Source organism: Vibrio superstes (assembly GCF_003569005.1).
GTDB lineage: Bacteria > Pseudomonadota > Gammaproteobacteria > Enterobacterales > Vibrionaceae > Vibrio > Vibrio superstes.
Window position 1 is genome coordinate 2,837,765 of the sequence record NZ_BCUR01000004.1, and the last position, 48,820, is coordinate 2,886,584.

A 48,820-nucleotide genomic window follows, 5' to 3' on the forward strand; every position below is an offset into this window, starting at 1 on the left:
TGAAGAGGGATTCGAACCCCCGACCCTCTGGTCCCAAACCAGATGCGCTACCAAGCTGCGCTATTCACCGACTTATGTTTCGTTCTGATTAAATCAAAACAGGGAACCGAGGTTACCTTAATCAATGGGGTGGCTAACGAGATTCGAACTCGCGACCACCGGAATCACAATCCAGGGCTCTACCAACTGAGCTATAGCCACCACTGATCTTTTGCTGCCATCGCATATTTGCCATGACCAATTGTAGTGGTCGGTGAAGAGGGATTCGAACCCCCGACCCTCTGGTCCCAAACCAGATGCGCTACCAAGCTGCGCTATTCACCGACAAATTTTAGAGAACTTCGTTTTTACCAGAGGGTTACCTCTAGTCCCGCTATTCTCAAAGGCAGGATGCACTATCAAACCGTGCGATTCACCGACTTATGTTTCGTTCTGATTAAATCAAAACAGGAAACCGAAGTTACCGAAATAATGGGGTGGCTAACGAGATTCGAACTCGCGACCACCGGAATCACAATCCAGGGCTCTACCAACTGAGCTATAGCCACCACTATTTTTTGCCAATACGCTGTTTCTGAAAACAAGCTTCCGGATGGTACGCCCGAAAGGATTCGAACCTTCGACCTTTGGCTCCGGAGGCCAACGCTCTATCCAGCTGAGCTACGGGCGCATGCCCTATCGGCGGAGTGGAATAATACGGATATCACACTTTGCCGTCTAGTACTTTTTCAGATTTTTTTTGTGTTTGCGCTTTTTTTCAACGAAAACGATCACTTACTGTAAGTTTCGAGATGTGATTTAACCCTCGCCCCAGTAAAGATATGGTTTAATGCAACAATCATAAGATATATAATCACTCAACATTTACAACACCTTAACAGTTAGTTGTTCCATTTTGTGCGAACTGCGTACAAATGTTCATCTGGTTGGCGCTTACTCAGGAATTAAAAGAGAGTTAATGGATATGTCTCGTAAACTTATTACCCTATTTACAGCCGCGCTTGTATTCTCCGGAGCTAGCTTCGCCTCTTCGAGCCAAGAAGATTATGACGCGATTGCCGAGCGAATTAAGCCAGTGGGCGATGTTTATCTTGCTGGAGCAGAACCAGAGCAAGAAGTTGCCTCAGGCCCTCGAGACGGCGCAACAATCTATGGAACCTTCTGTGTAGCCTGTCATGGTACAGGTGTGAGCGGTGCTCCTAAAATCAACGATGCTGCTGATTGGAGCGCACGTATTGCCCAAGGTAAAGAAACGATGGCAGATCACGCAATCAATGGATTCAACGCAATGCCTGCACGTGGTGCGTGTATGGATTGTAGCGATGATGAAATCATTGCCGCTATCGACCATATGATTGCCGACCTTTAAGGGTTTAACGACACAAGAAAAAAGATGGCCTAGGCCATCTTTTTTTAGTTCTTGGACAAGTTCTTGGACAAGTTCTTGGACAAATTCTTGTATAAGTCCTTAAACATCTATTTTTTGAACATCGCCCTTAGATTGGCAATATGGGCTTGCCCCTTCTCCATACGCTCTTCCTTGGTTTGTTCTTTCTTCTTCACTTCCCACTCTAAATCATCGAATGGAAGCTCATCTAAAAAGCGGCTTTGCGTTGGCTTGATAAGTTCACCGTACTGACGACGCTCTTTACATACCGTAAAGCTCAATTCTTTCTGTGCACGAGTAATGCCAACGTACATTAAGCGACGCTCTTCTTCGACGTTATCTTCATCGATGCTGGTTTGGTGCGGCAAGATCCCTTCTTCAGCCCCCATCAAATAAACATAGGGGAACTCTAGACCTTTAGATGCATGCAGTGTCATTAATTGAACCTGATCAGCCTCCGCGTCATCTTCACCACGTTCCATCATGTCTCGCAAAGTTAAACGCTGTACGACTTCTTTAAGGGTCTTCTCTTCTTTGTCGTAGTTGTCCCCTTCGAGATCAGCCACTATCCAAGTATAAAGGTCAGACACGTTCTTCATTCGCATTTCTGCGGCTTTTGGGCTCGCGGACGTTTCGTAGAGCCAGTCTTCATACTTGATATCACGTACTAGACTGCGAACCGCATCAACGGTATTACCGCGTTCAGCGTTATCACCTACCCTCACAAGCCATTCGGTAAAGCGGCGCAAACTTTCTAAGCCCTTACCTGTAAGAGTTTGTTCTAATCCAAGCTCAAACGATGCTTCAAATAAGCTCTTGCCGCGCATATTGGCATAGCTGCCTAGCTTTTCTAGAGTGACAGGGCCTATCTCTCTTCGCGGTGTATTCACAATACGCAAAAATGCATTATCGTCATCAGGGTTAACAAGCACCCTTAGGTAAGCCATCACGTCTTTGATCTCAGCTCTAGAAAAGAACGAGGTTCCCCCAGAAATGCGGTAAGGCACTCGGTTTTGCATCAGTGACTTTTCAATCAAACGCGATTGATGGTTGCCACGATAAAGGATGGCGTAATCTTTATAATGGGTTCGGTTGACAAACTTATGCGCAATTATCTCACCAGTAATTCTCTCTGCCTCATGGTCTTCATTTTTGGCCATGAGTACCTTGAGCTTTTCACCATCAGGTATCTCTGAGAAGAGTTTCTTCTCATATACGTGTGGGTTGTTTGCGATTAAGATATTTGCCGAGCGCAAGATTCGGCTAGTAGAGCGGTAGTTCTGCTCCAGTTTAATGAGCTTCAAGCTAGGGTAGTCTTCACCAAGTAACACCAAGTTTTGTGGCTTAGCACCGCGCCAAGAGTAAATAGACTGATCATCATCGCCCACCACCGTCAGTCGACCACGCTCACCAACCAACAGCTTAACCAGCTCATACTGGCTGGTGTTGGTATCTTGGTACTCATCCACTAGCAGGTAACGAATACGAGCTCTCCAACGCTCTCGCACTTCCTCGTTTTGCTTTAAAAGCAATACGGGCATCAGAATCAAATCATCAAAGTCTAAGGCGTTATAAGCCACCATCTGGCGCTGGTACATCTCAAAACAGTCGGCAAATAACGTATGTTGTTCACCCTGCGCCGAGGCTCGTGCTTGAGCCGGCGTCAACATGTCGTTCTTCCAGTTTGAAATGGTACTGACTAGCTGGCGAAGTAAATCTTTATCACCGTCTAGCAAATCTTCCGTAAGCTCTTTGAGCATTGAAAGCTGGTCTTGGTCATCAAAAAGAGAAAAACCCGCCTTTAGACCTAGTGCTTTGTATTCTCGGCGAATGATGTTGAGGCCTAGGGTATGGAACGTAGACACCATCAAGCCTTTTGACTCATTCTTACCTAAAGTTTGCCCGACACGCTCTTTCATCTCTCGTGCCGCTTTGTTGGTAAAGGTTACCGCTGCGATATTGCGCGCCTTATAACCACACTGCTGAACTAGATAGGCAATCTTATTGGTAATTACGCGAGTTTTACCTGAGCCTGCACCGGCCAACACCAGGCAAGGCCCTGACACAAATTTTACCGCTTGGTCTTGCTGTGGATTCAGTCTCATAACGCCACCGAGATACAAAAAGGGCTCTAATCATACTGTTCACCTTACTCATTTCCAATCGAATTTTCCTTTTCTAAATGCTTACCTATGCTTACAAATGGTTGCATTTTAATAATTGAACAATAAAATGAATGAACGTTCATTCATTTGAGTGGAGAATGTTACATCCATGACATCTAAAACCAAGCGCGAAGACATCTTAAAGGCTGCTGCGACTATTTTAGGTCGTGATGGTTTTAAGGGCCTTTCGATACAAAAGCTTGCGAAAGAAGCGAAGATGGCTGCAGGCACTGTTTACCTCTACTTCAAAGACAAGGATAGCGTGATTACAGAGGTGAGACTCTGGCTAACAAAGCAGGTTGCAGACATTATTCAGAAAGATGTGCTCCCTAATCAATCTCTTTATGAAAGGTACGTAACAATGTGCCACAACATATGGAGTATTGGGGGATCTCAACTAGGGTTATTACAAACTCAAATTCAATATGAATCATTGCCCTCGCCTTTGAGTATTGAGATTCGAAATCTAGAGAAAAAACTGTTTGATCGACTGCTCGGTGTCTTTGAAGAAGGCCGGCAGTCTGGAGAACTTAAAAATTTACCCGATTCGGTTTTATACAGCCTAAGTCTGGAAAGCTGCGTTGCGTTAACCCGCAAGCACTTTCAAAAAATAGAACCCATCGACAGCAAAACTTATCAACTGGCCATCCAAGCAAGCTGGGAAGCCATTACAACTAAATAACTGGAGAACCGTTCCATGAAAAAGTGGACACTAATTATGCTTATTATTGCTATCGCCCTGTTCGGTAGCGTGATTGGCTTCAATATCTTCAAGCAGCAGAAGATAGCGGAATACATGGCGAACCGCCCTGAGCCAGAGTATCCAGTTACCGTAATGACGGCCTCTGCAGAAGAATGGACACCAAGTATCGACGCAATTGGATTCATCGAACCACTGCAGGGGGTAACACTGACTGCAGAAGCAAGTGGCATTGTGACTAAGATTAACTTTGTCTCTGGACAGCAGGTTTCTAAGGGTGCCTCTTTGGTGCAGTTGGATTCAGATGTTGAAAAAGCGAACCTACAAAGTGCAGAGGCTCGATACCCAGCCTCGGTTGCAAAATATAAGCGTTACCAAGGTTTGATTAAGAAAGGGGCGATCTCGCAAGCAGATTTTGACGATGCAGAAGCCTCTTATCTATCATTGAAAGCCGATATTGCCGGTCTAAAAGCCACCATCGATCGTCGCGACGTGAATGCCCCCTTCGCAGGTGTGATTGGTATTCGTGGCGTCAACCTTGGTGAATACATGCAAGCGGGTAGCCGAATCGCACGCCTAGAAGACATCAGTGTTATGCGCATGCGCTTTACCGTTTCGCAAAACGATATCTCACGTATCAATATCGGTCAGGCGATACGTATCAAAGTCGACTCTTATCCTGGTAGCACTTTTGACGGCACCATTTCAGCGATAGAGCCCGCAATTAACTATCAAAGTGGTTTACTGCAAGTACAGGCTGAAATTCCAAATACTCAAGGTGAACTAAGATCAGGCATGTTTGCTCGTGCACAAATTGTGTTGCCGAAACTTCAAGATCAAGTCGTGCTACCTCAAGTGGCGATTACTTACACCCTATACGGTGATAGCGTATTCGTTCTCGATGAAGAAACTCATCGTGTGGCACAACGAGTCATTAAAGCCGGCGAGCGCGACCAAAACAACGTGCGAATCCTAGATGGCGTTAAGCCTGGTGAAGTGATCGTGACCTCAGGTCAAGTACGCCTGAGCAACGATTCCAAGGTAAAGATTGTGGAAAGTGATGCCGCGACTCCACCGACTGAACTTCCGATGCTGTAAGGGATAGACAATGCGATTTACAGACATTTTTATAAAGCGCCCAATACTTGCGGTCTCTATCAGTTTTTTGATAGCTCTGCTGGGTATGCAAGCCATCTTCAAGATGCAGGTGCGTGAATACCCTGAAATGACCAATACTGTCGTTACGGTATCAACCAGTTACTACGGTGCTAGTGCAGATCTGATCCAGGGCTTTATTACTCAGCCACTAGAGCAAGCCATTGCTCAGGCTGACAATATCGATTTCATGACGTCTCAATCGGTACTTGGTAGTTCAACCATTACTGTCACAATGAAGTTAAATACAGACCCGAATGCGGCGTTATCGGACATACTCGCTAAAACCAACTCGGTTCGTTCTCAGCTTCCTAAGGAGTCAGAGGATCCTACTGTAACCATGTCGACAGGTTCGACAACCGCGGTTATGTATATAGGCTTCACTAGTGATGAATTAGCTTCCAGTCAGATCACTGACTATCTTGAACGCGTTATTAATCCCCAGCTATTTACCGTTAATGGCGTATCCAAAATCGACCTTTACGGTGGTATGAAATACGCACTACGTGTATGGCTAGACCCTGAAAAAATGGCAGGCTTGCAACTCACCGCAACTGACGTGATGGGTGTATTGGATGCCAATAACTTCCAGTCCGCAACCGGTCAGGCAACAGGCGCTTTGGTTCTTTACAATGGTAGTGCCAACACTCAGGTTGCTAATGTTGAAGAGCTAAAAAATCTTGTTGTTAAACAAGATGACGGTCAGGTTGTACGCCTTAGCGATATTGCTAAAGTAACCCGAGAGAAGAGTCACGATATCTATCGTGCAAGTGCTAATGGTCAAGAGGCGGTTGTAGCCGCAATCAACGGCGCGCCAAGTGCTAACCCTATTAACATCGCAGCTGATGTTCTCAAGCTTTTGCCACAGCTAGAAAAGAACCTGCCAACCAACATTAAAATGCAGGTGATGTATGACTCCACCGTCGCGATCAATGAGTCAATTCAAGAGGTAGCAAAAACCATTCTTGAGGCCGCTCTGATTGTATTAGTCGTTATCACCTTATTCTTGGGCTCCTACCGTGCGGTACTGATCCCTATCGTGACCATCCCGCTATCACTGATTGGTGTAGCTATGTTCATGCAAGCATTAGGGTTTTCTTGGAACTTGATGACCTTGCTCGCAATGGTATTAGCTATTGGCTTGGTGGTGGATGATGCCATCGTTGTACTGGAGAACGTCGACCGGCATATTAAGCTGGGAGAAACACCGTTTAGGGCCGCAATTATCGGTACGCGAGAGATTGCTATTCCAGTTATTGCAATGACACTGACACTGGGTGCGGTTTACGCCCCTATTGCCTTGATGGGCGGTATTACTGGCTCGTTATTCAAGGAATTTGCGCTCACCCTTGCGGGCGCGGTATTTGTATCCGGGATCATAGCGTTAACGCTCAGTCCTATGATGTGTGCAACCTTCCTTAAACAGAACGAGGAACCAAATCGCTTTGAGCAATTTGTTCATAACAAATTAGATGCTCTTAGTGAGTCTTATGCATCTGCACTCGGTTCAGTAATGCAACACCGAGGCGTTGTGATTGCCTTTGCATTGATTGTATTCGGTAGCTTGCCATTGCTGTTCAAGTTTATTCCAAGTGAATTGGCACCGTCGGAAGATAAGGGTGTTGTGATGATGATGGGTACTGGTCCATCAAATGCGAACCTAGATTATCTGCAAAACACCATGAACCATGTGAATGAACTCCTCAACGAACAACCAGAGGTGGCATACGCACAGATCTTTACAGGTGTACCTAACTCCAATCAAGCATTTGGTATTGCGTCTTTGAAACCATGGAGCCAGCGTGAAGCTAGCCAATCAGAGATCACTAACCGCGTTTCTGGTTTAATCGCAGACGTACCTGGTATGGCAATCACTGCATTCCAAATGCCAGAACTTCCGGGTGCAGGCTCAGGCCTTCCGATTCAGTTTGTTATCACTACACCAAACAGCTTTGAGAGTTTGTTCCAGATAGCAACCAACACACTTGCTGAAGTAAATGCAAACCCACAATTTGTCTATTCAGATCTCGACCTGAACTACGATTCAGCCACTATGAAGATCACCATAGATAAAGACAAAGCGGGTGCTTATGGCATTACCATGCAAGATATCGGTATAACCCTAAGTACTATGATGGCTGATGGCTACGTAAACCGTATCGATTTGTATGGCCGTTCGTATGAGGTTATCCCACAGGTGGAGCGTAAGTTCCGAATGAATCCTGAGTCGATGAACAACTATTATGTACGTTCATCTACGGGCGATTCAGTGCCACTAGGCAGTTTAATATCTATTGATGTTATACCTCAGCCTAGGTCTCTGCCTCACTTTAACCAGCTGAACTCAGCAACTGTGGGGGTGGTTCCAGCTCCTGGTGTGGCTATGGGTGATGCCATCGCATGGTTTGAAACGACTGCAGCTGAAAAACTACCGAGTGGATACAACCATGACTATATGGGTGAATCTCGTCAGTTTGTGACCGAAGGAAGTGCGTTATACACGACCTTCTTGTTGGCAATCGCTATCATCTTCTTGGTACTGGCAATACAGTTTGAGTCGTTACGTGACCCACTGGTAATCATGGTATCCGTACCCCTCGCCATCAGTGGCGCTTTAGTGGCGTTGGCTTGGGGTCTATCAACGATGAACATCTATTCCCAGGTAGGATTGATCACACTGGTTGGCCTGATTACCAAACACGGTATCTTGATCTGTGAGGTGGCAAAAGAAGAACAATTGCACCATCAACGCAATCGTGTTGATGCGGTAATGGCTGCGGCTAAGGTACGTCTGAGACCAATCCTAATGACCACTGCGGCGATGATTGCAGGTTTGATACCTCTAATGTATGCAACAGGTGCAGGTGCTGCACAGCGCTTTAGTATAGGTATCGTAATTGTTGCCGGTCTTGCTATTGGTACCGTGTTTACCTTGTTTGTACTACCGGTAATCTACAGCTTCCTTGCTTCCGAGCATAAACCGCTGCCTGAGTTTGATGAAAGCGAGGTCGTTGAATCAAGCTAATCTAGGGTAATTAACGTAAAAGGGCTCAGAAGTGAGCCCTTTTTTATATCAAAAACAAATATCTGTCTCGATATTGTTTGCGACAAAAGACGATGAATTGCTTAGAATATAACAAACGATTTTGGAGAAACGCCCCTATGTTCGACCCTAAAAAACTAGAGCAGATTGCAAAGCAAATTCATGAATCTATGCCTCAGCCAGTGAAAGACCTAGGCACTGACGTTGATCAAAAAGTCCGTCAAGTCATTCAATCTCAGCTGAACAAGCTAGATGTGATCAGTCGTGAAGAGTTCGAGGTGCAAACTCAAGTGTTACTGCGCACTCGTCAAAAGCTAAACGAGATGGAAAAGAAGATGGCCGTTCTAGAAGAGAAGCTTTCTACTAAAGGCGAATAGCCCTCTCTCGTAAAAACAAAAAGGCTTGGTATTTTCATACCAAGCCTTTTTAGTTTAAGAGTACCGCCGAACTCATCGGAGGACTTTTAACTAGCGATTAGCCACCAACAGCAATGCGCTTCATGTCAGTCATGTAGCCACGTAGTTCTTCACCTACGTACTCAACTGGGTGGTTACGAATTGCTTCATTCACTTCGATTAGACGTTGGTTATCAGCAAAGTTAGACGCTTCACCTAGGCCTTTACCGATAACATCAGTTGCTACTGATGGCATGAACTTCTCACGTAGAAGTGGTGTTGCTACGTTTGCGAATAGGTAGTTACCGTACTCAGCTGTATCAGAGATAACAACGTTCATCTCGTAAAGACGCTTACGTGCAACAGTGTTCGCGATTAGCGGAAGCTCGTGCAGTGATTCATAGTAAGCAGACTCATCGATAATGCCAGAAGCTGTCATTGCCTCAAACGCAAGCTCAACACCAGCACGAACCATAGCGATCATTAGGATGCCGTTATCGAAGTACTCTTGCTCAGAGATCTCTACATCTGACTCAGGATAGTTTTCGAAATCAGTTTCGCCTGTCTCTTCACGCCACTTGAATAGGTTAACGTCGTCGTTTGACCAGTCAGCCATCATAGTACGAGAGAATTCGCCTTGGATGATGTCATCCATGTGCTTGTTGTAAAGCGGGCGCATAAGATCTTTAAGCTCTTCAGAAAGGTCAAAAGCGCGGATCTTAGCAGGGTTTGATAGACGGTCCATCATATGAGTGATGCCACCGAATTTCAGTGCTTCAGTGATAGTTTCCCAACCGTACTGAAGAAGCTTTCCTGCGTAACCAGCATCAATGCCGTCAGCAATCATCTTCTCATAACATACGATAGAACCAGCTTGTAGCATGCCACAAAGGATAGTTTGCTCACCCATTAGGTCAGACTTAACCTCAGCAACAAAAGAAGACTCTAGACAGCCCGCGCGGTGACCACCAGTACCTGCAGCCCAAGCTTTAGCGATATCCCAGCCTTCGCCTTTAGGGTCGTTTTCTGGGTGAACAGCGATCAGTGTTGGAACGCCGAAACCACGCTTGTACTCTTCACGAACCTCAGTACCTGGGCACTTAGGTGCAACCATGACTACTGTAAGATCTTCACGAATCTGCATGCCTTCTTCAACAACGTTAAAGCCGTGAGAATAACCTAATGCAGCGCCTTGCTTCATTAGTGGCATAACTGTCTCAACAACATTGCTGTGTTGCTTGTCTGGAGTCAGGTTAACAACTAGGTCTGCTTGAGGAATAAGAGTCTCGTAACTACCTACTTCAAAGCCATTCTCTTTCGCGTTTTTGAAAGATTGGCGTTGCTCATCAATGGCAGCTTGGCGTAATGCATAAGATACATCTAGGCCAGAATCGCGCATGTTCAAGCCTTGGTTTAGGCCTTGAGCACCACAACCTACGATAACCACTTTCTTACCTTTTAGGTAATCAGCTTCTGTAGCAAATTCAGAACGGTCCATAAAACGGCAACGACCCAATTGGTCCAATTGCTCACGTAGGTTTAGCGTGTTGAAATAGTTAGCCATGACGGGCTCTCCTTAAAAATTCTTTCCATAGTTCGGCTTTATTTGCCGATTGAGTTCATACTAATTCAGGTTGAAAGTTGCTTAAAGTGATATATTCACAACTAATCATTGCAAATTATGCAACAAGAAGATTACTCAAATGAACATCAAAAGCCTACAGATTTTTCTACATCTTTCTGAAAGTAAGAACTTCAGCAAGACTGCGTCCGCAATGCACATGAGCCCATCGGCATTAAGCCGTCAAATAAAGCGCTTAGAACAAGAAGCGGAGCAGATTCTATTCATTAGAGACAATAGAAGTGTTGAGTTAACCACCGCAGGCAAAGAACTGCTCCCTGTTGCGCATAATATTGTGAATCAATGGCAAACCTTTACCCTGAATTTTTCAGATCATAAGGATGTATTAAAGGGTGAAATACGACTATTTTGCTCCGTAACAGCAAGCTACAGCCACTTGCCTCGCTTACTGTCAGAGTTTCGTTTATTGCATCCATTAATCGAATATAAGCTCAGTACAGGTGACCCTGCACAAGCAATCGAAAAGGTATTAAATGATGAAGCGGATATCGCCATTTCTGCAGAAAGTGACCAATTACCTTCAAGGGTTGCCTTTGAAAACATCAGCGAGATTTCCTTGTCTGTTATTGCTCCTAAGGGAGTAGCCAATATAGAAAGCATGCTCACAGAGCCTATTAACTGGAATGAAATTCCCTTTATTATCCCTTCAGAGGGCACCGCTCGGGATCGCTGCAATACCTGGTTTAAGCGAAGCAAGATTAAACCTAACATCTATGCGCAGGTTGCAGGACATGAGGCGATCGTTAGTATGGTCGCGTTAGGCTGTGGTATTGGAATCGCACCGGATGTGGTTATTAATAATAGCCCAGTAAAAGATCACATCCAAAAGCTCGACGTAGAGCCTGTCAAACCCTTTAAACTTGGTGTTTGTTGTAAGCGTTCCCAGCTCAACAACCCTCTAATAAAGGCTCTATGGAGCGTGGCAGAAGCAAATTATATTGCTAGCTGATGCTTCTATTTAAAAGGCCATTTTGTATTCTAAATAGCCTTCACCATCAAAATCAGTATTGCTGTTTAGTGCCTTACTTTTGATTTCAGAGCCGTTGTAACCAAGGCGAATTTGATGGTTTTTATATTGATAACTAATGAAAGTATCAACATAGATGCTTTCATAATCCGATTCACCTAAAGTATAAAATGGGTCAACACCCAGTGCAAAACCCGACCCGAGCTTAAATCGGTTATAAAATCCAACGGTTCCAGTAGCGATCCATTCGTCTTCAATGACCTCTATGGAACCTAAAGTGGCAATGGGGTAAATGGTCCAAACCTCTCCAACCTTTAGAGTTGATACAGCGCCAATGCTAGCAGAAGTGCCAAAGTCATTCTCCAATTGTAACGTTGATTCGGCATAAACACCGATACCTTGCCATAAGTCCATATGGGCATAACGCACGTTAACCGCATCCATACCTTGCTTAGACTCTACAGCTAACATGTTCTTACCCCATGCAAACCCTGCAGAGAGGTCAAAGTCTCCATTAGTATATAAATGCGCTCCAACACTAGAGTAAACGGCGGTTGGATCCGCCATGTCGACCGACTTGGATTGATTAGCGTTAGGCTGAGCAAAAGTAATCGCTGGAACAAGATACAAGCAAGCTAGCAAAAAACGATTCATAGAGCCTCTCTTAACCAGAAGAGAGGCAAATTTACCCTAACCCTCTCTCGACTCCCAATGAAAGAGGAACATAGCTGATATGCAATAGAAGAATTTCTACCGTTATAATCCGCGTTTAAAAGCACCTCCCAATGACGAGGCTTTTGAATGCAAACCTGGCGATGTCCTACTCCCACATGGGCGGTGCGACGTCTCGCAAACTCACTCTACTAATTTTCAATAGCTAAAACGAAAACACCCCAGCCAAGTGGCTGGGGTGTATAAATTAGAACCTGGCGATGTCCTACTCTCACATGGGCGGTGCGACGTCTCGCAAACTCACTCTACTAATTTTCAATAGCTAAAACGAAAACACCCCAACCGAGTGGCTGGGGTGTATAAATTAGAACCTGGCGATGTCCTACTCTCACATGGGCGGTGCGACGTTTCGCAAACACACTCTAGCTTTCTAAGTTTGCAGGCTTCAGATACGACAAAGCCCCGTCTTATGACGAGGCTTTTGAATGCAAACCTGGCGATGTCCTACTCTCACATGGGGAAACCCCACACTACCATCGGCGCTATTATGTTTCACTTCTGAGTTCGGCATGGAATCAGGTGGGTCCACAATGCTATGGTCGCCAAGCAAATTTTGTGTGCAATCAGATTAATAATCTAATAGCAAAATATGGTGCTAGTACCCAGAGTCGAACTGGGGACCTCACCCTTACCAAGGGTGCGCTCTACCAACTGAGCCATACCAGCAATTTGTCGTCTAGAGAGACGAAAAAACCCGCTTCAAAAGCGGGTTATTCAAAATTAAAGCCTGGCGATGTCCTACTCTCACATGGGGAAACCCCACACTACCATCGGCGCTATTATGTTTCACTTCTGAGTTCGGCATGGAATCAGGTGGGTCCACAATGCTATGGTCGCCAAGCAAATTTTAAAATTCGGAAAGCTAATATTTAAAAGTTCGTATACACATTCAATCTGTTCTTACTTTGAGTCCACAAAACCCCTTGGGTGTTGTATGGTTAAGCCTCACGGGCAATTAGTACAGGTTAGCTCAATGCCTCGCAGCACTTACACACCCTGCCTATCAACGTTCTAGTCTTGAACAACCCTTTAGGACACTTAAAGTGCCAGGGAAGACTCATCTCAGGGCTCGCTTCCCGCTTAGATGCTTTCAGCGGTTATCGATTCCGAACTTAGCTACCGGGCAATGCCATTGGCATGACAACCCGAACACCAGAGGTTCGTCCACTCCGGTCCTCTCGTACTAGGAGCAGCCCCCTTCAATCTTCCAACGCCCACGGCAGATAGGGACCGAACTGTCTCACGACGTTCTAAACCCAGCTCGCGTACCACTTTAAATGGCGAACAGCCATACCCTTGGGACCGACTTCAGCCCCAGGATGTGATGAGCCGACATCGAGGTGCCAAACACCGCCGTCGATATGAACTCTTGGGCGGTATCAGCCTGTTATCCCCGGAGTACCTTTTATCCGTTGAGCGATGGCCCTTCCATTCAGAACCACCGGATCACTATGACCTGCTTTCGCACCTGCTCGAATTGTCATTCTCGCAGTCAAGCGGGCTTATGCCATTGCACTAACCACACGATGTCCAACCGTGTTTAGCCCACCTTCGTGCTCCTCCGTTACTCTTTGGGAGGAGACCGCCCCAGTCAAACTACCCACCAGGCACTGTCCGCAATCCCGATAAGGGACCGACGTTAGAACATCAAGCATACAAGGGTGGTATTTCAAGGACGGCTCCAACGATACTAGCGTACCGTCTTCAAAGCCTCCCACCTATCCTACACATGTAGGGTCAATGTTCAGTGCCAAGCTGTAGTAAAGGTTCACGGGGTCTTTCCGTCTAGCCGCGGGTACACTGCATCTTCACAGCGATTTCAATTTCACTGAGTCTCGGGTGGAGACAGCGTGGCCATCATTACGCCATTCGTGCAGGTCGGAACTTACCCGACAAGGAATTTCGCTACCTTAGGACCGTTATAGTTACGGCCGCCGTTTACCGGGGCTTCGATCAAGAGCTTCGACCGAAGTCTAACCCCATCAATTAACCTTCCGGCACCGGGCAGGCGTCACACCGTATACGTCATCTTACGATTTTGCACAGTGCTGTGTTTTTAATAAACAGTTGCAGCCACCTGGTATCTGCGACTCCTAGTAGCTCCATCCGCAAGGGACTTCACCGCCAAGAGCGTACCTTCTCCCGAAGTTACGGTACCATTTTGCCTAGTTCCTTCACCCGAGTTCTCTCAAGCGCCTTGGTATTCTCTACCCGACCACCTGTGTCGGTTTGGGGTACGATTTCTTATAATCTGAAGCTTAGAGGCTTTTCCTGGAAGCATGGCATCAATGACTTCACTGCACGTAGCAGCTCGACATCGTATCTCAGCGTTAATGAAAGTCCGGATTTACCTAAACTTTCCGCCTACATACTTGAACCTGGACAACCATCGCCAGGCCCACCTAGCCTTCTCCGTCCCCCCATCGCAATTATAAGAAGTACGGGAATATTAACCCGTTTCCCATCGACTACGCCTTTCGGCCTCGCCTTAGGGGTCGACTTACCCTGCCCCGATTAACGTTGGACAGGAACCCTTGGTCTTCCGGCGAGGGGGTTTTTCACCCCCTTTATCGTTACTCATGTCAGCATTCGCACTTCTGATACGTCCAGCAGCCCTTACAGACCACCTTCAACCGCTTACAGAACGCTCCCCTACCCCGCATACAAAAGTATGCAGCCGCAGCTTCGGTGTATAGCTTAGCCCCGTTACATCTTCCGCGCAGGCCGACTCGACCAGTGAGCTATTACGCTTTCTTTAAATGATGGCTGCTTCTAAGCCAACATCCTGGCTGTCTGAGCCTTCCCACATCGTTTCCCACTTAGCTATACTTTGGGACCTTAGCTGGCGGTCTGGGTTGTTTCCCTCTCCACGACGGACGTTAGCACCCGCCGTGTGTCTCCCGGATAGTACTCAATGGTATTCGGAGTTTGCAAAGGGTTGGTAAGTCGGGATGACCCCCTAGCCTTAACAGTGCTCTACCCCCATTGGTATTCGTCCGAGGCGCTACCTAAATAGCTTTCGGGGAGAACCAGCTATCTCCAGGTTTGATTGGCCTTTCACCCCTAGCCACAAGTCATCCGCTAATTTTTCAACATTAGTCGGTTCGGTCCTCCAGTTGATGTTACTCAACCTTCAACCTGCCCATGGCTAGATCACCTGGTTTCGGGTCTAATTCTAGCAACTCGACGCCCAGTTAAGACTCGGTTTCCCTACGGCTCCCCTATACGGTTAACCTTGCTACTAAAATTAAGTCGCTGACCCATTATACAAAAGGTACGCAGTCACGCTTCGAGGCGCTCCTACTGCTTGTACGTACACGGTTTCAGGTTCTATTTCACTCCCCTCACAGGGGTTCTTTTCGCCTTTCCCTCACGGTACTGGTTCACTATCGGTCAGTCAGTAGTATTTAGCCTTGGAGGATGGTCCCCCCATGTTCAAACAGGATATCACGTGTCCCGCCTTACTCGTTTTCACTTAAAATGCGTTGTCGGTTACGGGGCTATCACCCTTTACTGCGAGACTTTCCAGACTCTTCACCTGACGCATTAAAAGCTTAAGGGCTAATCCAATTTCGCTCGCCGCTACTTTCGGAATCTCGGTTGATTTCTCTTCCTTCGGGTACTTAGATGTTTCAGTTCCCCGAGTTTGCCTCGTTATGCTATGTATTCACATAACGATACGTGCTTATGCACGTGGGTTTCCCCATTCAGAAATCCCAGACTCAAATGGTTATTACTACCTAATCTGGGCTTATCGCAAGTTATTACGTCTTTCATCGCCTCTGACTGCCAAGGCATCCACCGTGTACGCTTAGTCACTTAACCATACAACCCCAAAGGGTCTTGCTTACGCAATGCAGTTGCTACGCTGCAGTATGACGCTTCCAAGGTGCGTTATCTCTTTATTATGAGCGAGATAACATTCGATTTTGCCGGACTCAAATTTGAATGCACTCTGGCAAGAGTACATTCCCAAGAACACTTGAATGTGTGTTGGTACCTAACATCTATAAATAGACACTAGGATTTGAGAACTTTTAAATTTGAATAGTATTAATCAAATACTATTCGTCAGCTTTCCAAATTGTTAAAGAGCAAGTTTGTTTCCTATAAAGGAAAAAACCATTTTTAAATATTCTCTATTCTTTCTAGAGAAAAGAACAAAAACACTTAAAGATGGTGGAGCTATGCGGGATCGAACCGCAGACCTCCTCGCTGCCAGCGAGGCGCTCTCCCAGCTGAGCTATAGCCCCATCTGGAAGTCTTTCCTGCTCTAACTTTCTAAACCGTATCAATCTGTGTGGACACTCATCGTGAGTAATCATCGTATAAGGAGGTGATCCAGCCCCAGGTTCCCCTAGGGCTACCTTGTTACGACTTCACCCCAGTCATGAACCACAAAGTGGTGAGCGTCCTCCCGAAGGTTAAACTACCCACTTCTTTTGCAGCCCACTCCCATGGTGTGACGGGCGGTGTGTACAAGGCCCGGGAACGTATTCACCGTGACATTCTGATTCACGATTACTAGCGATTCCGACTTCATGGAGTCGAGTTGCAGACTCCAATCCGGACTACGACGCACTTTTTGGGATTCGCTCACCATCGCTGGTTGGCCGCCCTCTGTATGCGCCATTGTAGCACGTGTGTAGCCCTACTCGTAAGGGCCATGATGACTTGACGTCGTCCCCACCTTCCTCCGGTTTATCACCGGCAGTCTCCCTGGAGTTCCCACCATTACGTGCTGGCAAACAAGGATAAGGGTTGCGCTCGTTGCGGGACTTAACCCAACATTTCACAACACGAGCTGACGACAGCCATGCAGCACCTGTCTCAGAGTTCCCGAAGGCACTAAGCTATCTCTAGCGAATTCTCTGGATGTCAAGAGTAGGTAAGGTTCTTCGCGTTGCATCGAATTAAACCACATGCTCCACCGCTTGTGCGGGCCCCCGTCAATTCATTTGAGTTTTAATCTTGCGACCGTACTCCCCAGGCGGTCTACTTAACGCGTTAGCTCCGAAAGCCACGGCTCAAGGCCACAACCTCCAAGTAGACATCGTTTACGGCGTGGACTACCAGGGTATCTAATCCTGTTTGCTCCCCACGCTTTCGCATCTGAGTGTCAGTATCTGTCCAGGGGGCCGCCTTCGCCACTGGTATTCCTTCAGATCTCTACGCATTTCACCGCTACACCTGAAATTCTACCCCCCTCTACAGTACTCTAGCCTGCCAGTTTCAAATGCGGTTCCGAGGTTGAGCCCCGGGCTTTCACATCTGACTTAGCAAACCACCTGCATGCGCTTTACGCCCAGTAATTCCGATTAACGCTCGCACCCTCCGTATTACCGCGGCTGCTGGCACGGAGTTAGCCGGTGCTTCTTCTGTCGCTAACGTCAAACGCTGAAGCTATTAACTTCAACGCCTTCCTCACGACTGAAAGTACTTTACAACCCGAAGGCCTTCTTCATACACGCGGCATGGCTGCATCAGGCTTGCGCCCATTGTGCAATATTCCCCACTGCTGCCTCCCGTAGGAGTCTGGACCGTGTCTCAGTTCCAGTGTGGCTGATCATCCTCTCAGACCAGCTAGGGATCGTCGCCTTGGTGAGCCATTACCTCACCAACTAGCTAATCCCACCTGGGCATATCCTGAAGCGAGAGGCCCGAAGGTCCCCCTCTTTGGTCCGTAGACGTTATGCGGTATTAGCCATCGTTTCCAATGGTTATCCCCCACATCAGGGCAATTTCCCAGGCATTACTCACCCGTCCGCCGCTCGACGCCTAATTCGTTCCCCGAAGGTTCAGAATCATCGTTTCCGCTCGACTTGCATGTGTTAGGCCTGCCGCCAGCGTTCAATCTGAGCCATGATCAAACTCTTCAATTAAAGTTTTTTGGTCTTGCGACCGGCTCAATGAATACTGACTTCAAAACTAAATATTTATGTAAACATAAACATGTAATCTTAAAGCTATTGCCGTTCCAACAGAACGACAATGAATTGACTGTGCCAATGATTAAAAATCATTGTATTGGTCACTCAGTTCATTGATAAATCTTTTCGATTATCATCAACGAGTGCCCACACAGATTGATAGGTTTAAATTGTTAAAGAGCGTTGCTTATCGACGATTCCTTTTGTGAGGAGTCTCTCAAAGCGGACGGCCATTCTAGCGATTTGAACCTCAGTGTCAAACACTTTTTGAATTTAATTTTCTAAGAGAAGTTAAACTCAATTGGGTTCGGCTAGTTAGCCTACTGAAACACTGCGAAGCGTTTCCGCTGTTGCCGTGTCAGTGGGGCGCATTATAGAGATGCTCGTCACATTGGCAAGCCTTTTCTATAAGTTTTTTGCAGTTTCTTTTTTTGCGCTCAACAAACAAACAACCCGCTTAAAAAGCGGGCTGTTTTGTTAGATTTAAAGGCATTTCTGATAGCTTTAGATAAATGCGAACGCATCAGAATAGATTTGTTCGACCTTAGCTTTCTTATTAAAGATAAATTGCTCTCTTGCACTACCGGCCATTTCAAATCGACCTGCTATATAGACGTCATATTCAGAGAGGTCTGAAAAATCCTGCATCACCGCCTGAAGCACATTGCCGGTTTTTCCAGTCCAAACGCCTTCATCATCCTCTACTACAGGAACAAAGTGGATATTTGCATGCTGTTCTTCAATGGCAGTCAGTTCATCAAACGCATACAGCTGTGATTTACTTCTTGCACCCCAATACAAATAAATTGGGTTATTGATATTTTGGCTGATACAGTGATCCAGAATAGAACGCACGTAGCTAAAGCCCGTTCCACCAGCGATAAGCAACATAGAGCGTTCACTTTCTTTAAGAGCCGCATCACCATGAGGAGCATCGATAACAATGTCACTACCATTGCTTAGCGCTTCATGCATACGGTTAACGACCTCAAGAGCATAAGCATTTTCTTCAGCAGCACCAATATGAAGCTCTAGCTCTCCCTCATGTCGACAAGGGCTGCTTGCGATTGAAAAAGGACGCTTGTCTTTCTCACCCATTACGACCATCAAATACTGCCCCGCTTCAAACTCAACAGGAGTTTCAGGGTGCAACAATACTCGGAATGTATTGCTGGCTAAGGGCTTAATTGATTTTACTTTGCAACGAATGGTCATATCTTCCTCTATATCCTTACTCATCAAAAGTAAGTACTAAATCTGTGTTTGCAAACGCTTGGCAAGCAAAGACCCAGCCTTGGGCTTGCTCTTTCTCTGTTAGCATAGGTTCTAACTGATACGCTACTGTACCAGTCTTTAATCGGCATAGACACATTCCGCACGCTCCAACTTGGCATCGGTTAGGGAATGCGATGTTCTGAGATAGAGCAGCGTCTAATATGGTTTGCTGTTCCTCTATCTCAAATAATACACCACTGGGCAAAAGCTCTACCTTGTATGTCATAAGATGTTGAGCTGTTCCCATATCTTATCAATACGAGCAACGAGATCTTTATCCTTATGGATAGGTCTACCCCACTCCCTCGTCGCCTCACCTTGCAACTTGTTGGTAGCATCTATACCTAATTGAGAGTGTGGCCCATCAATAAATTGACTATCACGAGCTGGATCCATACGAGTAGTAATAGCCCAAATCACATCATTCCAATCTCTAACATTGACGTCTTGATCGCAGACGATGACAAACTTCATCTCTGTATGTTGAGAGAACTTGGCTAACACTGCATCAATGACTTCGATCCCTTGGTTAGCTTGTTGCTTATCTATAGAGAGAATGGCCATCCCGCCAAAGCCCGCTTCAGTCGGTAAATAACCATCCTTTATATATGGAAATTGCTGTTTTAGTGCGTCAAATAGCTGCTCGGCTTTTTCTTGCTGCAGAGCAGGTAAAGGTGCAGACGATTCCTCATTAGACATGGCTAATTCTGCAGGCCATTTTATGGTCGCGTCTAGACCCATCTTCGAGCCAAGGCCCGCAACTGGTGAAGCAAAATCAAGAGAATCTATTGGTGTGTTTTCAATCATCACTATGTCGCGTTTCGGTTGCATGTGCTCGGTCATTGCCGCAATAACTTGCTTCCAATCTCGAGCATCAACACTTTCATCGCATACCAGTACATATTTGGTGTACATGAACTGACGTAAAAAGGACCACACACCCATCATCACGCGCTTGGCATGACCAGGATATTGCTTCTTCATGGTCACTACCGCCATGCGATAAGAACAGCCCTCTGGAGGTAGGTAAAAATCCTCTATCTCTGGAAATTGCTTTTGTAGAATAGGGACAAAGACTTCATTAAGGGCGACACCTAATACCGCAGGTTCATCTGGCGGACGTCCCGTGTAGGTACTGTGATAAATAGGGTCTTTACGCATCGTAATGTGTGTAATGGTAAACACATTATGACTTTCAACTTCATTGTAGTAACCGGTGTGGTCACCATAAGGGCCTTCATCAGCAAATTCGCTAGGGTCGATATAACCTTCTAACACAATCTCAGCACTGGCTGGAACATCTAGATCGTTGCTGATTGACTTAACCACTTCGGTTTTGCTACCCCTTAACAAACCTGCGAAGGCATACTCGGAGAGCGAATCTGGTACTGGCGTTACCGCACCTAGAATAGTTGCAGGGTCGGCGCCAAAGGCTACTGAAACAGGGAATGGCTTTCCAGGGTTAGCTTCTGACCAGTCTCTAAGATCTAGAGCACCACCTCGATGAGCCAACCAACGCATGATGACTTTATTCTTGCTTAGCTTTTGCTGGCGATAGATACCAAGGTTTTGTCGTTTCTGATTAGGTCCACGAGTAACCGTTAATCCCCAGGTTAATAATGGAGCGACATCCTCGGGCCAACAACTCATTACTGGGATCTTATCTAAATCGACGTCGTCTCCTTGCCAGACGATATCTTGGCAAGGCGCTTTACGAAGGCGTTTTGCCGGCATATTTAGGACTTGTTTAAAAACGGGTAGTTTATCTAGAGCATCTTTAAAACCCTTTGGTGGCTCAGGCTCTTTAAGATAAGCCAGTAGCTTACCCACCTCTCGTAGATCACTCACTTGCTGACGCCCCATACCAAGAGCCACTCGCTTGGAGGTACCAAATAGATTGGTTAAGACAGGCACATCATAGCCAATAGGGTTCTCAAACAGTAATGCAGGACCACCAGCACGCAGGGTTCGGTCGCTGATTTCAGTCATTTCGTAGTCGGGATCGACCGGATGGGAGATGCGCTTTAATTGTCCTTCTTTCTCCAGAAGGGCAAGGAAGTCTCGCAAGTCTTTGCAGCTCATAACAATCCATTTAGCCTAAAAAGATGGGCGCAGTATAGCAAAAAGCCCATCACCTTCCGCTAACAAATTTAACGGTTAAATATTTCTGGATACTTACTTGCCCACTGATTGAACCAACTATTGTACCCATAGCCTTGGAAACTTTCAGTGATCACCTGTGCATCACTTTGATTGCTCATCCTAGAGACCAAAAAATCTTCTGCTGGTTGCGAGGTCGGCGCGTATTTGGCTAGTAACTGCAGACTACGCTCACTCAATGAGGGGTTTTGGCTCGCCACGATCATTTGCTGTATTGAAAAGTCACTACCATCTTGCCCTAGTCGTTCTAGCTCTCGACTTAATGCGCTGTCGGCTTTCATTTTCCACACAATATCGTAGAGATCTGGATTATTGGATGCAGTTGCCATTGCAACCATAAGGTCTGAACTCGGTAACCAAGATAAGACGTTGTTATCTGTTATCTGACCGACTAGATAGACTAATCCCTCATCCGAGAGCTTATCTACGTTATTAATAAGTAGCTTTTCTCTTTGCGAAGCCTGGTCTGGATTTTCCGTTAGCCAAGAGCGTAAATCAAGTTGCTCGTTTTCCACTCCCACGTACAACTCAATCTCTTGGTCGTTTAGCTTCCAGCCATCAATCAGACGCTGTGCCATTATTTGATAGGAAAATGCTGAAGAAACAAAGCGAAAACCATTTCCTTCTTCCACTATTGTCAGTGAAGGAACTACCTTGCGCTGGGCGTCGACAAAGACAGCCAGATCCGAAGTATATTGAGGTGCACTTTCAGAAATCGATTTAATGGCGAGAAATCTAACTACTTCTTGTTGGGGTTGCTTAATTCGAAGCAGATTGAAGTTTGCTTGATCGGATTGTTCGGATAAAGCGAGCGACACAATGCGTTGCGCACTCTCCTGAGATTGAGTATCAGATAGCATTTTCTGCTTCTCTTCAACGCTCAATTCGATGGCTTGCACTGCAAACGAGCAGCCTAGCATGGCAGGCAATAACGCAGCCAATAACCTTTTTTGCATACACTTACTCCCTGTAACTCTGTATACCAGTTTAGTGGTACCATGCCGTCCTGGCATAGTTTTGTCGTAATTAAAAAAACGCCACCTTAGTTAGGTGGCGTATCTTACGATAAGTTCAGTTAATGACAAATTTCGAAAGAAATCTGCTATTGACGTCGCATAGCGTCGAAGAACTCATTGTTGGTTTTGGTCATTGCCAACTTATCAATTAGGAACTCCATCGCATCAGTCTCACCCATTGGGTGTACGATCTTACGAAGAATCCACATTTTCTGCAGCTCATCTGGCTTAGTTAGCAATTCTTCACGACGAGTACCTGAACGGTTGAAATCAATCGCAGGGAAGACGCGTTTCTCAGCAATCTTACGGTTTAGGTGCAGTTCCATGTTACCTGTACCCTTAAATTCTTCGTAGATAACTTCATCCATCTTAGAACCCGTATCTACCAAAGCCGTTGCTATAATAGTTAAGCTACCGCCTTCTTCTACGTTACGAGCCGCACCAAAGAAACGCTTAGGTCTGTGAAGTGCATTCGCATCCACACCACCGGTTAGAACCTTGCCTGAAGATGGGATTACCGTGTTGTATGCACGCGCTAGACGAGTGATTGAATCAAGAAGGATAACAACGTCTTTCTTGTGCTCAACTAGACGCTTCGCTTTCTCGATTACCATTTCAGCAACCTGCACGTGACGAGACGCCGGCTCATCAAACGTAGAAGCGATTACCTCGCCCTGAACCAGGCGTTGCATCTCAGTTACTTCTTCTGGACGCTCATCGATAAGCAATACCATCAACTCACATTCTGGGTGGTTGCGGGCAATACTTTGGGCGATGTTTTGTAGCAACATTGTCTTACCCGCTTTTGGCGGAGCAACGATTAAGCCACGTTGACCTTTACCGATCGGTGAAGCCAAATCTAGGATACGAGCTGTAATATCTTCAGTCGCACCATTACCTACTTCCATTACCATACGCTCGTTAGCGTGCAGTGGAGTCAGGTTTTCGAACAGAATCTTATTACGTGCGTTATCAGGCTTATCGTGGTTAACGGTATTAACCTTAAGCAATGCAAAGTAACGCTCACCATCTTTAGGTGGACGAATCTTACCGGCAATGCTGTCACCTGTACGCAGGTTAAAGCGACGAATCTGACTTGGAGATACATAAATGTCATCTGGGCCAGCTAGATATGAACTGTCTGAGCTGCGCAGAAAACCAAATCCGTCTTGTAGAATCTCTAGGACGCCGTCACCAAAGATATCCTCTCCGCTTTTCGCGTGCGCTTTTAGCGTAGAAAATATGATGTCCTGCTTTCTCAATCTAGCAAGATTCTCAAGACCAAGGCTCTCACCAAGTTTCACTAAGTCTGAGACAGGTCTGTTCTTCAGCTCTGTTAAGTTCATAGTGGTCGATTTTGTGGTGGTCTTTGTATTAGATTTAGTAGTCAAAATAGGATCTGTATGTGTTAGTTAGAGAGATTTGGTCTCAGGATCGACCAAGAAAAGGAAAATTGTATGATTTACGTGCAATAAACTAGCACTAAAAACAAGCCTAGTCTAGCTTCTAGAAAAAACAAAACCGTGCATTAAAAAATACACGGTTAATTTGTTTTTCTCATTTTAGATATTTGCGTCTAGGAACTCTTTAAGCTGAGTCTTTGAAAGCGCACCTACCTTGGTTGCCGCTACATTGCCGTCTTTAAACAACAGTAATGTTGGGATACCACGAATGCCATATTTTGGTGGCGTTGCTGGGTTGTGATCGATATTTAGCTTACCAATAGTAAGTTTACCAGCGTACTCTTCTGAGATTTCATTCAAAATAGGGGCAATCATTTTACAAGGACCACACCATTCTGCCCAGAAATCTACCAGCACAGGGCCTGCAGCTTTTATTACATCACTTTCAAAACCGTCGTCAGAAAGCTGCAAAATCTTATCGCTCATCTTTAGCTCCAAATCAATTTTCTGCTGCCGATTCGATGATTATCAGCAATTAGATTGCCTATTGGAATGGATTTCCTTTCTTAATGCAAGCGTAAGCTGATATTCTATGCTCATGAAAAAGACACACATCACAGAGCAAAAATTCGCCGACTTCGATTTGCACCCAGATATTATCACTGGATTGCAAGCAAAAGGATTTGAGTATTGTACTCCGATTCAAGCGTTAGCGCTGCCAGTACTGCTCACTGGCCAAGACATTGCGGGGCAAGCTCAGACGGGTACTGGTAAAACATTAGCCTTTCTAACCGCTACTTTCGATTACCTACTTAAAAACCCTGCCGATGAGTCTCGAGCAGTGAACCAACCGCGCGCCATTATTATGGCACCAACGCGTGAGCTGGCTATTCAGATCCATCGTGATGCTGAAGCTTTGATTGCAAGCACAGGCCTTAAAGCTGCGCTTGCATATGGTGGTGAAAGCTACGACAAGCAGCTGAATGAGCTACAACAAGGTGTTGATATCTTGATCGGTACTACTGGCCGTATCATTGATTTCTTCAAGCAGAAAGCCTTTAACCTTAATCATATCCAAGCTGTTGTTCTTGACGAAGCTGACCGTATGTTTGACCTAGGTTTCATTAAAGACATTCGCTTTTTGTTCCGTCGTATGCCAGAGCCAAAAGATCGTCTTAACATGCTTTTCTCTGCAACCCTTTCTTACCGAGTGCAAGAACTTGCGTTTGAACACATGAACAATCCTGAGCATGTGGAAGTAGAACCAGAGCGTCGCACTAACGTCCGTATCGAAGAAGAGCTGTTCCACCCTTCAAATGAAGATAAGATCGCTCTGCTTATGACCTTGATTGAGCAAGACTGGCCTGAAAAAGCGATCATTTTTGCCAATACAAAATACAAATGTGAGCAAGTCTGGGGCTACCTAGCAGCTGATGAGCACCGTGTAGGTCTTTTAACAGGTGACATTCCGCAGAAGAAACGCGAACGAATTCTAGAGCAATTTACTACTGGCGAATTAGACTTCTTGGTTGCGACTGATGTTGCTGCACGTGGTCTACACATTCCATTGGTTACGCACGTATTTAACTACGACCTACCGGATGACGCGGAAGATTATGTTCACCGTATTGGCCGTACAGGACGTGCTGGTGAAAGCGGTCATTCAATCAGTTTTGCATGTGAAGAGTATGCAGTTAACCTACCTGCAATCGAAGAATACATCGATCACTCAATTCCAGCATCAGACTATGACCCTGAAGCTTTGATTCAAGAGTTGCCGAAGCCTATTCGTCTTCAACGCTCACCAAACAACCGTCGTCAAAGTGGTGGAAAACCTCAAGGTCGCAATAATAATCAGCGACGTAGCAGACCATCTAGACCACATAACAGATAATCAGGAAACAGCTAATTTAGGTTATGACAGACTCATCTCCTCTTTATGCCGCCATTGACCTTGGCTCGAATAGCTTCCATATGCTTGTTGTAAAGCACGTATACGGAAGCGTTCGCACTATGGCAAAGATTAAGCGCAAGGTTCGCCTCGCTGCTGGTTTAGACAGTAGCAACGCGTTAAGTCAGGAAGCAATGCAAAGAGGATGGGACTGTTTGTCTCTATTTGCTGAACGCTTACAAGACATCCCAGAACAAAACATTCGTATTGTCGGAACCGCCACGCTGCGTGTCGCAACCAATATTGATGAGTTCTTGAGTAAAGCCAATCAGATTCTGGGTAAAGATATTCAGATTATCTCTGGGAATGAAGAAGCGGCCACTATTTATAAAGGGGTTGCTCACACCTCTGGTGGTAAAGGTAAGCGTCTCGTTGTTGATATTGGTGGCGCCAGTACTGAACTGATTATTGGTGAAGGCTTTGATGCTAAGGTACTTAACAGCCTGCAAATGGGCTGCGTAACTTGGTTAGAGCAACACTTCAACGACCGACAGCTCACCGCTGACAATTTCCACCGCGCCATTGAGGCAGCCAAACAAACCCTAAGCCCTGTTCTGAATGAATACACAGAGCTAGGTTGGGACTTGTGTGTAGGGGCTAGTGGAACTGTTCAAGCGTTGCAAGAGATAATGCTAGCGCAAGGCATGGACGAAGTGATTACTCACTCCAAATTAAAGCGCCTGCAGAAACAAGCCATGCGAGCTCATGCCTTAGAAGAGCTTGAGATTGAAGGTCTCACCCTTGAGCGAGCCCTTGTCTTCCCAAGTGGCCTATCTATTTTATTGGCCATCTTTGAGCTTCTAGACATTGATCAAATGACTCTTGCCGGCGGCGCGCTTCGTGAAGGCATGGTCTATGAAATGATCACTGAACTGCATCAAGAAGACATCCGTCAGCGAACCTTAACCAGTGTTCAGCAGCGTTTTCAGCTCGATCAAGACTATGCACAGCAGGTTGCCCAGACCGCTAGCAAGCTAATCAATCAATGTGGTAGTGAGTTCCTGCCTGAGCCGGTCGCAATAGAATTGCTACAAGCCGCTGCTCAGGTACATGAAATTGGGCTGACTATCGATTTTAAAAAGGCGGGTCAACATAACGCCTACCTACTGCAACACCTTGATTTACCCGGTTATACGCGAGCACAGAAGAATCTACTTGCGGATGTTACGCTACGCTACAAGGATGCTTTGTCGTCTTTACCTGAACAGCAGGCCGTCAGTAAACAAAGTGCAGAAAATATTTTAAGAATTCTACGCTTGTCAGTGCTACTTACCCATAGGCGCAATGTGAACCTGCAGCCTTCTGTGGAACTGCAAGCGAAAGGTAAACAGCTTTGTTTATCCATTGATGCAAACTGGTGTAACGCCAACCCATTGACCGTTGCTGAACTAGAGATTGAAGCCAATCGGCAGTCCGACCAAAACTGGCCTTTGCAAATCAAGCAGATATAATTTAATTAGCCCAGTTTATTCAACTGGGCTTTTTTACAGACAAACATTTTGAAAAAAATCAAAGCAAGGAGAGCTTGAGAAATGAGCATTATATTGGAGTGCATCCGCTGTGTTGGCCGAGGAGAGCGTGGTCGTAAACCTCTCTCATTTGATCAAGCCTTTACAGTGATGGATCAATATCTTGACGGCCAGATCGACGATGATCAAATGGCGATGTTGATGATGCTCATTCGAGTCAACAATGAGACAGCAGCAGAGATTGCCGGCTTTACTAAGGCCTTCCACCAGCGATTGCCAAAAATCGAAGTCGATATTGATTGGCCTTGTTATGCAGGAAAGAAAAACAAACAAGATATCAATGGCAATCAACAATCCCTGCCCTGGAATCTGATCGCAGCCTCTATTCTCGCAGACGAGGGTTACAAGGTGCTAATCCATGGCCATCTTGATGCAGGATCAGACCGTGTGCATAGCCAACACTATTTGCAGCCATTGAATATCGAAACGGCTCGCGATATTGCGCATGCTACTTCACTACTGCAATCTTCAAACATCGCTTACTTACCTCTATCCCACTTTGCTCCTATCGCAGAGAAGATGCTTGATTGGAAGAAACGCTACGGCTTGAGAACTCCGATAAATACTGTAGTGAGAGGATTAAACCCTGGTAGCGCAAAGTATGGCGTCAGAGGCAGTTTCCACCCAGGCTTTCAGGAATTGCATGCGGAGATCGAAACAAATATCGGTCATTCGAACTGCTCTATTGCCTCCTTTAAAGGAGTGTCCGGTGAATCTGAGTACAACCCAAAGGTCAGCCAGACAATTTGGACAAGTGATAGTAAGGGCTTACATTCTCACTACTGGAAAGAGATGTACAACGAACAAATCGTCACGCCAAAGCAATGCCCTCTTAGCACGATAGAGGCCGACAAGGTTCAGATGGCTAACCACGTGGTTGCTTCTATTGCTGTATTGCTCTTTAGCAAACTAAAAGATAAGCAATTAGCCGACCAAGAAGCCTACCGCCTGTGGACGCAGTTCTGTACCCAGTGTTAATACTCAAAAAAAATAGCTCCCTAGGGAGCTATTTTTTTGCAGTTATCTACGCCTGTGCAGCGATTCTTTGGTCTGATTCGGTAGTCAATTTTCGAATCAAGTAATTGAGCAAGACACCGTACATAGGAACAAACAAGCCTAGGCTAATCACAAGTTTAAACACATAGTCCACTAACGCTATCTCTTGCCAGTGCTGCGCCATAAACGCATCAGGGCTGTTATAGAAAGCGATGCTAAAGAAAGCCAAGGTATCTAATGCATTACCAAATAAAGTGGAGCACGTTGGAGCAATCCACCATTGCTTCATTTGACGCAGGCGATTAAACACATGCACGTCCAAGATCTGGCCTAATAGGTAAGCCATGAATGAAGCAATGGCGATTCTGGCCACGAACAGGTTGAACTCTCCAAGCGGGGCAAAGCCTTGGAACTGCCCTTCAAAGAATACTACCGAGAGCAAATAAGACACCACTAGCGAAGGCAGCATTACCAAGAAGATAATTCTACGTGCAAGTGCAGCACCAAATATGCGAACGGTCAGGTCTGTTGCCAAAAAGATAAATGGAAACGTAAATGCGCCCCAAGTGGTGTGAAAACCAAAAACAGTAAATGGCAGTTGAACAAGATAGTTGCTCGAGGCAATGATGATCAGGTGGAATGACGCTAAAAAGAAAAGCGCTTTACGCAGTTGCGATGGATTAAAACGGTTCATATTGTACCTTTTTAGTAGATGGGGGCGAGGGAACCCATTCGAAGCAAGTCGCTTCATCTCAAAATTTAAAGCCCACCAAAATGGCGGGCTCGGAATTATACATAACGATGCAGATTGTGCAATACATGAACAGCACTATGGTTTCATGTGAAACCTTTCTAATTAAATACCCTTTGCAACCAATCCAGCGAGGTATTGCAATTCTTCTTCCGATTGGCCAGCAGATAGCGCTTCCAACCACATGGACTCACTATAATGTTCCGCGCGCAACATTAACTGACAACCTTCGAAGTCAATCAACCAAGAGTGAAGGTCAGCATCTTGCTGCTTTTCCAATACTGTGGCACTGATAAGGTCGATAAATTGCTGTCCAACTGAAGGAAAGTCATCGTGGTCAAACGATGGCGTGACCAAGGAAAGGCGGCCTTTTTGTGAGTCAAAATGACGAAGAGTAAAACTAGACACTAGTAATGTGCTCCTGAATTAGATCGAGAAAGGCGTCAGCATATTTGTCGAGTTTGCGTTGCCCCACTCCATTTACGGCAAGCATTTCACCATACGAGGTGGGCAGGATATCAGCCATATCAATCAAGGTAGCATCGTTAAACACCACATAAGGAGGCAAGCCTTCCTCATCAGCAACGCGCTTACGGAGATTACGTAATTTTGCAAACAGCTTCTTATCGTAGTGTTTGGTTGGGGTCTTGTCGGATTTGGCGGAAACCGTGAGATCCAACCTTGGCACAGCAAGTTCTAATTCCATATCGCCGCGTAATAACGGCCTGGCTTCTTCTGTCAGCTGCAACGTTGAATTTCGTGCAATGTTTTGAGTCAGCATACCCTTATGCACCAGTTGACGCATAACGCTCACCCAGTAGTCATGGCTATTATCGCGACCTATGCCATAGGTTGATAGCTTGTCATGACTGTTCTCGCGAATACGAATGTTCTGCATACCGCGAAGCACTTCTGTCACATACCCCATACCAAAGGATTGATTGACACGATACACACAAGAGAGCGCCTTGCGTGCAGCCTCAGTACCATCAAAGGTCTTCGGTGGGTCGATACAGATATCGCAGTTGCCACACGCTTTCTCTCGATACTCACCAAAATAATGCAGCAGGACTTGTCGACGGCAGGTTTGTGCTTCAGCAAAGGCACTCATTGCGTTTAGCTTGTGCATCTCGACTTTTTTCTGCTGTTCATCCTCTTTTTCATCAAGCATGCGTCGCAACCAGTTGATGTCGGATGGGTCATACAAGGTCATCGCTTCAGCGGGCAAGCCATCTCGCCCTGCTCGACCGGTTTCCTGATAGTAGGACTCAATGTTTCTTGGAATATCAAAGTGCACAACAAAGCGCACATTCGGTTTATTGATTCCCATACCAAAGGCTACGGTGGCGACAACGATCTGAATATCATCTTTTTGAAACGCTTCTTGCACGTAGCCGCGTTCATCAGGATCCATTCCCGCATGATAGCCCATGGCTCGAATGCCGTTATTGCACAGTTTTTCCGTCACCATTTCGACTTTTTTGCGACTGCCACAATAAATGATGCCGCACTGACCTTTTTGCGTCGCAAGATAGCGAATCACTTGAGCGACTGGCTTGGCTTTTTCCACCAAGGTATAGCGAATATTAGGTCTATCAAAGCTACCTAGATAACAAAGAGGGTCATCGAGTTGCAGCCGGCCGTTAATATCAAGTCGTGTCGTATCGTCTGCAGTAGCGGTCAATGCCATAAAGGGTACATGGCTAAATTTCTGCTTCAACTGCCCCAAAGAGGCGTACTCAGGCCTAAAGTCATGCCCCCACTGAGAGATACAGTGCGCTTCATCAATGGCGATAAGGTTAATCTCTAAGTGCTGTAAACGCTCCATAAACTCATGCATGAGCACACGTTCTGGCGATACATAGATCAACTTTATCTTGCCTTGATGCATGCGGTTATACACCGACAATAACTCCTCACGAGTCATGCTAGAGTTGATACACTCGGCAGCCACACCATTGGCTTTCAATTGGTCAACTTGATCCTTCATCAATGAGATAAGCGGTGATATCACCAAACCCATCCCAGAGGCCACCAACATAGGCACTTGGTAACACATAGACTTACCACCACCGGTAGGCATGATAACCAGAGAGTCCTTTCCAGAGAGTGCTGCATCCACCACCTGTTGTTGGCCGTCTCGAAATTCCTGATAGCCAAACACATCCTCCAGCACGCGCTGCGGTGTTATTTGAGTATCGGATTCCTCAATCATAGACAAATGGGTGGACATGTAGGATGTATTACCTGTGAGTAGTGGGCGATGAGTCTGCGCTACATTGTAAAGGGGATGATCTAGGATGCAAACCGCATTTTGCTGGCTCTTAGAGAGCACGCTCTCTATACTCTGCTGTTTTCCGATCAGTATCTTGAGAATCTATGGATAACCTAGCTCAACAACGCACTCGACAAGGTGTCATCTTCGCCATAATGGCATACACCATGTGGGGAATTGCACCTATATATTTCAAAGCGTTATCTTCGGTTCCTGCCATTGAAATACTGATGCATCGAATTATTTGGTCCTTCTTTTTACTGGCTGGCCTGATTCACTTTGGACAAGGGTGGCGTTCCTTTCAAGAAATATTAAAAAGTAAAACCAAGCTCGTTTATTTAATCACCTCCTCTGTTTTAATCGGAGTGAACTGGCTTATTTTTATCTGGGCCGTCAACAGCAATCATATGCTAGAGGCAAGTCTTGGTTATTACATAAATCCAATCATCAATGTCATGCTTGGGATGGTGTTTCTGAGCGAACGATTAAGACCGGTACAATGGATAGCTGTTGCGCTGGCATTCTGCGGCGTTGTTATTGAGCTGATTGCCTTTGGCTCTATACCTTACATTTCGTTTGCATTGGCGTGTAGCTTTGGTGGCTATGGGTTGCTAAGGAAAAAAGTAAACCTTGATGCTCAGACTGGTCTGTTCGTTGAAACCCTGCTCTTATTGCCACTGGCTGTCATTTATTGGGCCTTCTTTACTAATAGTGATACCTCCAACATGTTTAGTAACAGCTGGGATTTAAACACACTACTTTTACTCGCAGGAGCGATAACCACCGCACCACTACTTTGCTTTACCGGCGCTGCGACTCGCATCAAACTGTCGACTTTAGGCTTCTTCCAATACATAGGTCCGAGCCTAATGTTCATCTTGGCGATCACCGTCTACGGTGAACACTTTAGTATCAATAAAGCTGTGACGTTCTTATTCATTTGGGCAGCACTGGTTGTGTTTAGCTTCGATGGAATCAAAAACGCTAGGAGCAATAGAAAGTGAACGAAGTTAATGTGTTACTGACTCTGGCTAGCGTACATTTTATTGCCTTAATGAGCCCAGGTCCCGATTTTGCTTTGGTGGTGCAGAATTCAACACGCTACGGAAGACAAACCGGCATCGCTATTGCGTTTGGTCTTTCTATTGGCATTCTTATTCACTCAATCCTCAGCCTCACAGGAATCAGCTACCTCGTTCACTCACACCCAACGCTGTTTCTTGTGCTTCAGCTTATGGGTGGCAGCTACCTGGCTTACCTAGGATTAACGGGTATGAAATCGATAATCCTAAGTATTCGGAAGCCCTCGGTAGACCAAAAACCAGGTAAGGATTTTACCCTCAATAGCAAGAAGCAAGCCTTCACTCGAGGGTTGACCACCAACCTATTGAACCCTAAAGCCTTAGTTTTCTTCGTCAGTTTGATGTCGACATTGGTTCCAGCAAGCATGTCTGTAGAAGGCAAAATCGGGGCATTAGTCATTCTTTGGAGCCTATCGCTGTTTTGGTTCACGCTATTGGCTTGGGCTTTATCGACAAAAAGACTGCAGCAAATGCTAGCCCGTGTTGCCATCTATATCGATATCATTTGTAGTTTGCTGTTTTCCGTCCTGGGTACAGCCATTCTTTGGCAAGCGATCACTCAACTCTTATAACTTCTCTCTCAAAGTGTTCGTTTTCATTTGAAAAATCATGATTAAATGCCACGCTTTCAGTACTTTACTGTAGCAGCGTGGCAACCTAATGATTCTTCGAACACTATCCCTACTCACTCTAGCCTGCATGGCACCTTCAACTGTCATCGCCAATCAAGCCAGCGATGCGGTCGCTCCTGAAACTCCTACCGGTTGGGAATCCAAGAAAGCTCAGCAAAGCAAAGAGTGGATGGTTACAGCTGCAAACCCCATCGCTAGCCAATATGCAGCCCAAGTGCTCAACGATGGCGGTAATGCGATTGATGCCATGGTAGTAACACAATTAGTGCTGGGATTAGTTGAACCCCAATCATCGGGAATTGGTGGTGGCGCTTTCCTCGTATACTGGGATGGTCAGAAAAAAAGCCTTACTACTTTCGATGCTCGTGAGACCGCCCCTCTAGCCGTAAAGCCTGAGCACTTCATTGACGAGGATGGCCAACCATTAAAATTCTACGACGCGGTCGTAAGTGGTCTGTCAGTGGGCACACCGGGTGCGATAAAGCTATTGTGGGAAATGCACCAAAAGCATGGCAGCGTCAAATGGCCAAGGCTGATTGAACCCGTAATAGCATTGGCGGAGCAAGGGTTTACCATTAGTCCTCGATTAGCCAGCTTGATTGAACGAGATAAACAACATCTCTCCATTGATGCCAACAGCAAGGCCTACTTCCTCAATTCAGATGGCAGCGCTAAACAAGCTGGGGAAGTAATGATTAATCAGGAGTATGCCGATACGCTAAAGCTTTTGGCCACCTATGGTGAAAATGCTTTCTACCAAGGCGATATCGCCAATGACATTGTCGCAGCGGTCACCAATCACCCCAAATATGCAGGGGTGCTAGCACAGCAAGACCTTGCCAGATATGAAGTCATAGAGCGTACTCCAATCTGTGTGGACTATCTAGAATACGATGTTTGTGGAATGGGCCCTCCTAGCTCGGGAGGGATTGCCGTCGGCCAAATACTCAAACTCTCCCAACAATTCCCACTGCATGAGTGGGGATCAGCCAGCGCAAAAAGCTACAAAGTCATAGGTGATGCCACCCAGCTGGCTTTTGCAGATAGAGCTAAGTACTTAGCCGATAGTGATTTTGTGTCTGTACCCTCTCAAGGGCTCATCAATGAGGATTACCTTAAACAGCGCGCAAAAATGATAGATCTCAAAGCCCCTCTAAAATCAGTCAGTGCAGGGTCTCCTCCTTGGGAGATCGCCCTTAACTATGCCAATGACCAATCCATAGAGCTTCCCTCTACAACTCACTTTAATATTGTCGATGCTCAAGGAAATGTAGTCAGTTTAACCAGTAGTGTAGAAAACGTTTTTGGTTCGCGAATCATGGTCAGAGGGTTCTTACTCAACAACCAGATGACAGATTTTTCCTTTAGGCATCATCAAGATGGCCAGATCATCGCTAATCACATTGCGCCAGGAAAAAGACCGCGTTCTTCCATGTCACCAACAATAGTCCTAAAAAATGGCTCTCCTTATCTATCCATTGGTTCACCTGGCGGTAGCTACATCATTGGGTATGTCGCACAAGCGCTCATCGCACATTTAACTTGGCAGTTACCTCTAGAAGATGTGGTTCATTTGCCCCACATCTCTAATCGATTTGGCACGGTTGAATTTGAGCAAGACACTAACGCTCAGCAGTATGAGCAACAGTTTAAAAAATGGGGTTACAAAACCAAAGTGAAGCCTCTTAATTCAGGCCTACACATCATTAAGATTGAGCAAAACTTGACCGGTGCGGCTGATCCAAGACGAGAAGGTGTCGCTATTGGAGAAAATCAAATGGTAAGACAATAACGACATCCGCCCGAAATTTGTAAGAGATCTCTCACAAAGATGTGCGTGATCGAAGTTAAAATCTGCCGAAAACAAGACAGAAACAAGCTAAGCATTTGTTTTTTATGCACTTTCGTTATGAGTTGTTGTTACGATTAAAATCTTTTTACTCACACCCCATTGAGCAAAAATGAGAAAAGCATAATATAACAAGGGTCGGAAGGAAGCTGACACGGAAAAGGAAATCACCAAGGATTAGGTGTTCTTCAGGATGAAGATTCGGTTATTCAGGATGAATAGTCGGCATGGAAAGCAAATTGGACATTGAATGGACGCAATAGTAACTAGGATGGTTACTACTATGGAAAGACAATGGACACCTCTGGATGAGGCAAGGACTAAACATCAGGACGATGTGAAGGACACCGCTCAAGGAATAAGTGACGTGCGCTAACGAGGATTGTTGGCAGACCAGGATAAGGTCATATGGACACCGCTAGGATGGCGAGAAAAGGAATACGCTGAAGGATAACAGCACACTATCATGGATTTGATGCATGGAGCACACTTAGTAGCCGGATTGCTGCGAGTAAGACTATAACCCCGAAGAGCGCAAGCTCTCGGGGTTTTTCTTTATGTAACATATCTCATTCATCTCAACTACCCACATGCCACACCTGATATACTAAGAAAGCCCCCTCCCTTAATCTTGCTTTAGGAGATAACTTTCTTGCTCAGCATCCTAGTTACTCAATTTGTCGTCCTGTGGGCGGTCATCGATCCTGTTGGCTCAGTCCCGGTATATCTTTCACAAACTCATCATTTAGCTAAGAAACAACGCCGATTAGTTGCGATTAAAGCCGTAGCGATTGCCACTGGCGTGCTTCTATTCTTTTTACTTGCTGGACAAGTACTATTAGAGGCAATGCAAATTCCTCTCCCCGCATTCCAAGCCGCCGGTGGATTAGTTCTACTGTTATTTGCATTGACCATGATTTTTGGGGAAAGCAAACCTGAACAAGAAAGCAAGATGTCGAAAGAGATCGACCGATCGGAACTTGCCGATCTGGCCGTTTATCCTTTGGCTATTCCTTCAATCGCCTCTCCTGGCGCTATGATGGCCATCGTAATGCTTACCGATAACCATAGGCACGCCTTTATAGATCAGGCTATGACTGCCGGTGTTATGTTAGTCGTATTACTCATCACCCTATTCTTATTACTAGGGGCGACTCATATTCAGAAGTGGATTGGCAACGTGGGTGCCGCTATCATCAGTCGTGTAATGGGATTGATTCTGGCTGCAGTTGCAGTGAACAACCTTTTGCAGGGCATAAAAGATTTTTACTTGGCCTAAAAAGTAAAAAGCCCCAGCATTCACTGGGGCTCATTCAAATTACAATCTCTCGAGTTTGGCGTACTGGGTAATCAGCCACTTTATTCCTTCGCCGTTAAAGGCAACCTGAACACGGCTTTGCGCACCACTTCCTTCAAAGTTAATGATGGTACCTTCTCCAAATTTTGGATGACTCACTCGCTGCCCCAAGCTAAAACCAGTCTCATTAAAGCTTTCTTTCTTAACCGTTTGGCTAAACCGTCCACTATTGGTTGGTCGACTCACCTGCGCCTTCATACGCACTTCTTGAACGCACGCTTCTGGCAACTCTTTAATAAAGCGAGATGGCTTGTGGTACTTATCTTGGCCATACAAACGACGCATCTCAGCATAGGTGAGATATAACTTCTGCATCGCTCGAGTCATTCCCACATAAGCAAGTCTGCGCTCTTCTTCGAGTCGACCCGCTTCCTCTGATGACATTTGACTCGGGAACATCCCCTCTTCTACGCCGACCATGAAGACCAAAGGAAACTCTAGACCCTTGGCACTGTGTAGGGTCATTAACTGTACCGCATCATCAAATTCATCAGCCTGACCTTCGCCTGCTTCAAGTGCAGCATGGGTAAGGAAAGCGGTAAGGTCACTCATCTCATCCGCCTCTTCAGGCTTTTCAAATTGACGCGTGGCCGTGACCAGTTCCTCAAGGTTTTCTATGCGAGCCTGAGCCTTTTCACCCTTCTCCTGCTGATACATAGTAAACAAGCCAGAGGCTTTGATGGCATGGTCAGTTTGCTTATGCATTTCCATTGAAGCGGTATCGTCTTCAAGGGCATTAATTAATTCGACGAAGCGCCCTAGAGCACCAGCGGCTCGACCCGCAAAGACCTTTTCTTCAAGAAGCTGATTACTGGCTTGCCATAATGTTGTGCCACGATCTCGAGCGGCAAAACGAATGGTTTCTAAAGTCTTTTCGCCTAGACCACGAGTCGGAGTGTTCACCACCCTTTCAAAGGCAGCGTCATCATTTCGGTTCGACATTAAGCGCAAATAGCCCAATGCATCTCTGATTTCTTGACGCTCGAAGAATCGCATTCCACCGTAAATTCGGTAAGGCAGCCCTGCTTGAATCAAGGCTTCCTCGATCACACGCGACTGAGCATTATTTCGATACAGGATTGCAGAGTCTTTCAGTACACCGCCTGTATCCTGCCACTCTTTGATCTTATTGACCGCGAAGCGAGCCTCATCGAGCTCATTGTAGGCTGAATACACAGAGATTAGCTCACCATCACTACCATCCGTCCACAACTCCTTACCCATACGCTCAACGTTGTTGGCAATCAGATGGTTAGCAGCGGTAAGTATGTTCTTAGTAGAACGGTAATTCTGTTCAAGGCGCACGGTTGATGCTTGCTTAAACTCATTCAGGAAGCGTTGAATGTTTTCTATTTTAGCGCCACGCCAACCATAAATAGATTGGTCATCATCGCCGACAATCATGACGTTACACTCGGGGCTCGCCATCATACGCAACCAAGCATACTGAATGTTGTTGGTATCTTGGAACTCATCCACCAAGATATGTTTAAAACGAGCCTGATAGTGTTCACGAATATGTTGCTTATCACGCAGAAGCTCATGACAACGCAGCAAAATTTCAGCAAAATCAACTAAACCCGCTCGGTCACACGCTTCTTGGTAGACCGAATAGATACGTAACCAGGTCTTAGTCACTGGATCGTGATAGCTATCGATATGTTGAGGTCGTAGCCCTTCATCTTTTTTGCCATTGATCCACCAAGCTGCTTGCTTTGCTGGCCATTGCTTTTCATCTAGATTCTGCGCCTTGATTAAACGTCGCAGTAAGCGCTGCTGATCATCAGAATCAATAATCTGAAAGTCTTCTGGTAACTTAGCGTCAAGGTAGTGAGCGCGAAGGATGCGATGACAGATTCCATGGAAGGTCCCATTCCACATCCCAGAAGCAGTGCCTTGCATCAATTCTTCAATACGACCACGCATTTCAGCGGCGGCTTTATTGGTAAAGGTTACCGACATGACCGAAAATGGCGATGCTTGCTCTACAGACATCAGCCAGGCAATACGATGAACCAATACTCGGGTCTTACCACTACCCGCGCCCGCTAGGATCAATAGGTTGCCCAATGGGGCTGCAACGGCTTCTCGCTGTTTATCATTGAGCCCGTCGAGTAATAATGATGCGTCCATCGTACCTTTCCAATCAATTACTGTTTATTTATACATTAAAGCTCAGTATACAGGGTTACAGATACGATCTCTAACCTGTGTTTTTGCCCTTTTTCCGTAGAAAAATCGAAATTATTTATTCTTTATTTTCAATGACCTATATTGAAACTCTTATTTTATAGTATTTTTTTGAAAGATTTTCGTGATCCAACCCGTCCTATTTAACAGGCATTCGCAACAAACCATTAACATTAACCCGCGATTGCTCAGACAACTTAGAATCATATCGAGGATGAAATTATGAAAAAGTCTAATCTTGCAGTTACAGCGGCAGTTACTGGTTTATTAGCTCTAGGTGGCACCATGCTGACTGCAACACATGCAGTCGCAGCTGAGAAAGAGAAATGCTACGGCGTATCAAAGGCTGGTAAAAATGACTGTGCAACGAAAACAAGTTCGTGTGCCGGCACATCAAAAGAAGATCATCAGAAAGACGCCTTCGTCGTAGTGCCTAAAGGGCTTTGTGACAAGCTAGCCGGTGGCAGTACATCATCTTCGTAATCTAGCTACGAATTAGATTTAATGTCTGGGGCACACCTATCAAACGAGCCCCTCTTTTTCGCAAATTTTCGGAGAGTACAACGATGCACTATACAGGGATTCATAACAGTATTGGGGTGGGTTTGCGTCATCCTCATCTCAACTTCTTTGAACATAACCCTGGCCATGTGTCTTGGTTAGAGGTGCATAGTGAGAATTACTTCGAAATCAACTCCCCCGCACGGCAGCAGCTTAGAAACATTCGCCAGCAGCATCAAATATCTTGCCACGGCGTAGGACTCTCCCTTGGTTCCGTAGGAGAAATAGATAAATCTCACCTGCAGTCTTTGATTCATTTAATTGACGAGATCGAACCATCGCTAGTCTCCGACCACCTAAGCTGGAGTGAAAATGGCGGTGTGCATTTTAATGACCTGCTCCCTCTTCCTTATACAGAAGAAGCTCTTGAGGTTTTTGTTCGAAATGTTGTTCAGGTACAAGATGCCATCAAGCGCCCATTGTTAATTGAAAACCCAAGCAGTTATCTGCGCTTCAATCACTCCACTATTTCAGAGTGGGACTTTCTAAACGAAGTACAACAACGTTCTGGATGCCAACTGCTACTCGACCTAAATAACATCTATGTTTCTTCATTAAACCATGGCTTTGATGCGCTTCATTACCTGAATGCCATCGACCAACGTGCGGTTCAAGAGATTCATCTTGCAGGGTTTACCGTCAAAGAAATACAACACTCAAAGATATGGATTGATACACACAGTACCAATGTGTGTGATGAAGTGTGGGAGTTATATCGTGTATGGAGTCAATCAAACCCAAACACTGCCACCCTTATAGAGTGGGATATGGATATACCCTCACCAGAGGTACTATTAGGCGAGGCCGAAAAAGCGTCTGTGATTGCAAAAAGGTTTACTGATATGAGGGAAGCCTCATGATCAGCCTGTCTCAACTACAAAGTAACTTTGCTCGCTCCTTACTCTATCAAGGAGATGTGTCTGACTGCCACATTCATAGCGACCACTTCACTGATGAGCAGCGCATTCAAATCTATCGAAACAATGTGGTGCATAGTTTGACTGATGTCCTGAAGGTCATGTACCCCTACACATTAGCTTTGGTGGGTGAAGAGTGTTTTGAACAGATAGCACGATCGCACATACTGAGTACCCCCTCATCAAGCGGCAACGTATCCAATTATGGGCAAGGGCTTGCACAAACCATATCGACATTTCCTAAAGTCATTGAGGCAGCCCCTTACATCACGGAGGTCGCTAGGTTTGAAGCCTTAGCTGATAAACTTAAACTTACTCTTCACAACGCGATAGAGAATGAGCACCAACCTCTTGCAGCGCTGAGCCAGTTGAGCGACCAACAGCAACAAAATATAGGCTTAGTTTCTAAAGCCAGCGTCCGCAGCTTTGAATCAAATTACTCGGTATTCGACCTGATCGAGGCCATAGACCGAAACGTTTTCGAAGAGTTGCAACTCAAACAATCTCAATATGGTTACGTTCAAGCAACCCCCGATGGACACCTTCATTTCCATCAACTCGAACACAATGACTTTTTGTTGTTGAGAGCAATCGAAAGCAAGCAACCGTTATCACAAATCAACGAACAGCTACTTCCTTCTATACCGTCATTGGTAGATCGAAGACTGATCGCCGGCTTTGCACAGCTAAGGAGTTGATATGAACAGTACAATCCAATCTAAATATCGAGCTTACGAAGGGATCGTTGAGAACCTTCAAGGCCTGGCAATACCCGCCCTTTTACTTTTCTGTCGACTTTGGGTTGCTTGGGTTTTCTTCAATGCAGGACTGGTGAAGATAGGAACCTGGGACAGTACCCTATTTTTATTCGAATACGAATATCAGGTGCCTATTCTTCCTTGGGAAATCGCGGCTTATGTAGGAACCGCAACTGAACTTATCGTTCCTATTTTTATCGCGCTAGGCTTACTTACCCGACCATTTGCAGCGATATTATTCATATTCAACATCATGGCCGTGGTGTCTTATCCCGTTCTGTGGGAAAAAGGATTTTATGATCATCAACTTTGGGGGTTAATGATCTTAATTAACCTCATTTGGGGAGCAGGAATATTATCTGCCGATCATATTCTGGCGAAGCGATTCAAACAATAATAACGACAATAAGCTCCTGTATAGGAGCTTATTTATTCATGTATTTTTTTAAGTCTTCGACAGAGATACCGTCTTTCACGAGTTCTTGAGCGAGTAAATCAACTTGCTCACCCTTTCGAGATTCAATGACTCTTTGAAACTGATAAACGATATCTTTTAAAGTATGCAAGGGCAATTGTTTTGCTGCACTTCTAATTCTTTCTTCACTTTGATTGCCTAGCTCCCTCAGTAATTTGCCATACATTACTTTTTCAGGAGACTCTTCCATCTGCTCCATTATACGAGCTAATTCATAAGTCGTTAATGCCATATTATTTCACTTCAATAAGAACTTGTTGTGTTTTGAAGAAATCAAAACTCGCGGTGGGACGGAAATATTGTCTGTATATAGAATATACTCTTTTTACCGTAACTAGAACAGTTTTCATTTGCGATATGCAACGTCATTTTCCGCACTCTGAAATTGCACACAGACCTTAAAAAGAGTAGCTTAATCGCCATGCGCATAAAGGTAGTAACGAAAAGGAGAGATTATGCCAGCTCAAATAAAAAGCCGTGTTGCAGATTTTCGCAACTGGTTAAGTACAAATGGATTAGACGCCTTCATTGTTCCTCACGAAGATGAATTTCTTGGTGAGTACATCCCAGAGCACAATGAACGCTTACACTGGCTGACAGGCTTTACCGGATCAGCAGGAGCAGCCGTAATCTCAACTAACGATGCGGCTATTTTTGTCGATGGTCGCTATACCGTTCAAGTAACGAAACAAACGCCTGCTGATGTTTATTCTTATCAACACCTTGTGCAAAACCCTCCTGTAGCTTGGGTTACTCAAAACCTCGTAAAAGGTAGCAAAGTTGGTATTGACCCTAGAATGCACTCTGGTCGTTGGTTAGCTTCAACTAAGCAATCCCTTTCTGAAGATTACGAAATCGTGTACACCGATAGCAATCCAATCGATACCTTATGGAGTGATAGACCACAAGCAACTCTTTCTACATTGCGTCTAATGGAGAATGATTGGGTGGGTGTTGATAGCCAGGAAAAGCGCACTTTAATTGCCAATGAGTTAAAAGCACAAAAGGCGGATAGTGCCGTTCTTACTGCACTAGATTCAATTTGCTGGTTATTGAACATTCGCGGTAGCGACATATCTCGTTTACCTGTTGCCCTGTCTCATGCCATTGTTCATAGCAATAGTGAGGTAGAATTCTTTATAGACTCTGAACGTGTGCCAACTCAGTTTGATGAACACGTTGGGTCGGGTGTTACGGTCTACTCTCCATCAGAGCTTGAGACTCGCCTCACTGCTCTTAAGGGCCGCAAGGTAATACTTGATCCGGCAACCAGTAATGCATGGTTTGAACTAGTGCTTAACCAAGTTGGCGCGGAAGTACTTCCAATAGCCGACCCTTGCCTAATTCCTAAAGCGGTTAAGAACAGTGTCGAAGCACAAGGAATGAAGAACAGTCACGTTCGTGATGGCGTCGCCATGATTAAGTTTTTGTCTTGGTTCGACAAGCAAAACGATAAAGGCGAGTTTCTCAATGAAGCACAACTATCGGATAAGCTAGAAAGCTTCAGGAAAGAAGATTCTTCATTAGCGGATCTAAGCTTCGATACTATTTCAGCAGCCGCTCACAATGCAGCAATGTGCCATTACAATCACAACAACGAGCCTACCCCAGGTGTTGTATCTAACAACTCCATGTACTTGGTAGACTCTGGTGGTCAATATCCAGATGGAACGACAGACATTACTCGAACCATCGCAATTGGCAACCCGACACAAGAAATGAAGAAACAATTCACTCTCGTATTGAAGGGACATATTGGCCTAGCTCAAGCTCGTTTCCCTAAGGGAACTAAAGGGCACCAATTAGATATCCTTGCACGCCAGCATTTATGGGCGAACGGATTTGATTACGACCATGGTACCGGTCATGGTGTTGGTCATTTCCTTAGTGTGCACGAGGGGCCACAGCGTATTGCGAAGGTATACAATGATACTGCGTTAGAGGCAGGTATGGTTCTGTCTAATGAACCGGGTTACTACCGCACAGACGAGTTTGGTATTCGCATCGAAAACCTAGAGATTGTTGTTGAGATTGAAACAGCAGGCGATTTTTCGGTGTTAGGCTTCGAATCCCTGACGCGTTGCCCTATCGATACACGTAACATTGACCTCACTCTCTTATCTGCACACGAAGTTGAGTGGCTAAACACATACCATCAAAAGGTGTGGAACGACCTTTCTCCGCTTGTAGATGGCGAAGTGAAACAGTGGCTTGAACAAGCAACTAACGCCATTTAACCTTTTAAATTAGTTACGAAAAAAAACCAGTGGGTACGCCACTGGTTTTTTTGTTTCACGTGAAACACCTAGTTCAAAACGCTTAGCCCGAGTAAATCGAAGTCCAATCTCTCCACACCGGTTCCAGCCCCCTATTTCTAATCGCCAATTCCACTTCTGTAGCTGAACGTTCATCTGAGATTTCAAACTGTTCTAGTTCTTCAGTATCAACCGCGTAGCCTCCTGGCTGAGTCTTGGATGCAGCTGAAACTGTGGTCACACCTAATGGCAGAATGTTATCTCTGAAGGTGGCTGATTCTCGTGTGGAAAGAGAGATGTCAACGTGCTGATTAAAGAGACGGTACGCACAAATAAGTTGCACCATCTGCTTATCGTTCAAAATTGATTTAGGTTGTACCCCGCCCTCGCAAGGTCTTAATCTAGGTAAAGAAATACTGTAGCGAGATTTCCAGTAGGTTCTTTCTAAGTATTCCAAGTGGGTAGCAACAAACAAACTATCAACACGCCAATTATCCAAGCCGATAAGCGCACCTATACCAATCTTATCAATCCCTGCTTTAGCTAATCTATCGGGTGTTTCCAATCGATAGTAGAAGTCCGTTTTTGAACCTTTAAGATGATGCTCTGCATACGTTGATGGGTTGTAGGTTTCTTGATAAACCATAACTGCATCCAGACCAAGTGTCTTCAGTTCGGCATACTGCGCCTGATCCAGTGGCTGCACTTCCATGGCCAGATAATTGAAATCTTTTTTTATCTCAGGAAGTACTTGTCGGAAATAGTCCATACCAACTTTGTTCTGGTGTTCTCCCGTTACAAGCAAGACACTATCAAACTTCATTGCCTTAAGTGCATCGATCTCCAAACCAATCTCGTCCAAATCAAGAGTCTTACGCTTAATCTTATTCTTCATGGAGAAACCACAATAAGTGCAATCGTTCGAACAAAGATTCGATAGGTATAAGGGAACGTATAGCCCTACGTTAGAACCGAAACGCTGTCTTGTTCTCTGGTTAGAGAGCTGGGCCATCGATTCTAAATACGGTTCTGCGGCTGGTGAGATTAACGCTTTAAAATCTTCAATATCAAGCCTAGATTTCGATAGCGCTTTTTCAACATCCATTGCTGTCTTAGACATAATGGATAGATAGTTCTCACTCCAGTCTGTAGATTTAAAGACATCTACAAAACTCATAGTTTAGCCTCATACTGAGAGTCTAGGAATGCGGTCATAGGACTAGAAGCTACCGCTTTTAATTGCTGAGCGCCTAAGCCCGCTTCGTAAGCCATTCGACCCGCCTCAACCGCTAGCTTAAACGCTCGACTAATAGCAATTGGATCGCCCGCAGTAGCCATCGCGGTATTAACCAAAACGGCATCTGCACCCAGTTCCATGGCTTGTGCTGCATGAGACGGAGCGCCTATGCCTGCATCGACAATAACAGGAACGTTGGCTTGCTCAATGATAATCTTCAGAAAATCGATTGAAGCCAATCCTTTATTAGTGCCGATTGGCGCCCCTAATGGCATAACAGCAGCACAACCCACTTCTTCTAGGCGCTTACATAGAACTGGGTCAGCATGGCAATAAGGTAGAACGATAAAGCCATCTTTAACCAGTTGCTCTGCAGCCTTCAATGTCTCGATCGGATCCGGCATCAAGTACTTTGGATCCGGGTGTATCTCTAGCTTGAGCCAGTTTGTTTGCAGTGCTTCCCTAGCCAGGTGAGCTGCAAATATTGCATCCTCTGCATTCTTTGCACCGGAAGTATTGGGCAAAAGGTTAACGCCAAGGTCAGTAAGTGGCTTTAAGATATCATCTTGTCGATCAAATACATCAACACGCTTCAGTGCCATGGTCACTAACTCAGACTCAGAGGCTTCAATTGATGATGCCATCAAGGTGTTGTTAGCGTACTTACCAGTCCCCGTGAACAATCTTGATTTAAATGTTTTATCTGCAATTTTAAGCATTGTTAGCCTCCAGCTATCGCGCGGAACACAGAGAGAGTGTCGCCTTTTTGTATTTGAATGGTGTTCCATTTTGATTTTGGAATCACCTTATTGTTTAACGCAATAGCACAGCCCTCAGAAGGAATACCTTGCTCATCTAACACCTCGATAAGACTGGATTCCATGCCTATATTGGTCAGTTTATCGTTTATGGTTACCACTACTTCATTCATTGTTGTTTCCCTCGCTACATACCGCGCAACTATCATCTTTCTCAATAGCAAATTTTTGGTGACTCATCTCTCTTCCATTAAACACAATCAATTCACCAGTATTCAGTGTTTCGGGTTCTGTAATCGCTCTTATTGCGAGCATAGATTGAAGACTGCCAGTCATATTTACACTCGGGCCCATGACACCGGCATCGCTGCATTTTGTAGCTTGATTGGACTCATTAAACGGATATAGGCAGTGATAACAAGCACTCTGTTGTTGCCCATCAAAGTAAGCAACTTGACCATCCCAGCCTATCGCTGCACCCGACACTAATGGTATTTGGTTAGAGGTGCAGGCCTTGTTGATGTCTTGTCTTGTTGGGAAGTTATCACTACAGTCGATAACGAGATCGGCCAAGCTGACTTCGATGTTGAGTAAATCCAAAGACATTCGTCTGCTAACACTACGAGTACTGATCGATGGGTTGAGTCGTTTAATTTGCCCCGCAAGCGCTTGCGCTTTTGCTTGGCCAAGGTCCGATTCTCTATAGCTTAGTTGACGGTGCAGGTTACTTAATTCAACACTATCATCATCACAAAGCACTAACTTACCTATACCTGCGCCAGCCAGTTGCAATGCCACTGTACTGCCTAAGCCGCCACACCCAACGATAAGCACCTTGGCACCTAGCAATAATCTCTGCCCACTCTCTCCCAGCTCAGGCAGCATTATCTGACGTTGATAGCGCAAAAACTCCTGGTCAGACAGCATCAGAAGCCTCTTCTAATTGGTTTTCTTTTTCGTGTAGGTGTTTGAATAGTTGTTGGAACTGCGCAACAGCCTCATGCTTATCGTGCGCTTGTGTTACCGCTCTCACCACAGCCACACTTGTTACGCCTGACTCAATAACTAACGGAGCGCGCTCTAGGTTGATCCCACCAATCGCTACGGAAGGCAGTATTTCACCTCTTTGCTCACCGATTGAGGTAATTAAAGCCTGATATAAATTGAGCTTGATTAAACCTTGAGGAGAAGAAGGCATATCTTTGGTGGTAGTAGGGAAGATGTGCCCTAGTGCCAAATAAGAAGGCTTGTACTGCAACGCATTGATGATTTCATAGTAGCCATGCGTCGATATCCCTAAACCTGTGTCGCTACTTAGCAGGCGACTGTCAGCTAACTCTGCTAAGTCCTCTTGTCCTAAGTGAATGCAAGAAGCACCATGTTCTAAAGCAAGCTCCCAGTAATCATTAATGACAACATCCACTCCACGCTGTTTACCGATCTGAATTGCTCGCCTGACATCTTCAGTCACCGCCTCATTAGACTTATCTTTAATTCTAAGCTGGAGAATGTTCACATCGCTTTGGGAGATTTCATCCACAAGCTCAAGACTATCCAGCACTGGATATAAGCCAAAGCATCGAGATGGTTTGCGAGTCAAAACTTGTTGATGGGTCGTGGCTAGTTGAGGAAAGAATTTGATGTGGTTCGGCCATGTTTCACATGAAACATGCAAAGCACTTTTGGCAATAAGAGCAGCATCTTCAATGGTGAACTCTAAAGACAAAGCGATAAGAAGCCATGCTAAATAGTCGTCACAAGTGGTCAGGTAATCTTCAGGTTTATATGTCCATTCAAAGCAACTGCCATCACTAAGAGTGATTGAGTCTTGCCCCTTAGTATGAAGAACCTCGAGTGAAGCAAGCTTATTATTCTCTGAATCGACTATAGTGGCTGAAAACTGCTGCTCAACATTTGTATCAACAACAAGCTCAAATGTTTGGTTAGGAGTGACTATGGCGTAACTGTCTCCACCAGAGATCGCAGTTATCACCTTGCTAAAGCCTGCAGTAGTTGCCTTACTTGCAACCATTGAGAGCGCTTTATCAAAAGCGGGAGTTATCGTTGGAGATTGTATATAACTATTTAGCGGGGATTCCATCGCCCTATCCTTCTGTAAAAAACACAGCTTGTCGGATAGATTGATGGTACAAGTATCAGGAAGAAACCCAATAGCTTTTCGAAGAGACCACCTTGTTTCCTTCGCAGGTATTACCCTGTATCAGGTTCAACGAATTCCGTATTCACGGTCTCAGCATCTTGTGATTAACACTTCAGCACTCCGACAAGCAGTTCCATTATATATAAACTACGAGAAGAACAAAGCAGACATGTTAATTTTTGAAGACTAAATGGAATCCAATCATTGCAGCAGAGATACTGAATACCACATTAAGCACAATGTTCAATCCAGCCTTCCAGTAGTCCCCTTGTTGGAACATAAGGACGTTATCCATAGAGAAGGTAGAAAAGGTCGTTAATGCTCCTAGGAAGCCAAGGCCAATGATTTGGCGCCACGGATCGACAGCAATCACTTCATTTTCAAAGAGGGCAATCAGTGTCCCCATAATAAATGAACCTACAATATTGACAGTCAAGGTACCATACGGAAAACCCCGCCCTAGCAATACAACACACAGTTCAGAAATCAAATATCGCGAACAAGCACCAAAGGCACCACCAATTGCGATAAATCCAAGGGTTGCAAATTGTCCCATCCCCTATTTCTCCTTAGCAAAATAGATTACATTTAAAAAGTTACACCTGTCACTTATGGGTGTCTTTATGTGATATTGATCGATAGCATAGCAAACATATGCATCGGATATAGTGCAAAAGTTTAGATTGCATAAAATAGCGACAAATGACTGGGGAGGTTTATACCGATCACACTAAGTAACTGATCAGAAATAGCGTAGGAAAAATTATCGAGGACAAGGCAAAGTTTTTCGATAAGTAGTTATTCTACAACCAAAAATTCTAACGCAGTCATCGAGTATTTTAACAAGCTGGGATGACTAGTTATTTAGTACGATTGGTATTATATAAGAGGAGTTGAAATACTGCAGATACAAAAAAACCGCTGACGAGTCAGCGGTTTTTTGTAATGTGGCGGAGAGATAGGGATTTGAACCCTAGAACCGCTATTAACGGTTGCCGGTTTTCAAGACCGGTGCTTTCGACCACTCAGCCATCTCTCCACAAATTGTTACTAGTTAAGGTCTTATAAATGCCTTATCCAGTATTTGCTTTCAGATCGTTAAATCTAAAAACTTAA

38 protein-coding genes, 7 tRNA genes, 4 rRNA genes and 1 riboswitch are annotated in these 48,820 nt (G+C 45.3%); of the genes, 18 read left to right on the forward strand and 31 right to left on the reverse strand.

Annotation, left to right across the window (positions count from 1 at the left end; all coding sequences use genetic code 11):
- Positions 1-125: 125 nt before the first annotated feature.
- The 4 genes from D5I41_RS20910 to D5I41_RS20925 form a co-directional block, all read right to left on the reverse strand.
- Positions 126-201 (reverse strand) — tRNA-His (locus D5I41_RS20910).
- Positions 202-247: 46 nt separating this feature from the next.
- Positions 248-324 (reverse strand) — tRNA-Pro (locus D5I41_RS20915).
- Positions 325-472: 148 nt separating this feature from the next.
- Positions 473-548, reverse strand: a tRNA-His gene (locus D5I41_RS20920).
- A 45-nt stretch (positions 549-593) separates the two neighbouring features.
- Positions 594-670: transfer RNA gene (locus tag D5I41_RS20925), tRNA-Arg, on the reverse strand.
- Between the two features lie 288 nt (positions 671-958).
- Here D5I41_RS20925 and D5I41_RS20930 point away from each other — a divergent pair.
- Positions 959-1,369: a c-type cytochrome gene (locus D5I41_RS20930; RefSeq protein ID WP_102427437.1), complete on the forward strand. Its 411-nt coding sequence runs from the start codon at positions 959-961 to the stop codon at positions 1,367-1,369.
- A 107-nt stretch (positions 1,370-1,476) separates the two neighbouring features.
- On the opposite strand, the gene rep is transcribed toward D5I41_RS20930, so the two are convergent.
- Complete coding sequence (gene rep / locus D5I41_RS20935) at positions 1,477-3,492, reverse strand: DNA helicase Rep (protein WP_102451739.1); 2,016 nt, start codon at positions 3,490-3,492, stop codon at positions 1,477-1,479.
- Positions 3,493-3,661: 169 nt separating this feature from the next.
- Here rep and D5I41_RS20940 point away from each other — a divergent pair, with 169 nt between their 5' ends.
- The 4 genes from D5I41_RS20940 (at position 3,662) to ubiK (ending at position 8,827) form a co-directional block, all read left to right on the forward strand.
- Positions 3,662-4,234 (forward strand): TetR/AcrR family transcriptional regulator, encoded by a 573-nt coding sequence (locus D5I41_RS20940; RefSeq protein WP_119011453.1) that lies wholly within the window; start codon positions 3,662-3,664, stop codon positions 4,232-4,234.
- Positions 4,235-4,249: 15 nt separating this feature from the next.
- On the forward strand, positions 4,250-5,350 hold the full coding sequence (locus tag D5I41_RS20945) for an efflux RND transporter periplasmic adaptor subunit (protein WP_119011454.1): 1,101 nt from the start codon (positions 4,250-4,252) through the stop codon (positions 5,348-5,350).
- A 10-nt stretch (positions 5,351-5,360) separates the two neighbouring features.
- Entirely contained in the window at positions 5,361-8,432 is a 3,072-nt protein-coding gene (locus tag D5I41_RS20950) for a multidrug efflux RND transporter permease subunit (protein ID WP_119011455.1), read from the forward strand.
- A 137-nt stretch (positions 8,433-8,569) separates the two neighbouring features.
- The gene (gene ubiK, locus D5I41_RS20955; RefSeq protein ID WP_119011456.1) at positions 8,570-8,827 is read left to right on the forward strand and encodes a ubiquinone biosynthesis accessory factor UbiK; all 258 of its coding nucleotides are present in this window, start codon (positions 8,570-8,572) and stop codon (positions 8,825-8,827) included.
- 97 nt (positions 8,828-8,924) lie between these two features.
- Here ubiK and ilvC read toward each other — a convergent pair whose 3' ends face one another.
- Entirely contained in the window at positions 8,925-10,409 is a 1,485-nt protein-coding gene (ilvC, locus tag D5I41_RS20960) for a ketol-acid reductoisomerase (RefSeq protein WP_017029528.1), read from the reverse strand.
- Between the two features lie 139 nt (positions 10,410-10,548).
- Between ilvC and ilvY the strand changes: the two genes are divergently transcribed.
- Positions 10,549-11,436, forward strand: coding sequence for an HTH-type transcriptional activator IlvY (gene ilvY, locus D5I41_RS20965; protein ID WP_119011457.1), 888 nt, complete (start codon positions 10,549-10,551; stop codon positions 11,434-11,436).
- Positions 11,437-11,445: 9 nt separating this feature from the next.
- On the opposite strand, the gene D5I41_RS20970 is transcribed toward ilvY, so the two are convergent.
- The 13 genes from D5I41_RS20970 to trxA form a co-directional block, all read right to left on the reverse strand.
- Positions 11,446-12,108, reverse strand: coding sequence for a hypothetical protein (locus D5I41_RS20970; protein WP_235868956.1), 663 nt, complete (start codon positions 12,106-12,108; stop codon positions 11,446-11,448).
- A gap of 509 nt (positions 12,109-12,617) precedes the next feature.
- A 5S ribosomal RNA gene (rrf, locus tag D5I41_RS20975) occupies positions 12,618-12,733 on the reverse strand.
- Positions 12,734-12,776: 43 nt separating this feature from the next.
- Positions 12,777-12,852, reverse strand: a tRNA-Thr gene (locus D5I41_RS20980).
- A gap of 59 nt (positions 12,853-12,911) precedes the next feature.
- Positions 12,912-13,027: ribosomal RNA gene (gene rrf / locus D5I41_RS20985) — 5S ribosomal RNA — on the reverse strand.
- A 93-nt stretch (positions 13,028-13,120) separates the two neighbouring features.
- Positions 13,121-16,011 (reverse strand): 23S ribosomal RNA (locus tag D5I41_RS20990).
- 352 nt (positions 16,012-16,363) lie between these two features.
- Positions 16,364-16,439, reverse strand: a tRNA-Ala gene (locus D5I41_RS20995).
- 76 nt (positions 16,440-16,515) lie between these two features.
- Positions 16,516-18,068 (reverse strand): 16S ribosomal RNA (locus D5I41_RS21000).
- The 16S, 23S and 5S rRNA genes sit together here with 2 tRNA genes alongside, the layout of an rRNA operon.
- A 552-nt stretch (positions 18,069-18,620) precedes the next feature.
- Positions 18,621-19,331, reverse strand: coding sequence for an NAD(P)H-flavin reductase (gene fre / locus D5I41_RS21005; RefSeq protein WP_119011458.1), 711 nt, complete (start codon positions 19,329-19,331; stop codon positions 18,621-18,623).
- 16 nt (positions 19,332-19,347) lie between these two features.
- Positions 19,348-19,617, reverse strand: a complete 270-nt coding sequence (locus tag D5I41_RS21010; RefSeq protein WP_119011459.1) for a 2Fe-2S iron-sulfur cluster-binding protein — start codon at positions 19,615-19,617, stop codon at positions 19,348-19,350.
- Positions 19,614-21,473 (reverse strand): 4-hydroxy-3-polyprenylbenzoate decarboxylase, encoded by a 1,860-nt coding sequence (gene ubiD / locus D5I41_RS21015; RefSeq protein ID WP_119011460.1) that lies wholly within the window; start codon positions 21,471-21,473, stop codon positions 19,614-19,616. Before ubiD ends, D5I41_RS21010 begins: the two co-directional genes overlap by 4 nt.
- A gap of 68 nt (positions 21,474-21,541) precedes the next feature.
- Positions 21,542-22,507: a hypothetical protein gene (locus tag D5I41_RS21020; protein WP_119011461.1), complete on the reverse strand. Its 966-nt coding sequence runs from the start codon at positions 22,505-22,507 to the stop codon at positions 21,542-21,544.
- A gap of 146 nt (positions 22,508-22,653) precedes the next feature.
- Complete coding sequence (rho, locus tag D5I41_RS21025) at positions 22,654-23,913, reverse strand: transcription termination factor Rho (RefSeq protein WP_017027073.1); 1,260 nt, start codon at positions 23,911-23,913, stop codon at positions 22,654-22,656.
- Between the two features lie 216 nt (positions 23,914-24,129).
- Positions 24,130-24,456, reverse strand: coding sequence for a thioredoxin TrxA (gene trxA, locus D5I41_RS21030; protein ID WP_017027074.1), 327 nt, complete (start codon positions 24,454-24,456; stop codon positions 24,130-24,132).
- 112 nt (positions 24,457-24,568) lie between these two features.
- Between trxA and rhlB the strand changes: the two genes are divergently transcribed.
- From rhlB to D5I41_RS21045, 3 genes are all read left to right on the forward strand, one after another.
- Positions 24,569-25,864, forward strand: a complete 1,296-nt coding sequence (gene rhlB, locus D5I41_RS21035) for an ATP-dependent RNA helicase RhlB (RefSeq protein WP_119011562.1) — start codon at positions 24,569-24,571, stop codon at positions 25,862-25,864.
- 23 nt (positions 25,865-25,887) lie between these two features.
- Positions 25,888-27,372 carry a guanosine-5'-triphosphate,3'-diphosphate diphosphatase gene (gppA, locus tag D5I41_RS21040; protein ID WP_119011462.1) on the forward strand — a complete coding sequence of 495 codons (1,485 nt, stop codon included), beginning with the start codon at positions 25,888-25,890 and terminating at the stop codon, positions 27,370-27,372.
- A gap of 81 nt (positions 27,373-27,453) precedes the next feature.
- Positions 27,454-28,428, forward strand: a complete 975-nt coding sequence (locus D5I41_RS21045) for a glycosyl transferase family protein (RefSeq protein ID WP_119011463.1) — start codon at positions 27,454-27,456, stop codon at positions 28,426-28,428.
- A 46-nt stretch (positions 28,429-28,474) separates the two neighbouring features.
- Here the strand turns inward: D5I41_RS21045 and D5I41_RS21050 are convergent, their stop codons facing one another.
- The 3 genes from D5I41_RS21050 to recQ form a co-directional block, all read right to left on the reverse strand.
- The gene (locus tag D5I41_RS21050) at positions 28,475-29,140 is read right to left on the reverse strand and encodes a 7-cyano-7-deazaguanine/7-aminomethyl-7-deazaguanine transporter (protein WP_065598969.1); all 666 of its coding nucleotides are present in this window, start codon (positions 29,138-29,140) and stop codon (positions 28,475-28,477) included.
- A 162-nt stretch (positions 29,141-29,302) separates the two neighbouring features.
- On the reverse strand, positions 29,303-29,605 hold the full coding sequence (locus D5I41_RS21055; protein WP_102321755.1) for a DUF3630 family protein: 303 nt from the start codon (positions 29,603-29,605) through the stop codon (positions 29,303-29,305).
- Positions 29,598-31,412 carry an ATP-dependent DNA helicase RecQ gene (recQ, locus tag D5I41_RS21060; protein WP_119011464.1) on the reverse strand — a complete coding sequence of 605 codons (1,815 nt, stop codon included), beginning with the start codon at positions 31,410-31,412 and terminating at the stop codon, positions 29,598-29,600. The genes D5I41_RS21055 and recQ overlap by 8 nt, the downstream gene beginning before the upstream one ends.
- Before the next feature lie 164 nt (positions 31,413-31,576).
- Between recQ and rarD the strand changes: the two genes are divergently transcribed.
- The 4 genes from rarD (at position 31,577) to D5I41_RS21085 (ending at position 36,314) form a co-directional block, all read left to right on the forward strand.
- Positions 31,577-32,476, forward strand: coding sequence for an EamA family transporter RarD (gene rarD, locus D5I41_RS21065; RefSeq protein WP_119011465.1), 900 nt, complete (start codon positions 31,577-31,579; stop codon positions 32,474-32,476).
- The gene (locus D5I41_RS21070) at positions 32,473-33,126 is read left to right on the forward strand and encodes a LysE family translocator (protein WP_119011466.1); all 654 of its coding nucleotides are present in this window, start codon (positions 32,473-32,475) and stop codon (positions 33,124-33,126) included. The genes rarD and D5I41_RS21070 overlap by 4 nt, the downstream gene beginning before the upstream one ends.
- 88 nt (positions 33,127-33,214) lie before the next feature.
- The gene (ggt, locus tag D5I41_RS21075) at positions 33,215-34,978 is read left to right on the forward strand and encodes a gamma-glutamyltransferase (RefSeq protein ID WP_371860125.1); all 1,764 of its coding nucleotides are present in this window, start codon (positions 33,215-33,217) and stop codon (positions 34,976-34,978) included.
- Between the two features lie 709 nt (positions 34,979-35,687).
- Entirely contained in the window at positions 35,688-36,314 is a 627-nt protein-coding gene (locus tag D5I41_RS21085; RefSeq protein WP_119011468.1) for a MarC family protein, read from the forward strand.
- A 39-nt stretch (positions 36,315-36,353) separates the two neighbouring features.
- Here D5I41_RS21085 and uvrD read toward each other — a convergent pair whose 3' ends face one another.
- Positions 36,354-38,525 (reverse strand): DNA helicase II, encoded by a 2,172-nt coding sequence (gene uvrD / locus D5I41_RS21090; RefSeq protein ID WP_119011469.1) that lies wholly within the window; start codon positions 38,523-38,525, stop codon positions 36,354-36,356.
- A 279-nt stretch (positions 38,526-38,804) separates the two neighbouring features.
- Between uvrD and D5I41_RS21095 the strand changes: the two genes are divergently transcribed.
- From D5I41_RS21095 to D5I41_RS21110, 4 genes are all read left to right on the forward strand, one after another.
- Positions 38,805-39,065, forward strand: a complete 261-nt coding sequence (locus D5I41_RS21095) for a BufA1 family periplasmic bufferin-type metallophore (RefSeq protein WP_017027087.1) — start codon at positions 38,805-38,807, stop codon at positions 39,063-39,065.
- A gap of 83 nt (positions 39,066-39,148) precedes the next feature.
- A complete protein-coding gene (bufB, locus tag D5I41_RS21100) occupies positions 39,149-40,003 on the forward strand; it encodes an MNIO family bufferin maturase (protein WP_119011470.1) in 855 nt (284 codons plus the stop codon).
- A complete protein-coding gene (locus D5I41_RS21105; RefSeq protein WP_119011471.1) occupies positions 40,000-40,758 on the forward strand; it encodes an HvfC/BufC N-terminal domain-containing protein in 759 nt (252 codons plus the stop codon). The genes bufB and D5I41_RS21105 overlap by 4 nt, the downstream gene beginning before the upstream one ends.
- A 1-nt stretch (position 40,759) precedes the next feature.
- A complete protein-coding gene (locus D5I41_RS21110) occupies positions 40,760-41,215 on the forward strand; it encodes a DoxX family protein (protein WP_119011472.1) in 456 nt (151 codons plus the stop codon).
- A gap of 28 nt (positions 41,216-41,243) precedes the next feature.
- On the opposite strand, the gene tsrA is transcribed toward D5I41_RS21110, so the two are convergent.
- Entirely contained in the window at positions 41,244-41,525 is a 282-nt protein-coding gene (gene tsrA, locus D5I41_RS21115) for an H-NS-like global regulator TsrA (RefSeq protein WP_119011473.1), read from the reverse strand.
- Positions 41,526-41,748: 223 nt separating this feature from the next.
- Between tsrA and D5I41_RS21120 the strand changes: the two genes are divergently transcribed.
- Positions 41,749-43,530, forward strand: coding sequence for an aminopeptidase P family protein (locus tag D5I41_RS21120; RefSeq protein ID WP_119011474.1), 1,782 nt, complete (start codon positions 41,749-41,751; stop codon positions 43,528-43,530).
- A gap of 82 nt (positions 43,531-43,612) precedes the next feature.
- On the opposite strand, the gene thiH is transcribed toward D5I41_RS21120, so the two are convergent.
- The 7 genes from thiH to D5I41_RS21155 form a co-directional block, all read right to left on the reverse strand.
- Entirely contained in the window at positions 43,613-44,725 is a 1,113-nt protein-coding gene (thiH, locus tag D5I41_RS21125; protein WP_119011475.1) for a 2-iminoacetate synthase ThiH, read from the reverse strand.
- The gene (locus D5I41_RS21130) at positions 44,722-45,504 is read right to left on the reverse strand and encodes a thiazole synthase (RefSeq protein ID WP_119011476.1); all 783 of its coding nucleotides are present in this window, start codon (positions 45,502-45,504) and stop codon (positions 44,722-44,724) included. Before D5I41_RS21130 ends, thiH begins: the two co-directional genes overlap by 4 nt.
- 2 nt (positions 45,505-45,506) lie before the next feature.
- On the reverse strand, positions 45,507-45,716 hold the full coding sequence (gene thiS / locus D5I41_RS21135) for a sulfur carrier protein ThiS (RefSeq protein ID WP_119011477.1): 210 nt from the start codon (positions 45,714-45,716) through the stop codon (positions 45,507-45,509).
- Positions 45,709-46,470, reverse strand: a complete 762-nt coding sequence (locus D5I41_RS21140; RefSeq protein ID WP_119011478.1) for a HesA/MoeB/ThiF family protein — start codon at positions 46,468-46,470, stop codon at positions 45,709-45,711. The genes thiS and D5I41_RS21140 overlap by 8 nt, the downstream gene beginning before the upstream one ends.
- Entirely contained in the window at positions 46,460-47,575 is a 1,116-nt protein-coding gene (locus D5I41_RS21145; RefSeq protein WP_235868957.1) for a thiamine phosphate synthase, read from the reverse strand. The genes D5I41_RS21140 and D5I41_RS21145 overlap by 11 nt, the downstream gene beginning before the upstream one ends.
- A 148-nt stretch (positions 47,576-47,723) precedes the next feature.
- A riboswitch (TPP riboswitch) is annotated at positions 47,724-47,837 on the reverse strand.
- 39 nt (positions 47,838-47,876) lie between these two features.
- Positions 47,877-48,260 (reverse strand): fluoride efflux transporter CrcB, encoded by a 384-nt coding sequence (crcB, locus tag D5I41_RS21150; RefSeq protein WP_119011480.1) that lies wholly within the window; start codon positions 48,258-48,260, stop codon positions 47,877-47,879.
- A 392-nt stretch (positions 48,261-48,652) separates the two neighbouring features.
- A tRNA-Ser gene (locus D5I41_RS21155) sits at positions 48,653-48,743 on the reverse strand.
- Positions 48,744-48,820: the final 77 nt, after the last annotated feature.

Coding starts and splice junctions, on each gene's coding strand:
- D5I41_RS20930 (WP_102427437.1), top strand. CDS start 959: ATGGATATGTCTCGTAAACTTATTACCCTATTTACAGCCGCGCTTGTA.
- rep (WP_102451739.1), bottom strand. CDS start 3,492: ATGAGACTGAATCCACAGCAAGACCAAGCGGTAAAATTTGTGTCAGGG.
- D5I41_RS20940 (WP_119011453.1), top strand. CDS start 3,662: ATGACATCTAAAACCAAGCGCGAAGACATCTTAAAGGCTGCTGCGACT.
- D5I41_RS20945 (WP_119011454.1), top strand. CDS start 4,250: ATGAAAAAGTGGACACTAATTATGCTTATTATTGCTATCGCCCTGTTC.
- D5I41_RS20950 (WP_119011455.1), top strand. CDS start 5,361: ATGCGATTTACAGACATTTTTATAAAGCGCCCAATACTTGCGGTCTCT.
- ubiK (WP_119011456.1), top strand. CDS start 8,570: ATGTTCGACCCTAAAAAACTAGAGCAGATTGCAAAGCAAATTCATGAA.
- ilvC (WP_017029528.1), bottom strand. CDS start 10,409: ATGGCTAACTATTTCAACACGCTAAACCTACGTGAGCAATTGGACCAA.
- ilvY (WP_119011457.1), top strand. CDS start 10,549: ATGAACATCAAAAGCCTACAGATTTTTCTACATCTTTCTGAAAGTAAG.
- D5I41_RS20970 (WP_235868956.1), bottom strand. CDS start 12,108: ATGAATCGTTTTTTGCTAGCTTGCTTGTATCTTGTTCCAGCGATTACT.
- fre (WP_119011458.1), bottom strand. CDS start 19,331: ATGACCATTCGTTGCAAAGTAAAATCAATTAAGCCCTTAGCCAGCAAT.
- D5I41_RS21010 (WP_119011459.1), bottom strand. CDS start 19,617: ATGACATACAAGGTAGAGCTTTTGCCCAGTGGTGTATTATTTGAGATA.
- ubiD (WP_119011460.1), bottom strand. CDS start 21,473: ATGAGCTGCAAAGACTTGCGAGACTTCCTTGCCCTTCTGGAGAAAGAA.
- D5I41_RS21020 (WP_119011461.1), bottom strand. CDS start 22,507: ATGCAAAAAAGGTTATTGGCTGCGTTATTGCCTGCCATGCTAGGCTGC.
- rho (WP_017027073.1), bottom strand. CDS start 23,913: ATGAACTTAACAGAGCTGAAGAACAGACCTGTCTCAGACTTAGTGAAA.
- trxA (WP_017027074.1), bottom strand. CDS start 24,456: ATGAGCGATAAGATTTTGCAGCTTTCTGACGACGGTTTTGAAAGTGAT.
- rhlB (WP_119011562.1), top strand. CDS start 24,569: ATGAAAAAGACACACATCACAGAGCAAAAATTCGCCGACTTCGATTTG.
- gppA (WP_119011462.1), top strand. CDS start 25,888: ATGACAGACTCATCTCCTCTTTATGCCGCCATTGACCTTGGCTCGAAT.
- D5I41_RS21045 (WP_119011463.1), top strand. CDS start 27,454: ATGAGCATTATATTGGAGTGCATCCGCTGTGTTGGCCGAGGAGAGCGT.
- D5I41_RS21050 (WP_065598969.1), bottom strand. CDS start 29,140: ATGAACCGTTTTAATCCATCGCAACTGCGTAAAGCGCTTTTCTTTTTA.
- recQ (WP_119011464.1), bottom strand. CDS start 31,412: ATGATTGAGGAATCCGATACTCAAATAACACCGCAGCGCGTGCTGGAG.
- rarD (WP_119011465.1), top strand. CDS start 31,577: ATGGATAACCTAGCTCAACAACGCACTCGACAAGGTGTCATCTTCGCC.
- ggt (WP_371860125.1), top strand. CDS start 33,215: ATGATTCTTCGAACACTATCCCTACTCACTCTAGCCTGCATGGCACCT.
- uvrD (WP_119011469.1), bottom strand. CDS start 38,525: ATGGACGCATCATTATTACTCGACGGGCTCAATGATAAACAGCGAGAA.
- D5I41_RS21095 (WP_017027087.1), top strand. CDS start 38,805: ATGAAAAAGTCTAATCTTGCAGTTACAGCGGCAGTTACTGGTTTATTA.
- bufB (WP_119011470.1), top strand. CDS start 39,149: ATGCACTATACAGGGATTCATAACAGTATTGGGGTGGGTTTGCGTCAT.
- D5I41_RS21105 (WP_119011471.1), top strand. CDS start 40,000: ATGATCAGCCTGTCTCAACTACAAAGTAACTTTGCTCGCTCCTTACTC.
- D5I41_RS21110 (WP_119011472.1), top strand. CDS start 40,760: ATGAACAGTACAATCCAATCTAAATATCGAGCTTACGAAGGGATCGTT.
- tsrA (WP_119011473.1), bottom strand. CDS start 41,525: ATGGCATTAACGACTTATGAATTAGCTCGTATAATGGAGCAGATGGAA.
- D5I41_RS21120 (WP_119011474.1), top strand. CDS start 41,749: ATGCCAGCTCAAATAAAAAGCCGTGTTGCAGATTTTCGCAACTGGTTA.
- thiH (WP_119011475.1), bottom strand. CDS start 44,725: ATGAGTTTTGTAGATGTCTTTAAATCTACAGACTGGAGTGAGAACTAT.
- D5I41_RS21130 (WP_119011476.1), bottom strand. CDS start 45,504: ATGCTTAAAATTGCAGATAAAACATTTAAATCAAGATTGTTCACGGGG.
- thiS (WP_119011477.1), bottom strand. CDS start 45,716: ATGAATGAAGTAGTGGTAACCATAAACGATAAACTGACCAATATAGGC.
- D5I41_RS21140 (WP_119011478.1), bottom strand. CDS start 46,470: ATGCTGTCTGACCAGGAGTTTTTGCGCTATCAACGTCAGATAATGCTG.
- D5I41_RS21145 (WP_235868957.1), bottom strand. CDS start 47,575: ATGGTTGCAAGTAAGGCAACTACTGCAGGCTTTAGCAAGGTGATAACT.
- crcB (WP_119011480.1), bottom strand. CDS start 48,260: ATGGGACAATTTGCAACCCTTGGATTTATCGCAATTGGTGGTGCCTTT.